The 55,262-nt window shown below is 67.1% G+C and carries 54 protein-coding genes (1 of these 54 running past the window's edge); 14 read left to right on the top strand and 40 right to left on the bottom strand.

Features of this window, described 5'->3' with window-relative positions; translation table 11 throughout:
* The 3 genes in view from argB to argC are tightly spaced (at most 44 nt apart) and all read right to left on the bottom strand, a layout consistent with a single transcriptional unit that may run on beyond the window.
* Positions 1-895 carry the 5' portion of an acetylglutamate kinase gene (gene argB / locus ACFWIX_RS15970; RefSeq protein WP_377217114.1) on the bottom strand. Its footprint begins 74 nt before the window's first position, so 895 of the gene's 969 nt are visible here — the first part of the coding sequence; it begins with the start codon at positions 893-895; its stop codon lies off the left edge, out of view.
* Positions 896-939: 44 nt separating this feature from the next.
* Complete coding sequence (gene argJ, locus ACFWIX_RS15965; RefSeq protein ID WP_377217113.1) at positions 940-2,106, bottom strand: bifunctional glutamate N-acetyltransferase/amino-acid acetyltransferase ArgJ; 1,167 nt, start codon at positions 2,104-2,106, stop codon at positions 940-942.
* Positions 2,103-3,134, bottom strand: a complete 1,032-nt coding sequence (gene argC / locus ACFWIX_RS15960) for an N-acetyl-gamma-glutamyl-phosphate reductase (RefSeq protein ID WP_377217112.1) — start codon at positions 3,132-3,134, stop codon at positions 2,103-2,105. Before argC ends, argJ begins: the two co-directional genes overlap by 4 nt.
* Before the next feature lie 130 nt (positions 3,135-3,264).
* Here argC and ACFWIX_RS15955 point away from each other — a divergent pair, with 130 nt between their 5' ends.
* From ACFWIX_RS15955 to ACFWIX_RS15945, 3 genes are all read left to right on the top strand, one after another.
* On the top strand, positions 3,265-4,230 hold the full coding sequence (locus tag ACFWIX_RS15955; RefSeq protein ID WP_377217111.1) for a quinone oxidoreductase family protein: 966 nt from the start codon (positions 3,265-3,267) through the stop codon (positions 4,228-4,230).
* Positions 4,231-4,329: 99 nt separating this feature from the next.
* Positions 4,330-8,271, top strand: coding sequence for a Pls/PosA family non-ribosomal peptide synthetase (locus ACFWIX_RS15950; protein WP_377217127.1), 3,942 nt, complete (start codon positions 4,330-4,332; stop codon positions 8,269-8,271).
* 34 nt (positions 8,272-8,305) lie between these two features.
* Complete coding sequence (locus ACFWIX_RS15945; protein ID WP_377217110.1) at positions 8,306-9,688, top strand: M1 family metallopeptidase; 1,383 nt, start codon at positions 8,306-8,308, stop codon at positions 9,686-9,688.
* Here the strand turns inward: ACFWIX_RS15945 and ACFWIX_RS15940 are convergent.
* The 3 genes from ACFWIX_RS15940 to pheS are packed head-to-tail and all read right to left on the bottom strand — an operon-like array spanning position 9,685 to position 13,969.
* Positions 9,685-10,317, bottom strand: a complete 633-nt coding sequence (locus tag ACFWIX_RS15940; protein ID WP_377217109.1) for a 4'-phosphopantetheinyl transferase family protein — start codon at positions 10,315-10,317, stop codon at positions 9,685-9,687. The two genes, ACFWIX_RS15945 and ACFWIX_RS15940, sit on opposite strands and share 4 nt — an antisense overlap.
* A gap of 47 nt (positions 10,318-10,364) precedes the next feature.
* A complete protein-coding gene (pheT, locus tag ACFWIX_RS15935; protein WP_377217108.1) occupies positions 10,365-12,908 on the bottom strand; it encodes a phenylalanine--tRNA ligase subunit beta in 2,544 nt (847 codons plus the stop codon).
* A gap of 2 nt (positions 12,909-12,910) precedes the next feature.
* Complete coding sequence (gene pheS / locus ACFWIX_RS15930; protein ID WP_377217107.1) at positions 12,911-13,969, bottom strand: phenylalanine--tRNA ligase subunit alpha; 1,059 nt, start codon at positions 13,967-13,969, stop codon at positions 12,911-12,913.
* A gap of 200 nt (positions 13,970-14,169) precedes the next feature.
* Between pheS and ACFWIX_RS15925 the strand changes: the two genes are divergently transcribed.
* Genes ACFWIX_RS15925 through ACFWIX_RS15915 form a run of 3 tightly spaced genes read left to right on the top strand, consistent with a single transcriptional unit; the run spans position 14,170 to position 16,474 of the window.
* Positions 14,170-14,619 (top strand): hypothetical protein, encoded by a 450-nt coding sequence (locus tag ACFWIX_RS15925; protein WP_377217106.1) that lies wholly within the window; start codon positions 14,170-14,172, stop codon positions 14,617-14,619.
* The gene (locus ACFWIX_RS15920; protein WP_377217105.1) at positions 14,616-15,320 is read left to right on the top strand and encodes an SIMPL domain-containing protein; all 705 of its coding nucleotides are present in this window, start codon (positions 14,616-14,618) and stop codon (positions 15,318-15,320) included. Before ACFWIX_RS15925 ends, ACFWIX_RS15920 begins: the two co-directional genes overlap by 4 nt.
* 32 nt (positions 15,321-15,352) lie before the next feature.
* Positions 15,353-16,474 (top strand): Rv2578c family radical SAM protein, encoded by a 1,122-nt coding sequence (locus ACFWIX_RS15915; protein ID WP_377217104.1) that lies wholly within the window; start codon positions 15,353-15,355, stop codon positions 16,472-16,474.
* Here the strand turns inward: ACFWIX_RS15915 and ACFWIX_RS15910 are convergent.
* Entirely contained in the window at positions 16,471-16,989 is a 519-nt protein-coding gene (locus ACFWIX_RS15910; protein WP_377217103.1) for a (deoxy)nucleoside triphosphate pyrophosphohydrolase, read from the bottom strand. The genes ACFWIX_RS15915 and ACFWIX_RS15910 overlap by 4 nt on opposite strands.
* A gap of 142 nt (positions 16,990-17,131) precedes the next feature.
* On the opposite strand from ACFWIX_RS15910, the gene ACFWIX_RS15905 reads away from it, so the two are divergent.
* Positions 17,132-18,340 (top strand): MFS transporter, encoded by a 1,209-nt coding sequence (locus tag ACFWIX_RS15905; RefSeq protein WP_377217102.1) that lies wholly within the window; start codon positions 17,132-17,134, stop codon positions 18,338-18,340.
* 29 nt (positions 18,341-18,369) lie between these two features.
* On the opposite strand, the gene ACFWIX_RS15900 is transcribed toward ACFWIX_RS15905, so the two are convergent.
* From ACFWIX_RS15900 to infC, 4 genes are all read right to left on the bottom strand, one after another.
* Complete coding sequence (locus ACFWIX_RS15900; protein ID WP_377217101.1) at positions 18,370-19,263, bottom strand: TrmH family RNA methyltransferase; 894 nt, start codon at positions 19,261-19,263, stop codon at positions 18,370-18,372.
* A gap of 68 nt (positions 19,264-19,331) precedes the next feature.
* Positions 19,332-19,718, bottom strand: a complete 387-nt coding sequence (rplT, locus tag ACFWIX_RS15895; RefSeq protein ID WP_066274920.1) for a 50S ribosomal protein L20 — start codon at positions 19,716-19,718, stop codon at positions 19,332-19,334.
* Between the two features lie 119 nt (positions 19,719-19,837).
* Entirely contained in the window at positions 19,838-20,032 is a 195-nt protein-coding gene (gene rpmI, locus ACFWIX_RS15890) for a 50S ribosomal protein L35 (RefSeq protein ID WP_009358635.1), read from the bottom strand.
* 118 nt (positions 20,033-20,150) lie between these two features.
* Positions 20,151-21,155, bottom strand: a complete 1,005-nt coding sequence (gene infC, locus ACFWIX_RS15885) for a translation initiation factor IF-3 (protein WP_377217100.1) — start codon at positions 21,153-21,155, stop codon at positions 20,151-20,153.
* A gap of 386 nt (positions 21,156-21,541) precedes the next feature.
* On the opposite strand from infC, the gene ACFWIX_RS15880 reads away from it, so the two are divergent.
* Positions 21,542-21,928 carry a DUF1844 domain-containing protein gene (locus ACFWIX_RS15880; protein WP_377217099.1) on the top strand — a complete coding sequence of 129 codons (387 nt, stop codon included), beginning with the start codon at positions 21,542-21,544 and terminating at the stop codon, positions 21,926-21,928.
* Positions 21,929-21,975: 47 nt separating this feature from the next.
* On the opposite strand, the gene ACFWIX_RS15875 is transcribed toward ACFWIX_RS15880, so the two are convergent.
* The 8 genes from ACFWIX_RS15875 to ACFWIX_RS15840 all read right to left on the bottom strand — a co-directional run bounded on the left by ACFWIX_RS15875 (position 21,976) and on the right by ACFWIX_RS15840 (position 28,265).
* Positions 21,976-23,334, bottom strand: coding sequence for an MFS transporter (locus tag ACFWIX_RS15875; protein ID WP_377217098.1), 1,359 nt, complete (start codon positions 23,332-23,334; stop codon positions 21,976-21,978).
* 58 nt (positions 23,335-23,392) lie between these two features.
* Positions 23,393-24,274: an SseB family protein gene (locus tag ACFWIX_RS15870; RefSeq protein ID WP_377217097.1), complete on the bottom strand. Its 882-nt coding sequence runs from the start codon at positions 24,272-24,274 to the stop codon at positions 23,393-23,395.
* An 8-nt stretch (positions 24,275-24,282) separates the two neighbouring features.
* Positions 24,283-25,029, bottom strand: a complete 747-nt coding sequence (priA, locus tag ACFWIX_RS15865) for a bifunctional 1-(5-phosphoribosyl)-5-((5-phosphoribosylamino)methylideneamino)imidazole-4-carboxamide isomerase/phosphoribosylanthranilate isomerase PriA (protein ID WP_377217096.1) — start codon at positions 25,027-25,029, stop codon at positions 24,283-24,285.
* 35 nt (positions 25,030-25,064) lie between these two features.
* Positions 25,065-25,223, bottom strand: coding sequence for a hypothetical protein (locus ACFWIX_RS15860; RefSeq protein WP_377217095.1), 159 nt, complete (start codon positions 25,221-25,223; stop codon positions 25,065-25,067).
* Positions 25,224-25,985, bottom strand: coding sequence for an imidazole glycerol phosphate synthase subunit HisH (hisH, locus tag ACFWIX_RS15855; RefSeq protein ID WP_377217094.1), 762 nt, complete (start codon positions 25,983-25,985; stop codon positions 25,224-25,226).
* Positions 25,982-26,608, bottom strand: a complete 627-nt coding sequence (hisB, locus tag ACFWIX_RS15850; protein ID WP_377217093.1) for an imidazoleglycerol-phosphate dehydratase HisB — start codon at positions 26,606-26,608, stop codon at positions 25,982-25,984. The genes hisH and hisB overlap by 4 nt, the downstream gene beginning before the upstream one ends.
* Before the next feature lie 60 nt (positions 26,609-26,668).
* The gene (locus ACFWIX_RS15845; protein WP_377217092.1) at positions 26,669-27,787 is read right to left on the bottom strand and encodes a histidinol-phosphate transaminase; all 1,119 of its coding nucleotides are present in this window, start codon (positions 27,785-27,787) and stop codon (positions 26,669-26,671) included.
* A gap of 70 nt (positions 27,788-27,857) precedes the next feature.
* Entirely contained in the window at positions 27,858-28,265 is a 408-nt protein-coding gene (locus ACFWIX_RS15840; protein WP_377217091.1) for a LysM peptidoglycan-binding domain-containing protein, read from the bottom strand.
* A 325-nt stretch (positions 28,266-28,590) separates the two neighbouring features.
* Here ACFWIX_RS15840 and lexA point away from each other — a divergent pair, with 325 nt between their 5' ends.
* Positions 28,591-29,328: a transcriptional repressor LexA gene (gene lexA / locus ACFWIX_RS15835; protein WP_377217090.1), complete on the top strand. Its 738-nt coding sequence runs from the start codon at positions 28,591-28,593 to the stop codon at positions 29,326-29,328.
* Between the two features lie 64 nt (positions 29,329-29,392).
* Here the strand turns inward: lexA and ACFWIX_RS15830 are convergent, their stop codons facing one another.
* Positions 29,393-31,444 carry an ATP-dependent DNA helicase gene (locus tag ACFWIX_RS15830; protein ID WP_377217126.1) on the bottom strand — a complete coding sequence of 684 codons (2,052 nt, stop codon included), beginning with the start codon at positions 31,442-31,444 and terminating at the stop codon, positions 29,393-29,395.
* 10 nt (positions 31,445-31,454) lie between these two features.
* The gene (gene hflX, locus ACFWIX_RS15825; RefSeq protein WP_377217089.1) at positions 31,455-33,029 is read right to left on the bottom strand and encodes a GTPase HflX; all 1,575 of its coding nucleotides are present in this window, start codon (positions 33,027-33,029) and stop codon (positions 31,455-31,457) included.
* 423 nt (positions 33,030-33,452) lie between these two features.
* Between hflX and ACFWIX_RS15820 the strand changes: the two genes are divergently transcribed.
* Positions 33,453-34,076: a class I SAM-dependent methyltransferase gene (locus ACFWIX_RS15820; RefSeq protein WP_377217088.1), complete on the top strand. Its 624-nt coding sequence runs from the start codon at positions 33,453-33,455 to the stop codon at positions 34,074-34,076.
* Here ACFWIX_RS15820 and dapF read toward each other — a convergent pair.
* The 6 genes from dapF to ACFWIX_RS15790 all read right to left on the bottom strand — a co-directional run bounded on the left by dapF (position 34,048) and on the right by ACFWIX_RS15790 (position 39,576).
* Positions 34,048-34,992 carry a diaminopimelate epimerase gene (gene dapF / locus ACFWIX_RS15815; protein ID WP_377217087.1) on the bottom strand — a complete coding sequence of 315 codons (945 nt, stop codon included), beginning with the start codon at positions 34,990-34,992 and terminating at the stop codon, positions 34,048-34,050. The two genes, ACFWIX_RS15820 and dapF, sit on opposite strands and share 29 nt — an antisense overlap.
* Positions 34,993-35,076: 84 nt before the next feature.
* Complete coding sequence (gene miaA / locus ACFWIX_RS15810) at positions 35,077-35,973, bottom strand: tRNA (adenosine(37)-N6)-dimethylallyltransferase MiaA (protein WP_377217086.1); 897 nt, start codon at positions 35,971-35,973, stop codon at positions 35,077-35,079.
* 3 nt (positions 35,974-35,976) lie between these two features.
* Positions 35,977-37,548, bottom strand: a complete 1,572-nt coding sequence (miaB, locus tag ACFWIX_RS15805; protein ID WP_377217085.1) for a tRNA (N6-isopentenyl adenosine(37)-C2)-methylthiotransferase MiaB — start codon at positions 37,546-37,548, stop codon at positions 35,977-35,979.
* A gap of 3 nt (positions 37,549-37,551) precedes the next feature.
* Positions 37,552-38,055: a regulatory protein RecX gene (locus tag ACFWIX_RS15800; RefSeq protein ID WP_377217125.1), complete on the bottom strand. Its 504-nt coding sequence runs from the start codon at positions 38,053-38,055 to the stop codon at positions 37,552-37,554.
* A gap of 67 nt (positions 38,056-38,122) precedes the next feature.
* Positions 38,123-39,178 carry a recombinase RecA gene (recA, locus tag ACFWIX_RS15795; RefSeq protein ID WP_377217084.1) on the bottom strand — a complete coding sequence of 352 codons (1,056 nt, stop codon included), beginning with the start codon at positions 39,176-39,178 and terminating at the stop codon, positions 38,123-38,125.
* 173 nt (positions 39,179-39,351) lie between these two features.
* Positions 39,352-39,576, bottom strand: coding sequence for a DUF3046 domain-containing protein (locus ACFWIX_RS15790; protein ID WP_377217083.1), 225 nt, complete (start codon positions 39,574-39,576; stop codon positions 39,352-39,354).
* 42 nt (positions 39,577-39,618) lie between these two features.
* Here ACFWIX_RS15790 and ACFWIX_RS15785 point away from each other — a divergent pair, with 42 nt between their 5' ends.
* Positions 39,619-40,170, top strand: coding sequence for a MarR family winged helix-turn-helix transcriptional regulator (locus ACFWIX_RS15785; RefSeq protein WP_377217082.1), 552 nt, complete (start codon positions 39,619-39,621; stop codon positions 40,168-40,170).
* A 92-nt stretch (positions 40,171-40,262) separates the two neighbouring features.
* Here ACFWIX_RS15785 and ACFWIX_RS15780 read toward each other — a convergent pair whose 3' ends face one another.
* The 7 genes from ACFWIX_RS15780 to ACFWIX_RS15750 form a co-directional block, all read right to left on the bottom strand.
* Entirely contained in the window at positions 40,263-40,703 is a 441-nt protein-coding gene (locus ACFWIX_RS15780; protein WP_377217081.1) for a helix-turn-helix domain-containing protein, read from the bottom strand.
* Positions 40,704-40,891: 188 nt separating this feature from the next.
* Positions 40,892-41,371 (bottom strand): CinA family protein, encoded by a 480-nt coding sequence (locus ACFWIX_RS15775; RefSeq protein WP_377217080.1) that lies wholly within the window; start codon positions 41,369-41,371, stop codon positions 40,892-40,894.
* Entirely contained in the window at positions 41,368-42,027 is a 660-nt protein-coding gene (gene pgsA, locus ACFWIX_RS15770) for a CDP-diacylglycerol--glycerol-3-phosphate 3-phosphatidyltransferase (protein WP_377217079.1), read from the bottom strand. Before pgsA ends, ACFWIX_RS15775 begins: the two co-directional genes overlap by 4 nt.
* A gap of 23 nt (positions 42,028-42,050) precedes the next feature.
* Entirely contained in the window at positions 42,051-44,930 is a 2,880-nt protein-coding gene (locus ACFWIX_RS15765; RefSeq protein ID WP_377217078.1) for a DNA translocase FtsK, read from the bottom strand.
* Between the two features lie 132 nt (positions 44,931-45,062).
* The gene (locus ACFWIX_RS15760) at positions 45,063-46,754 is read right to left on the bottom strand and encodes a ribonuclease J (protein WP_377217077.1); all 1,692 of its coding nucleotides are present in this window, start codon (positions 46,752-46,754) and stop codon (positions 45,063-45,065) included.
* Between the two features lie 40 nt (positions 46,755-46,794).
* Complete coding sequence (gene dapA / locus ACFWIX_RS15755; RefSeq protein WP_377217076.1) at positions 46,795-47,703, bottom strand: 4-hydroxy-tetrahydrodipicolinate synthase; 909 nt, start codon at positions 47,701-47,703, stop codon at positions 46,795-46,797.
* Between the two features lie 58 nt (positions 47,704-47,761).
* Positions 47,762-48,103 (bottom strand): hypothetical protein, encoded by a 342-nt coding sequence (locus ACFWIX_RS15750; protein WP_377217075.1) that lies wholly within the window; start codon positions 48,101-48,103, stop codon positions 47,762-47,764.
* A 93-nt stretch (positions 48,104-48,196) separates the two neighbouring features.
* Here ACFWIX_RS15750 and ACFWIX_RS15745 point away from each other — a divergent pair, with 93 nt between their 5' ends.
* Positions 48,197-49,429 (top strand): heparan-alpha-glucosaminide N-acetyltransferase domain-containing protein, encoded by a 1,233-nt coding sequence (locus tag ACFWIX_RS15745; protein WP_377217074.1) that lies wholly within the window; start codon positions 48,197-48,199, stop codon positions 49,427-49,429.
* Here ACFWIX_RS15745 and ACFWIX_RS15740 read toward each other — a convergent pair.
* From ACFWIX_RS15740 to glp, 6 genes are read right to left on the bottom strand one after another with little or no spacing between them, the layout of a single operon-like run.
* Positions 49,413-49,886, bottom strand: a complete 474-nt coding sequence (locus ACFWIX_RS15740; RefSeq protein ID WP_377217073.1) for a hypothetical protein — start codon at positions 49,884-49,886, stop codon at positions 49,413-49,415. The two genes, ACFWIX_RS15745 and ACFWIX_RS15740, sit on opposite strands and share 17 nt — an antisense overlap.
* Before the next feature lie 4 nt (positions 49,887-49,890).
* The gene (gene dapB / locus ACFWIX_RS15735; RefSeq protein ID WP_377217072.1) at positions 49,891-50,661 is read right to left on the bottom strand and encodes a 4-hydroxy-tetrahydrodipicolinate reductase; all 771 of its coding nucleotides are present in this window, start codon (positions 50,659-50,661) and stop codon (positions 49,891-49,893) included.
* Between the two features lie 29 nt (positions 50,662-50,690).
* On the bottom strand, positions 50,691-51,164 hold the full coding sequence (locus tag ACFWIX_RS15730; protein ID WP_377217071.1) for a molybdenum cofactor biosynthesis protein MoaE: 474 nt from the start codon (positions 51,162-51,164) through the stop codon (positions 50,691-50,693).
* The gene (locus tag ACFWIX_RS15725; protein WP_377217070.1) at positions 51,154-51,669 is read right to left on the bottom strand and encodes a molybdenum cofactor biosynthesis protein B; all 516 of its coding nucleotides are present in this window, start codon (positions 51,667-51,669) and stop codon (positions 51,154-51,156) included. The genes ACFWIX_RS15730 and ACFWIX_RS15725 overlap by 11 nt, the downstream gene beginning before the upstream one ends.
* Positions 51,666-52,160 (bottom strand): cyclic pyranopterin monophosphate synthase MoaC, encoded by a 495-nt coding sequence (gene moaC / locus ACFWIX_RS15720; protein ID WP_377217069.1) that lies wholly within the window; start codon positions 52,158-52,160, stop codon positions 51,666-51,668. The genes ACFWIX_RS15725 and moaC overlap by 4 nt, the downstream gene beginning before the upstream one ends.
* Positions 52,148-53,368: a gephyrin-like molybdotransferase Glp gene (gene glp, locus ACFWIX_RS15715; RefSeq protein ID WP_377217068.1), complete on the bottom strand. Its 1,221-nt coding sequence runs from the start codon at positions 53,366-53,368 to the stop codon at positions 52,148-52,150. The genes moaC and glp overlap by 13 nt, the downstream gene beginning before the upstream one ends.
* 99 nt (positions 53,369-53,467) lie before the next feature.
* On the opposite strand from glp, the gene moaA reads away from it, so the two are divergent.
* Together moaA and ACFWIX_RS15705 are read left to right on the top strand one after the other, a co-directional pair.
* Positions 53,468-54,613, top strand: a complete 1,146-nt coding sequence (moaA, locus tag ACFWIX_RS15710; protein WP_377217067.1) for a GTP 3',8-cyclase MoaA — start codon at positions 53,468-53,470, stop codon at positions 54,611-54,613.
* An 8-nt stretch (positions 54,614-54,621) separates the two neighbouring features.
* Positions 54,622-54,888 (top strand): MoaD/ThiS family protein, encoded by a 267-nt coding sequence (locus ACFWIX_RS15705; protein ID WP_377217066.1) that lies wholly within the window; start codon positions 54,622-54,624, stop codon positions 54,886-54,888.
* Positions 54,889-55,262 lie beyond the last annotated feature (374 nt).

The raw sequence follows: 55,262 nt of genomic DNA, 5'->3' as shown, positions 1-55,262 counted from the left end.
AGTGCGGCAGGCGCCCGTCCACGATGTGCGCGCGTTCCACGCCGCCGTCAACGGCCTTCAGGCAGGCCTCCATCTTGGGGATCATGCCGGATTCCAGGGTGGGAAGCAGTTCGCGCAGGTCTGACGCCTTGAGCGACGAAATCAGCGAGGACCGGTCCGGCCAGTTGGCGTACAGGCCCTCCACGTCGGTGAGGATCACCAGTTTGGAAGCGCCGAGAGCTTCGGCGAGGGCGGCGGCTGCCGTGTCCGCGTTGACGTTGAGCACCTGGCCGGTGGTCTGGTGCGCCTCCCCCTGGGCGCGGCCGTCGACGGCGGTGCCCGGGTTGGCGATTTCGGGCGCCACGGTGGAGATGACCGGAATCCGGCCGGCGGCCAGGATGTCCAGGATGCCTTCGGGATTCACGCCCACCACCTCGCCCACCAGGCCGAGGTCCACTTCCTCGCCGTCGATCACGGTGCCGGTGCGGACCGCCCAGAGCAGGCCGCCATCCTCGCCGGACATGCCCACGGCGTAGGGGCCGTGGGAATTGATGAGGCCTACCAGCTCACGTCCCACCTGGCCGGTCAAGACCATGCGCACTACGTCCATGGCCTCCGGCGTGGTGACGCGCAGACCGCCCTTGAACTCGGACTCGATCCCCAGCCGGGCCAGCATGGAATTGATCTGCGGGCCTCCGCCGTGGACCACCACGGGATGGATGCCCACGTGGTGCAGGAAGACCACGTCCTCGGCGAACGCGCGGCGCAGTTCGTCGTTGACCATCGCGTTGCCGCCGTACTTGATCACCATGGTGGTGCCGGCAAAGCGCTGGATCCAGGGCAACGCCTCGATCAGCGTGGCGGCTTTGTCCTGGGCGTCCAGCATCGAGGTGTTTTCACGGGTTCGGGTGTTCATGGCCTGTCTTCCTGAAGTGGCAGAGAGTTTCGGCGGGCAGCTGCCTAGCTTGAGTAGGCGCTGTTCTCGTGCACGTAGTCGTGGGTCAGGTCGTTGGTCCAGATGGTGGCTTCTGCGTCGCCGGCCTGAAGGTCAATCTCCACCAGCACCTCGCGGGGCTCCAGGTCCACCAGGCTGCGGTCGTCGCCGATGCTGCCGTTCCGGCAGATCTGGACGCCGTTCATGGCCACGTTCAGCTTGTCAGGCTCGAATGCGGCGTCGGTGGTGCCCACGGCGGAAAGTACGCGTCCCCAGTTCGGGTCCTTGCCGAAGATGGCCGCCTTGAAGAGGTTGGACCGGGCCACCGAGCGGCTGACGGCCTCGGCGTCGGCTTCGCTGGCGGCGTTGAAGGTCCGGATGGCGATGTCGTGGCTGGCGCCTTCCGCGTCCCCGATGAGTTTGCGGGCCAGTTCCGCGCATACCTGGGTCAGTCCGGCCCCGAAGGCTGCGGCGGAGGGAACCGCGCCGGAGGCGCCGGAGGCCAGGAGGACCACGGTGTCGTTAGTGGACATGCAGCCGTCAGAGTCGGCCCGGTCGAAGGTGACCCGCGTGGCGTCGCGGAGGACGACGTCGAGCATGTCCGCCTGCACGTCCGCGTCGGTGGTGAGGACCACCAGCATGGTGGCCAGGCCGGGAGCGAGCATGCCGGCGCCCTTGGCGATGCCGCCGATGCTGAATTCCCGGCCGTCCGCGTCGCTGCCGATGAACAGGGCGGATTTGGGTACGGAGTCCGTGGTCATGATGGCGGTGCCTGCTGCCGGGCCGCCATCGGTGCTCAGTTCGGCGGCGGCTGCTTCCACGCCCGGCAGGAGCTTGTCCATGGGCAGGTGCTCGCCGATGAGGCCGGTGGAGCAGACAAAGACGTCCGTGGCGGAGAGGCCCAGCACATCCGCTACCTTTTCGGCGGTGCTGTGCGTGTTCTGGAAACCCTGGGGGCCGGTGCACGCGTTGGCTCCGCCCGAGTTGAGGACCACCGCATCCACGCGCCCGTCGGAGACCACCTGGCGGGACCAGTGCACTGGGGCTGCGGCCACGCGGTTGCTGGTGAAGACGGCGGCGGCGGCCTTGGACGGGCCGTCATTGACCACCAGTGCCAGGTCGGGGTTGCCGGAGGCCTTGAGCCCGGCGCTGACGCCTGCGGCCCGGAATCCGGAAGGTGCGGTAATGGTCACGGGGCTACTCCCTGCAGGTTGAGGCCGTCGGTTTCCGGCAGGCCAAGTGCGATGTTCATGGACTGGACCGCGCCGCCGGCGGTGCCCTTGGTGAGGTTGTCGATCACGCAGGTGACAATGACGCGGCCGGTGTGACTGTCGAACGCGAGCTGCATGGCGGCATGGTTGGAGCCCTGGACGGCCTTGGTGGCGGGCCATTGCCCTTCGGGGAGCAGGTGCACGAAGGGCTCGTCGTCGTAGGCATCGGCCCAGGCCTGGCGAAGCTGCTCAGCGGTGGTGCCAGGCTTAACACGGGCGGTCGCCGTGGTGAGGATGCCGCGGCTCATGGGCGCCAGGGTGGGCGTGAAGGACACGGTGACCTGTTCGCCCGCCGCGTTGGACAGGCCTTGCTCGATCTCGGGGGTGTGGCGGTGCCCGCCGCCCACGCCGTAGGGGCTCATCGAGCCCATGACTTCGGAGCCGATGAGGTTTACCTTGGCGGCCTTGCCCGCGCCAGAGGTGCCGGACGCCGAAACGATCACGACGTCGTCGGGCGCCAGGAGCCCTGCACTGAACCCGGGCGTCAGGGCGAGCAGGGCTGACGTCGGGTAGCAGCCGGGGACGGCGATGCGGGTGGCGCCTTTCAGCGTCTCGCGCTGGCCGGGAAGCTCCGGCAGGCCATAGGGCCAGGTGCCGGCGTGCGCCGAACCGTAGAACTTTTCCCAGGCAGCCGGGTCTTCGAGCCGGTGGTCAGCGCCGGCGTCGATCACCACGGTGCCTTCGGGTAGCTGGGCAGCGATTTCCGCGGATGCACCGTGCGGAAGGGCGAGGAAGACCACGTCATGCCCGGAGAGGTTCTCCACCGTGGTGTCCTCCAGGATGCGGCTGGCGAGTCCGTGCAGGTGCGGCTGTAGTTCGCCCAGCCGCGAGCCCGCGTTGCTGTGCGCTGTGATGGCGCCGATGGTCACGCCGGGATGCCCGGCCAGGAGGCGGAGGACTTCGCCTCCTGCATAGCCGCTGGCGCCGGACACTGCCACTGAAATAGTCATGCCTTCGACTATACAACAATACTTATGCATAAGTCCCGATATTTATGCATAGCTGTCCGCACCGGCCTCGATGTCCCTACGATGGGTGCAGCAGCCGGGCCGGAGAGGCCGGACCCGGGAAAGGAGATCCATGACGCACGCCATCGTCGCACGGGAGGCCGGAGGCCCGGAAGTCCTCGCCTATACGGAAATCGACCGTCCCGCCCCGGGCCCCGGGCAGCTGCTGGTCAAAGTGGGTGCGGCCGGCGTGAACTTCATCGACACCTACAAGCGCAGCGGCACCTACAAGGTCCCCTTCCCGTTCACCCCCGGCTCCGAACTGGCCGGCACCGTGGAGGAACTCGGCGAGGGCGTCACCGGGTTCTCGGCCGGCGACCGGGTGGCCACTGCCGAAGGCATCAGCTGCTACGCCGACTACGCTCTGGTGGACGCCGATGCTGCACTTCCCGTTCCGGCCGGACTGGACGACTTCACCGCGGCCGCCCTCCCGCTGCAGGGCATGACCGCCCATTACCTGATGAACTCCACGTTCAAAGTGGAAGCCGGGCAGACGGTACTGCTGCACGCCGGCGCAGGCGGCGTGGGCCTGCTGTTGATCCAGCTGCTGAAGCTGCGTGGCGCAACGGTGGTCACCACCGTCTCCACTGATGAGAAGGCACAGCTTGCGCTGGAGGCAGGCGCGGACCACGTGCTGCGGTATGACGGGTTTGCCGGACGGGTGCGGGAGCTCACCGGCGGCGCGGGCGCCCACGTGGTGTACGACGGCGTCGGGAAGGACACGTTTGACGATTCACTTGCGGCGCTGCGCGTCAGGGGAACGCTGGTACTGTTCGGCGCGGCCTCCGGCCCGGTGCCCCCGGTGGATCCGCAGCGGCTCAACGCGGGCGGTTCGCTCTTCCTGACCCGGCCCACCCTGGTCAACTACCTGCAGGACGCCAAGGAGCGGCGCTGGCGCTCGGATGAAATCTTTGCCGCCGCGGCGGACGGCAGCCTCAAGGTCCGCATCGGCGCCAGATACCCGCTCGCGGAAGCCGGGCAGGCCCACCGTGACCTCGAAGGCCGCCGCACTACGGGCAAGGTGCTCCTGGTGCCATAGTGGCAAACACCTCTGCTGTTCACTTGGGGGAGGCAGAATAGCAACGTGGCTCAACAGCAGCTCCCACCGAAGGATGTTCCCACCATTTACGCGCCCCAAATGCCCGGCTCCGTGTCCGCTCCCCCGGTCCGGACGCTCGTGGACATCCTGCAGGAGACTGCGGCCCGGTTTCCCGAGGCGTCCGCGCTGGACGACGGCCGCCGTTCCCTCAGCTATGCACAGCTGATGACTGAAGTCCGCGCGGTTGCCCGGCGCCTGGACCAGGCGGGGCTCGGCGCGGGCGACAGAATCGGCATCCGCATACCGTCGGGTACGAGTGAACTCTACGTATCAATCCTGGGCGTGCTTATGGCGGGGGCAGCGTATGTGCCCGTAGACGCGGACGATCCCGACGAACGGGCCCGGCTGGTCTTCGGCGAAGCCCTGGTGTCAGGGATCCTGGAAGGCGGCGGCGTCATCCGCGACGCCGGCCCCGGCGGTGGGGTACACGGTGCCAAAGGGGAACACGGTGCCGGCGGGGAGGACAGCGGCACCCGGCCACACGGTGCCAGGCCGCCGGCGCCGGAGGACGACGCCTGGGTCATCTTCACATCTGGTTCCACTGGAACCCCAAAGGGCGTGGCGGTCAGCCACCGCTCGGCGTCCGCCTTCGTGGACGCCGAGGCCCGGATCTTCCTGCAGGAGGATCCGCTGGGCCCAGAGGACCGCGTGCTGGCCGGGCTGTCCGTGGCCTTCGACGCCTCCTGTGAAGAAATGTGGCTGGCCTGGCGGCATGGGGCGTGCCTGGTTCCTGCCCCCCGCGCGCTGGTGCGGACCGGCATGGACCTTGGACCGTGGCTGATCAACCATGGAATCACGGCAGTGTCCACCGTCCCCACGCTCGCGGCGCTGTGGCCCGCCGAATCGCTGGAGAACGTGCGGCTGCTCATCTTCGGCGGCGAAGCCTGCCCCCCTGAACTCGCCGAGCGGCTAGCCATAGAGGGCCGCGAAGTGTGGAACACCTACGGCCCCACCGAAGCTACGGTAGTCGCCTGCGCAGCTCCGCTGGGCGGACCCGGACCGGTCCGGATCGGACTGCCGCTCGACGGCTGGGACCTGGCCGTCGTCGACCGCGACGCCGTCCCCGTCGCAGAAGGCGCGGTGGGCGAACTGCTTATCGGCGGCGTGGGGCTGGCCCGCTACCTCGATCCGGTCAAGGATGCCGAGAAGTATGCGCCCATGCCCAGCCTTGGCTGGGACCGGGCCTACCGGTCCGGAGACCTGGTCCGCTACGAGGCTGCCGGCCTGGTCTTCCAGGGCCGCGCTGATGAACAGGTCAAGCTTGGCGGGCGAAGGATCGAACTCGGGGAAATCGACGCCGCCCTCCAGTCGCTCCCCCTGGTGGGGGGTGCCGCCGCGGCGGTTCAGACCACTGCTGCCGGAAACCAGATCCTGGTGGGCTATCTTGCCTCCGCCACCGGTCAGGAGCTGGACCTGGACGCCGCCCGCGCGCAGCTCAGCGCCAGCTTACCGGCGGCGCTGGTGCCCATGCTGACTGTCGTGGATTCACTGCCCACCAAGACCAGCGGCAAAGTGGACCGGCATGCCCTGCCCTGGCCCCTGGCCGGTGCCAGCGCGGCAGAGGCCAACGCAGCTCCGCTGAACCTGCCCGATGACGCTGCCTGGATCGTGGAACAATGGAGCGCCGTCCTGGGCAGCCCCGTGACGTCCCTCGATGCCGACTTTTTCGCCTACGGCGGCGGCTCGCTCTCCGCGGCGCAGCTGGTATCTGCCCTCCGCCGCCGCTATCCGACAGTTACAGTGGCTGATATCTACGCAACGCCCCGGGTTGGAGCGCTCATTGAAGTGGCACGGCAATCGCTGCCGGGAGGCGCTGCCGGCCCTGCCCCCGCGCGGTCAGTACGCCCCACGGCCCTAAAATCACAGCTGTTCCAAACCCTGATGGGCGTTCCCCTGCACATCCTGGTGGGCATGCGCTGGCTGACGTACCTGATGGCGGCCAACAACATGCTCTCCGCGGGTGCCGGGTTCACTGCAGCACCCACCATCTCCTGGTGGTGGGTGGCGGCATCCTGGCTGGTCTTCGTCAGCCCCGCGGGGCGGATGCTGACTGCGGTTGCCGCCGCTCGGCTCTTGCTGCGGGGAGTCAAACCGGGCAGGTATCCACGATCGGGACAGGTCCACCTCCGGCTGTGGCTCGCCGAGCAGATCCAGGACCTGGCCGCTGCCATCAGCCTGGCCAGCGCCCCCTGGGTGCCGTCCTACGCCCGGGCGCTGGGGGCGAAGATCGGCCGCGACGTCCAACTGCACTCACTGCCGCCGGTGACCGGGATGCTGACACTGGGCAGGGGCGCAAACGTGGAGCCGGAAGTCGACCTTTCCGGCTGGTGGATCGACGGCGACTACGTCCACATCGGCGCTGTCCACGTTGGCGCCGGCGCCTCGGTGGGCGCGCGCAGCACGCTCATGCCGGGAACCGCTATTGGCGCGGGCGCGCAGGTCGAGCCGGGCTCGGCGGTGTCGGGCAAGGTGAAGGCCGGCCACCTGGTGGCCGGTTCCCCCGCCGCCCGGCAGGGCAAGGCCAAGCATGCAGTTCCCGACGCACCCGCCCTTGGGCGCGTCGCGGAGAGGGCCTGGATCGGCGGTTTCGCGACGGCCTCCGCGGCACTCTCCCTGATCCCCTACATTTCAGGGGCGGCGGCGCTGTGGGTGGCATACCTCTTTATCCAGGGCAGCACATCACTGAACGAAGCGGTTCCCCGGCTCCTGCCTGCCCTCGCGCCCGCCGCCCTGGTGTGGTTTACGGCCAACGCCCTGCTGATCCTTGCCGTAACAAGGCTGCTCAGCCTGGGTATCACGGAGGGATACCACAGGGTCCACAGCAGGGTGGGCTGGCAGGTATGGGCCACCGAACGTGTCCTGGACCTGGCCAGGGATTTGCTCTTCCCCATCTACGCCAGCCTCTTTACTCCGGTCTGGCTCCGGTTGCTCGGAGCCCGGATCGGCAGGAACGTCGAGGCTTCCACCGTCCTGCTGATCCCGAAGATGACCACCGTCGGCGAAGGCGCCTTCCTCGCAGACGACACCATGGTGGCGTCCTACGAACTGGACGGCGGCTGGATACGGGTAGCGCCTGCGAAAATCGGAAAACGGTCCTTCCTGGGCAACTCGGGCATGACCGCCGCGGGCCGCAACGTCCCCAAGAACTCTCTGGTGGCAGTCCTCTCCGCGACGCCCGTCAAGGCCAAGTCGGGCACCTCCTGGCTGGGCAGCCCGCCGGTCCGGCTGCGCCGCACGGCCATTGCCTCTGACGACACACGAACCTTCCAGCCGTCGCTGAGGCTCAAGATCGCCCGGGCCCTCTGGGAACTGTGCAGGTTCGTTCCGGTCATGCTCACGGCTGGAATTGCGGCGGGCACCATGCTGGTCTTCGACTGGCTCGCCGCAACGTTCAATTACGGTGTGGCCGCGCTGCTCAGCGGCGTGGTGATCCTGCTGGCCGGCTTGGTGGCAGCGGCCTCGGCGGTCGCCGCCAAATGGATTCTGGTAGGACGCATCCAGCCTGGTGAGCATCCGCTGTGGAGCTCGTTCATCTGGCGGAACGAAGTAGTCGACAGCTTCATTGAACTGGTCAGCGCACCCTGGTTCGCCCGCGCCGCGTCGGGAACCCCGGCGCTGGTGTGGTGGCTGAGGGCGCTCGGGGCGAAGATCGGGAGCGGCACGTGGTGCGAGAGCTACTGGCTTCCCGAGGCGGACCTGGTGACTCTCGGCCGGAACGCCACCGTGAACCGCGGCTGCGTGGTGCAGACGCACCTGTTCCACGACCGCATCATGAGCATCGGCCCTGTTACGCTCGAAGACGGCGCAACGATGGGACCGCACGGTGTCATCCTCCCGCAGGCGCGCATCGGCCACGGCGGAACGGTGGGACCGGCTTCCCTGGTCATGCGCGGGGAAACGGTTCCGGCCGGAACCTACTGGATGGGCAACCCCGTCAGTCCATGGGCCGGCCCCGGCGTTCCTGCACCCCGCCCGAAGTAAGTACCCGCCACGTTTGTGATTGAGGCCCGCGTCCATGAGTCTTCCTGAACCAGCAACCTCCGGACCTGCCGCCGGGACAGCCATCCCCGGAGTGCTGTCCGACCCCTACATGCCGGGCCACGGTACCGACTCGTACCGCGTGTCCCGCTACGAACTGGACCTCGACTACCGCATGGCGGCCAACCGGCTCAGCGGCCGCGCCGTCATTCACGCCACGGCGGCCCGGGAGGCGTCCGCCGTCGTCCTGGACCTGGCGGGACTTCGCGCCATCAAAGTGCAGCTGAACGGGCGGCGGGTGCGGAGGTTCGCGCAGCGCGCTGAACAACTGGTGGTCCATTTGGATGCGGACCTGGCCCCGGGCGAAACGTTCACCGTAGACGTCCGCTATGAGGGCAATCCTGCGCCGCGCCGCGGGCTGTGGGGCGAGGTGGGCTGGGAAGAACTGACCGACGGCGTGCTGGTGGCTGGCCAGCCCAACGGTGCACCGTCCTGGTTTCCGTGCAACGACCATCCGCGGAGCAAGGCAAGCTATCGGATCACGGTAACTACCGACGCCAATTACCGTGCCGTCTGCAACGGCCGGCTGGTAGGGCACAGCACCAGGGCCAGCCGGGAGACCTGGACCTACGAGCAGGAGGAGCCGATGGCCACCTACCTGGCCACGGTCCAGATCGGGCGGTATGAATCCCTGGTCCTTGACCCGGGTGGGGCCCCGGGAGGCGTGCTCCAGACCGCGGCCGTCCCGCCCGCACTGGCAGCGGCTGCGGGCCAGGGGCTGCGCCTCCAGCCTGACATGATGCGCACCTTCGTCAGGTGCTTTGGGCCTTACCCATTTTCCGAGTACACGGTTGTGGTGGCCGACGATGTCCTGGAAATTCCGCTGGAAGCCCAGACCATGGCCATCCTGGGCCGCAACCACCTCAGCCTGGACTGGGATGCCCAGCGCCTGATCGCCCATGAACTATCGCACCAGTGGTTCGGAAACTCCCTGACAGTCCGCGGGTGGCACGACATTTGGCTGCACGAGGGGTTTGCCTGCTACGCAGAATGGATCTGGTCGGAGGCGGCCGGAGTAATGACCGCCCAGGACAGGGCGGCCGCGGCCTGGCGCGGGCTTTCCGCCGCGGGGAAGGATCTGCTCATCGGCGACCCCGGACCGGCCCTGATGTTTGACGACCGTGTCTACAAGCGCGGGGCCCTGGCGCTGCATGCACTCCGGATGCATTGCGGGGACCTTGCGTTCTTCACCCTGTTGCAGGAATGGACCAGGACCCACCGCCATGGCTCCGTCTCAACAGCCGATTTCATCCTGATGGCCAGCGGTGTTGCGGGCATCGACGCCGAAGCAGTGCTCCACCCCTGGCTCTTTGAACTTGCGCTTCCGCCGTTGCCGGCGGCGCGGAGCCGGCAAGTCTAGCCCAAGGCCGCGGCGGCAACCAGCGACGCCGGCAGGCCCGTTGCTGTGGACGGCAGGTCCTGCACTCCGGGTTCCTCCAAGGCGGCTACCGTCCGGGGATCCACCCTGAGGCCCTCGCCGGTCATCTTGAGCAAGGCCTCCTTCCTGCTCCAGAGCCGGGCACGTTCCCGCAGGAGCGACTTTCCTTCCAGCCCCGCGAGGCTGAGCCCCTCCGAGCGGGACAACGCCACGGCGTCAAACCCCTCGAAGCCGAGCCGTTCCGGATTTTCGGCGTCCACCCCCAGCCGTTCTCCCCTGCCCGGCGACGTAACCGCCGCGAGCAGCACCCAGTTGCCGGTCCTGGCCATGCTCAGCAACAGGGGCAAGCGCCGGCCACGGTGCGTGAAGCCCGGCCGGCCGTGGGAGACCCCGGGTCCGGAGCCGCACTGGAGGCAGGCGTAGGAAGACTGCAGCTGCGCTTCCGGTACATCAAGGACCTCGGCGACAAAGCGCCGCAGCGCTGCCCTGCCGGCCAGGAAACGCTGCGCGGCAGCCGGCTCCATGGCGGCGGCCCGCAGACCTTCGGCCCGTCCAGGGGCGAAGCCGCCAGGATACCCCTGCGGGCAGGGGACATCAGCTGCGATATCCACTGCCCGCAGGGTCAGCCTTGCATCCATGGGATCCCGGTCCCGCGCGCTTAGCGCTGGACGGCACCGAACCGTTCGGCGGCCAATGCCACAGCGCCCTCGCGGGCAGCGGATGCCTCATCGGCGGTGAGCGTGCGGTCGTCGGCGCGGAAGCGCAGCCCGAAGGCGAGGGACTTCTTGCCCTCTTCAATGCCCTTGCCGGCGTAGACGTCAAACAACGCAACGTCTTCCAGGAGCTCTCCGGCGCCTTCACGCAGCGCGGCCAGGACCTCGTCCGCCGGCACCTCCGCGGGAACCACCAGGGCGACATCCTGGGTGGCGACCGGGAACGTGGAGAGGTGGCGGGCCACGATCACGTCCGGGGCTGCGTCGAACAGCGCGTCCGCGTTGAACTCAAGGGCCACGGAGCGGGCGGGCATGTCCGCGGCGGCCAGCAGCTTGGGGTGAAGTTCACCGGCATAGCCCACGGTTTCGCCGGTCCGGAGAGACAGCCGGGCGGCCCGGCCCGGGTGGAACGCCTGGTGGCTGCCCTGGCTGACAACGAGTTCCACGCCCAGGACATCACCGGCGAGCCGCGCAATATCCAGCGCGTCGGCCCAGTCCCACAGCCGTGGAGTGTGCGCCGCGGCAGCGGGCGAATCATGCCCCGTCAGTACGGCGGCGACGTGGAACGGCTGGTCCGGAACGCCGTCGTACAGTCCATCCAGCACCTCATCGGAGGGCTTGGCGCCCAGCGGCGGAATGGACGCCGTGCCCACAGTCCCGGACGGCAGGAACACCAGGCCGGATTCGAAGAGCGCCAGGTCCCGGAAGCCGCGCGAGTGGTTGCGCTTGGCCACCTCGATCAGCCCGGGCAGGATCGAGGTGCGCAGGAAGCCCTGCTCCTCGCTGATCGGATTGGCCAGCTTGACCGCAGTGCGTTTCGCGTCCGGCTCCGCCACACCGAAGGTGTCGTTGGCGGCCTTGGACACGAACGGGTAGGACAGCACCTCGGTGAGCCCGGCGTCGGCGAGCGCCTGGATCAACCTGCGGCGCTGCTGCTGGACGCGCGTCAGGCCCCGGCCCGGAGGCGCCACCGGCAGTGTGGCGGGAATCTGGTCATACCCCACCAGCCGCGCGATTTCCTCGGACAGGTCTTCCTTAGTCTCCAGGTCACTCCGCCAGCTGGGGGCAGTGACGCTCCAGCCGCCGTCGTGCTTCTCCACGGCGGCGCCCAGGTCCTCGAGCGAGGTGGTGATCTGATCTTCGGTGAAGTCGATGCCGATCCGCGCGGCTGCGAAGTCCGCGGGCAGGTCGATGGTGACGGTCGCCGGGGCGGTTCCGACGTCGGTGCCCGCGTCATCCGCGGCTCCTCCGGCAAGTTCGACCAGGAGGTCCACCACGCGCTGCGCGGCAATGCCGGCAACCTGCCAGTCCACCCCGCGCTCGAAGCGCTTCGAGGCTTCGGACGGCAGCTTGTGCCGGCGGCGGGACCGGGCGATGGACACCTCGTCGAAGTGCGCGGCCTCCACCAGGATGTTCGACGTCGAATCGCCCACCTCAGTGGCGGCGCCGCCCATGACGCCTGCGATGCCAATGGCGCCGGAGTCGTCGGTGATCAGGAGGTCCTCGGCGTCAAGGGTGCGCTCCTTGCCGTCCAGGGTGGTGATTTTCTCGCCGGCGGCGGCGCGGCGCACCACGATGCCGCCGGAGAGCGTGTCCAGGTCGTAGCAGTGCGTGGGCTGGCCAAGCTCGAGCATGACGTAGTTGGAGATGTCCACTGGAAGCGAGATGGACCGGATGCCGGCGAGCCGGAGCCGGGAGACCATCCACTGCGGGGTGGGCCGGTTGGCGTCCATGCCGCGGACGGTGCGCGCCACGAAGCGGTCGCAGCCGGGTTTGCCGTAGATGGGGGCGTCGTCGTTGAGCTTGACGCCGTATCCGCCGGACAGCGACTCCGGGGCCTGGACCTTCGACGCCGGATCGGTGAAGGACGTGCCCGTGGCATGCGCGTATTCACGGGCCACGCCGCGGATGGAGAACGCGTAGCCGCGGTCCGGGGTGACGTTGATTTCGGCGGCCTGGTCGTAGAGGCCCAGAAGCTCCATGGCGTCGGTGCCCACCTCGGGGTCCAGCCCGATGCGGGACAGCACCAGGATGCCGTCGTGGTCGTCCCCAATGCCGAGTTCACGGACGGAAGCGATCATGCCTGCCGACAGGTGCCCGTAGGTCTTCCGCGCCGAGATGTGGAAGTTGCCCGGCAGCACCGCTCCCGGAAGGGTGACCACCACCTTGTCGCCTTCAACGAAGTTGTGGGCGCCGCAGATGATGCCCTGCACGCCGGACGGGTCGATGCCGTCGCCGGTGAGCTTCTGCTCCTGCCCTTCAGGGACGACCCGCACCTGGCACCAGTTGATGGTTTTTCCGTTGGTCTGCGGTTCCTTGACCAGGCTCAGCACCTGGCCAACGACGATCGGGCCCTGCAGGGTGTCCGTGGGACGGTGGACGTCCTCTTCTTCGAAACCGACCTTGACCAGTTCGGCCATGACGTCTTCGGCCGTTGCTCCGGCCGGTACCTCTGCGAATTCACGCAGCCAGGAAATTGGGATACGCACTGTTATATCTCCATCCCGAAGTGCTCGCTGAAACGTACATCGCCTTCGATCATGTCGCGCATGTCCCCCACTTCGTTGCGGAACATGAGGGTGCGCTCGATGCCCATTCCGAAGGCAAAACCTGAATAGACGTCCGGGTCGATGCCCGCGGCGCGGAGCACGTTGGGGTTGACCATGCCGCAGCCGCCCCATTCGATCCAGCGCGGGCCGCCCTTCGCGCCGGGGTGGAAGATATCCAGTTCGGCGGACGGTTCGGTGAAGGGGAAGTAGTTGGGACGCAGCCGGATCTGGGCTTCATCGCCGAACATCTGCCGGGCGAAGTGCTCCAGGGTGCCGCGGAGGTCGGCCATGCTGAGGTTCCTGTCGATCGCCAGGCCCTCGAACTGGTGGAACACCGGCGTGTGCGTGGCATCCAGTTCGTCGGTACGGAACACCTTGCCCGGGCACAGGACGTAGATGGGCACTTCGCGCTCCAGCATGGAGCGAACCTGTACCGGCGAGGTGTGGGTGCGCATCAGCAGGTGGGCTTCGGGAGGCTCCACGAAGAAGGTGTCCTGCATTTCGCGGGCCGGGTGGTCCGGCTTGAAGTTCAGCGCATCGAAATTGAACCACTCGGATTCCACCTCGGGGCCTTCGGCGATTTCCCAGCCCATGCCGACGAAGATGTCGGCCACACGGTCCTGCAGCGTGGAGAGCGGGTGCCTTGCACCGGCACGGCGCCGCCGCGGGGCCGCAGTGACGTCTACGGTCTCCTCGAGCAGGATGCGGGCGTCGTTTTCCGCCTCGAGCTCAGCGGTGCGGTCCGCGAGCGCCTTGTTAACCCGGCCGCGCGAGGAGCCCATGAGCTTTCCGGCCACGGCCTTCTGGTCCTTGGGCAGCTTGCCGATCTCGCGGTTGGCCAGGCTCAGCGGGGACTTCTCCCCAGCGTGCGCGAGCCTCACCGCCTTGAGCTCGTCAAGGGTGGCCGCGCCGGCGATGGCGGCGACAGCCTGGTCTACAGCGGCGTTGATGGCGGCTTCATCCGTGGGATTCGGGGCGGCGCCGGGCAAAGTTTCAGTCATCTACTGTTCTTAGCTTCGAGTTTGTTGGCTGCCGGCGAACGGGTCGGCCTGCACGGTTTCCCGCCGGCGCGTCCGTCACTGGCAGGTCATGGATGAACGCGCCCAAGGTTCGGCGTATTCAATGACCAGGTCAGGGCCCACCGGAAATCCGGCAGCCACTGCCCTCCAGTCTAGTAGAACGCCCCGGCTACCATGGCCTCATGACAGCGCAGCAGTTCCAGGGGCCGGTGGCTCGTCCGACGGCGGCCCAGCGGCTGAGGCAGGCCGCGAACCTCCTGAACGGGAGCACCCTGGTGGGGGTCGCCGTCGCGCGCCTCTCCGGGGCGCGCCTGCGGCGCGGACCCCGGGGCCTCCTGCTCGCCTCCGGCTACCGGTGGCCGCTGCCGCTCGCGCGGGCCTTCGTGCTGGGGAACGTGGTGCTGTACCGCGGGCGAGCCTCGGACCTGCTGTCCATGCCGGCCCTGCTGGGGCATGAGGAGAAGCATTGCACGCAGTATGCGTGGTGCCTTGGCTTGCCGTTCCTGCCCCTTTACTCCGTGGCGGCAGGCTGGTCCGTCCTGCGGACGGGCAATCCGGGAACGGCGAACATCTTTGAGCGGCGGGCAGGGCTGGCCGCCGGCGGCTACCCCGCGCGGAAGGAACTTCCGTGAGCGGACCCCGGGCCATACAGCCCGGAACCATCACCGTCTCCGGGCACGGCGGGGCAGAGGCTCCGCCGGACCTGGCCGCCGTCGCCCTGGGCGTTGAGTGCCGCGGCGGCTCGGTGGACGCCGCTTTCACTGCGGCGGGCTCAGCGCTGGCAGCCGTTTCCGCCGCGTTGCGCAGTGCGGGCGTTGCGGACGCCGATCTGCAAAGCACCGGGCTCACAGTCCGCGCCGACCTCGTGTGGCGTGATGGCGAAGGCCAGCAGGTGGCCGGATATATCGCCGCAGGAACGCTTGCTGCACGGCTGCGTGATCTGGATTCAGTCCCGGCGGTCCTTGCGGCCGCGGTTGCTGCCGCCGGCGACGACGTCCGGCTGAACAACCTGCAGCTGGTCGTGGAGGACACTGCCGCGCTCCGGGAGCGGGCCCGGGCCGGTGCGTGGGAGGACGCAGCGCGCTCAGCAGGCCAGCTCGCCGCCCTGGCGGGCGCCACGTTGGGCCGGGTGGTCTCCCTGGCAGAACAGCCGACGGCGGGAGGCCCCGTTCCGCTTGCCGGCCTCCAGCGCATGTCCGCCGGCCAAGGCATTCCTCTGGAGCCGGGCCTCAACCGCGAAGAGGCCACGGTCACCGTCAGCTGGGAGCTGCTGCCGCGCCGGCAGGGCGCGGACGCTGAAGCGCCGGCACTCTTGCGGGCGCGGCGTCCTTGACATTGATTCGAACATGTTTTCGAATGGAGTTCATGAGATGGGACGCGCAGGCACTGCTGGAGACGCCCGGGAATGCTCCCGCTGCCTCACCCGCACTCCTTCCCCTGGCAGGACTGGTCCGGTCCGTGACCACACCCGAGTTCGCGGGGGTCACCTTCCACGAGGTCACCGCCAAATCGGTGCTCAACAGGGTGCCCGCCGGTTCCCGGATGCCGTTCGAGTGGACCATCAACCCCTACCGCGGCTGCAGCCACGCCTGTGTCTACTGCTTTGCCCGGAAGACCCACACCTACCTGGACTTCGATGCCGGCCTGGACTTCGACAGCCAGGTGGTGGTCAAGGTCAACGCGGCGGAAGTGCTCCGCAAGGAACTCGCCAAGCCGTCATGGGCACGCCGGCAGGTGGCCCTCGGAACCAACACGGACCCCTACCAGCGGGCTGAAGGCCGCTACCGGCTGATGCCCGGGATCATCTCTGCGCTGGCCGATTCCGGCACTCCCCTGTCCATCCTCACTAAGGGGACGCTCCTCGCCCGGGACATCCCGCTTCTGAAAAGCGCTGCCACTCAGGTTCCCGTGGGGATCGGCATCTCGCTGGCCATGACGGACGAGGCCCTGTCCGAGGCGATCGAGCCGGGAACCCCGGGGCCGCGGGCCCGCCTGAAGCTGATCTCGCGACTGCGCGAGGCGGGGCTGCCGTGCGGCGTCATGGCCATGCCCATCCTGCCCTGGCTCTCCGACAGCGATGAAGCTCTAGACTCCCTCTTTTCCTCCCTGGCCGCAGCGGGTGCCACCGGCGTCACTGCCGGAGCGCTGTACCTGAAACCCGGAACACGTGAATGGTTCATGGGCTGGCTTGCCGCCAACCATCCCCACCTGGCGGGCAAGTACCGGCGCCTCTACGGGCAGGGTTCGTACGCGTCCAAGGAGTACCGGATGTGGCTGGCCGGCAAGGTGCGCTATTTCAAGGCCCGGCACGGGTTCCGGTCGACCTCAGGATTCAGCCACCGCGATGTGGACGATCCGAGCAGCCCCGCGGACGATCCCCGCGGAGAGGAGGCCCAGTACCCGGCAGGCAGCATCCCGGCGCAGGCTGCCCAGCAGGCCACGCCACGGGAGGGACAGCAGGGCGGCGCACAGCCGGTGCTGTTCTAGCCGACCGAATCCAGCCCGGCCCGACGCTGCACAGCCTGGTCCTGATCAGCCCGATCCTGCACAGCCCGCCCCAAACCAGCCTGATCCAGGACAGCCTCGACAATCGGATAATCGGCCGGGATCCACGGCAGTGCCAGCACGGCTTCCGGATCAGCCAGGGACACCCAGCGCAGTTCGTCGTGGTCCTCCAGCGGTTGGGGCTTTCCGCTGCTCACCTGGGCAAACCACACCCGCATGCTGGCACGCCGGTTCAGCGGCCAGCCTTGCGGCTGCCCGGAGGAAAGCTCCTGGCCCAGCCGGACCTCCACGCCGAGCTCTTCGCGAAGTTCCCGGACCAGCGCGGCCGGAGCCGCCTCGCCCGGCTCGACTTTCCCGCCCGGAAATTCCCATAGTCCGGCCAGTGTTTCCGGCGCGCTGCGGCGGGCCGCCAGCAGCGCCGTCGGCCGTGCCAGGCTGTCCACCACGGCCCCGCCCACTACCTGAATCACTACGTCTTCCTGCGTCTGCCCGGTCATCGTTCCAGTGTATGGGGGACAATGGAAAAACCGACGCCCCTGCCCGCGGGAATACCGCCTGGCAGCGCAGGGTTATCCGGTTAGTCCCGACCTGCCCCGCTGCCGTGGCCCGGTCTGTCCGCCACCACCGAAAAGCAGGCTTATGAGCAGCGTCCTGGAAAAGTCCACGGCAGTTCCCGCCCGGTCCTTCAACCTCACCATGGCCATCATCGCCCTCGCCATGGGCGGGGCAGGCATCGGCGTTACCGAGTTCACCATGATGGGCCTGCTGAAAGAGGTGGAAGCAGGGCTGGGTATTTCAACCCCGGAGGCCGGCCACCTGATTTCCGCATACGCCCTGGGAGTGGTGGTGGGCGCTCCCCTGCTGGCCGCGGTGGGCGCCAAACTGCCCCGGAAATACCTGGCACTGGGGCTCATGCTCTTCTTCAGCCTGGCCAACCTCAGCTCGTATGTCGCACCGGATTACGGGACCATGCTCCTGTCCAGGTTCGCCGCCGGCCTGCCGCACGGCGCGTTCTTCGGCGTGGCCGCCGTGATCGCTGCATCGCTGGTCCCGCCCACGCGGCGGGGCTGGGCCATTTCCATGGTGATGGCGGGACTCAGTATCTCAAACGTGGTCGGCGTCCCCTTCGCCACGTGGCTCGGCCAGACCTACGGGTGGCGGCTGCTCTTCATCCTGGTGGGCTTCATCGGGCTCCTGACCATGGCACTCATTGCCCGGTTCGTGCCGTTCGAAGCCGCGCACCCGGAAGCGAGCATCCGGCGCGAACTCGGCGCCCTCAAGCGGCTCCAGGTGTGGCTGGCCATCCTGATCGGCATCGTGGGCTTCGGCGGGTTCTTCGCCACGTACACCTACATTGCGCACACCATGACTGCCGTCGCCGGGATGCCACAAACCATGATTCCTGTCGTGGTTGCCCTCTACGGGGTGGGCATGGTGGCTGGTACCCTGCTCGGCGGCCGCTTCGCCGACAGGTCCGTCATGGGCACCCTGTACCGGGTACTGCCGGGCATCGCGGTGGCGCTGGTGGTCTACGCCGTTGCCGTTCACTGGCAGTGGTCGGCGCTGGTGATGGTGTTCGTCGTGGGCGCCGCCGGCTCCATGCTGGTCCCGGCGCTCCAGACCCGGCTCCTGGATGCTTCCCCGGACGCCCCATCGCTGGCGTCCTCACTCAACCATGCGGCACTGAACGTGGCCAACGCCCTGGGCGCCTTCCTTGGCGGTGTGGTCATCGCGCTGGGATGGGGCTACGTTGCCCCGGCACTCGTGGGGGCCGTCCTCGCCGTCCTGGGCTTCGGCGTCGCACTCCTCAGCGGGCTGTTGGAGCGCAAAAAGCCGCTGGCCGCTTAGGCATCTGACTGCCGGCCCGTTACCTGTCGTCAGCCCTGCTGGGAGCGGGCGCTGGCATAAAGGCACACCGTGGCCGCGGTGCCGAGGTTCAGGCTCTCCGCCGCGCCGTACACGGGTACGGCCACGCGGTGGTCGGCCAGCGCGAGCTCCTCTTCGGACAGCCCCTGGGCCTCGTTCCCGAACAGCCACGCCGTGGGCGCCGCAAGGTCAACGGCAGATTCCGGCCCGTCCCCGGTCAACCGGCGGCGGGCACTCTCATCCTGGAGCGCATCAAGGTTGAGCTGCCCATAACCGTCCGCAGCGAGGATACCAATACCCCGCGCCCGGCAGGCAGCCGCGAGTTCGGCGGCCTCCACACCGAGGACCACCGGCAGGTGGAACAGCGATCCTGCAGTGGAGCGGACCGCTTTCGGGTTGTAGATGTCCACGCTGGATCCTGTGAGCACCACGGCGTCGGCACCGGCGGAGTCGGCAGCCCGGAGGACGGTGCCGGCGTTCCCGGGGTCGCGCACCTGGCAAAGGACGGCAATCAGGCGTGGACCGCCGTCGAGCACGTCCTGAAGCGGCACGTCCACGAAGCGGCAAACAGCGATGATCCCCTGCGGGTTGACGGTGTCCGCCATGGCTGCCAGGACCTCATCCGTGGCCAGGCGCGCGTTGGTCCCCTCTGCAAGTTCCTCGAACTCCGGAAACCGGTCCAGGCAGGCCTCGCTGGCGAACACCTCGGTGACAATGCCGGGCGCACCCGACGCCAGCCGTTCCTGGTGCAGCTTCAGAGCCTCTCGTACCGCCTGCGGACCTTCCGCCAGGAACTGCCCGCGCTTTAAACGCGCCGGGCGCCCGGCAAGTTTTGCCACATCCCGGACCCGATCAGCTCGGGGGTTGGAGAGTGGAAAATCTTGCGGGCGCCCGGTGTCGTTCATACAGGAAACTCTAGTGGCTGGCACCAGTGGTTCCTGAACGTCCCCGTCGATGGGGGAAGAGCCTGTTGCTAGGCAACAACCTTCTTGGCGGAGGTGTCAGCCGGAAGGGAGTCCTTGGCGACCTTGACCAATGCAGCGAAAGCGTTAGCGTCGGAGACGGCCAGCTCTGCCAGCATGCGGCGGTCAACCTCGACCTCAGCGGCCTTCAGGCCCTGAATCAGGCGGTTGTAGGTCAGGCCGTTGGCGCGGGAAGCCGCGTTGATGCGCTGGATCCAAAGGCGGCGGAAGTCGCCCTTCTTCTTTTTGCGGTCGCCGTAGCTGTACACAAACGAGTGCAGCAGCTGCTCTTTGGCCTTGCGGTACAGGCGTGAACGCTGTCCACGGTAGCCCTTTGCGCGTTCAAGGATAACCCGGCGCTTCTTGTGGGCGTTGACCGCCCTCTTCACACGTGCCACGTGCGTACTCCTTCGAAAATTCTGATCCCAAGCATCTACTGCCGGAGGTCCGGCGGCCTGAGAAGGCTGTTTGGCAGGTGACCGACCACCAGGTGGTGTTCAGTCAAAGAACTTGGAAATTAGATGCCGAGCATCTTCCGGATGACCTTGGCATCGCCCTTGAAGACGATCTTGTCGCCGGCGAGGCGGCGGGTCAGGCGGCTGGACTTGTGCTCCAGGTAGTGGCGGCGGTTGGCCTGCTGGCGGCGCAGCTTGCCGCTGCCGGTCAGCTTGAAGCGCTTCTTAGCACCACTGTGGGTCTTCATCTTCGGCATGGGAACCGATCTCCTTACGTGTCCGCAGGCATTGCCTGCAGTTCTATCGCGCAGCCTCCCCTGAGGGCGGCATGCTGGTTGCTGACTGCCGGAAGCCGGAACTTCCCGCAGTTGTGAACTACGTGGTCTTCTTACCGGCCGGCTTCGGCGTTGCCTTGGGGGCAGGGCGTGCGGCGGGCTTCGGCGCGGCGGGCCTGGCCACCGGCTTGGGCGGCGCAGGAACAGCAGCAGGCTTCGGCGCAGCAGCCGCAGGCTTGGGAGCCGTAGCCTTTTCCGCTGGCTTGGAAGCTTCCTTGGGGGCAGCTTTCGGAGCCGGAGCAGCCTTGGGCGCGGCGGCCTTCGGTGCTTCCTGCTTGGGAGCGGCCTTAGGCGCGGCAGCCTTCGGAGCCTCTTCCTTTTCCTTCGGAGCTTCCTTGGGTGCTTCCTCAACAACCTCGGCAGGTTCGACGGCGGCAGCCGACTCCTGCGCTTCGCCCTGGGGAGCTTCTGGTTCCGTGGAAACGGCAAAACCCTCCGGGAGCAGGTCCGCAAGCGACTGGGTCATGGGAGCCTGGTCGTCGCCCGAAACGTCTACCCGGCCCGAGGCCTTTGCTTCGTTCTGGGCCTTCGCCTCAGCCCGCTGCGTGGCGCGGCGTGCTTCAGCCTTGGCTTCCGCCTTGTTCTTCAGCGGACCGACCACCATGACCATGTTGCGGCCGTCGATGCGCGGGCTGGATTCAACCACGCCCACCTCGGCAACGTCGTCCGCGAAACGCTGGAGCAGGCGGATGCCCATTTCGGGGCGCTGCTGCTCACGGCCTCGGAACTGGATCATGGCCTTGACCTTGTCCCCGGCGCCGAGGAAGCGCAGTGCGTGGCCGCGCTTGGTCTCGTAGTCGTGGGTGTCGATCTTCAGGCGGAAGCGGATTTCCTTCAGAACAGTGTTGGTCTGGTTCTTCCGGGCTTCACGTGCCTTAACTGCGGCCTCGTACTTGTACTTGCCGAAGTCCATCAGCTTGCACACCGGAGGCTTGGCCTGAGGTGCTACTTCAACGAGATCAAGGTCGGACTCGGCAGCCAGACGCAGGGCATCCTCAATACGGACGATGCCTACCTGTTCACCTGCAGGGCCGACCAGCCGCACCTCGGGGACGCGGATACGCTCATTGATTCTTGGCTCGCTAATGTTAAAGCTCCTGTGTTGTTGTGGGATCCCGGCAAAAGGAGAAGGCCCCCGACTGCCGGAGCAATCGAAGGCCTCTAAAGATCGGAACAGCTCCCGCTAAGGGACTGCGTGCAGGTCCACGGCGACTGCCGTTGACCATACCCAACCAGGTACCCGGCAACCTTGCGTTTCGGGACGATCCTGCTGGATATCCAAAACAACGGCCGACGCGGGTGGGAGAGAACTCCGCTTGCAAACTGCATGCCATTCTACAGAAAAAATCCCCGCCAGTGCTGTGAAGCGCCGGTGGGAACCCGTTGTGCTGAAATAACGACATCCAGTCGGTCTGTGTCAAGCTTACCAGTATGAGCACCCCAGACAGTAATTCACACGTTTTCGAGCCCGCGGGCGGCGCCGCCGACGTCTCGCAGGAGATCAGGGATATTTCCGAGGTCCCGGCAATCGAGGTCATCACCACCGCGGCCGTCCACCTTATGAGTGCCGCCGCCGTCAAACTGGGCCTGGCCGCTGAGGACAATGCCGAGGAACTCAAGGACCTGGACGAGGCCCGGAAGCTCATTACGGCCCTCGCGGGGCTGGTCACCGCGGCGGCACCCGAAATCGGCTCGCAGCACGCCGGCCCGTTGCGCGATGGCCTCCGTTCCCTCCAGTTGGCTTTCCGCGAAGAGTCGCTGATCCCTGACGCTCCGGGCAAGGGTCCCGGCGAAAAGTACACCGGCGCCGTCAACTAAAGGAACGCCGTACACCCCACCAGCACCACAGCACCCCACTCCGGAGTCTAGGGGTGGGGTCTGGGCGTGATGTCCTTGCTGGCGGGGGCTGTCCGGCTGCGGCGTACCTGTTGCAGGACCAGCCCCGCCACGCACAGCACTACCCCTGCGACGCCGACGGCCGTGAAACCGCTGGAAGGTCCGCGGCCGTCGATGAATACACCGGCCAGCGGAGCACCCAACGCCACGCCTGCGGTCAGGGCGGACCCGTACCAGCCCATTGCCTCGCCCCTCCGTTCCTCGGACACCAGGTCCGCCACCTTCTCGGAGGCTGACGACAGCACCGGAGCGCACAGCAGGCCAGGCAGGATGGAGAGCAGCGCCAGGGTCCATGTGTCGGTGGCGAAGCCCATGGGAATCGTGAGCGCGGCCATGCCCAGCAACAGCAGCATCGGCGAAACCGGACGGTGCATGGCGCCGTAGATCAATCCACCGACCACGGACGCGGCGCACCAGAACAGGAAGACGATCCCGATTTCGCTTTGCCGGCCTCCGGTTTCCAGCGCCGCGACGATTCCCACATCCGTGCCGCTAAGCACCATTCCGGTACCCGCAGCTACCGCGAACAATGCGGCGACGGCAGCGGTGAACCAGGCAAAGTTGTGCGCCACCCTGGTGCGGAACGCGCGACGGCGGCCCGGCCCGCCGCCCGCGGCGGCACCGTCGCTTTCGGCGCCTGCGGGCACCAGCTCGGCCGCGGCCTCCTGTACGTGGGCCGGGGCGGCCGACACCACCGCGATTTCGGCCGCATGCAGCAGCTCACCGGCGCGTTCGGCCGTGGGCGCTGCACTGCGGGTGGGCGGGTTGAACCAGATCAGGAACAGCCCGGCCAACGAGGTGGAAATTCCCACCGCCGTCAGGCCCGCGACGGTAAAGCCGCTGGTGGCGATGATGGCGCCGGCCGCCGGGCCGATCATGAACACCACTTCGGTGCTGATGGCGTCCAAAGCAAAGGCGGTGCGCCGCTGTTCGCCGTCGGCCAGGACGCCCAGGGATTGACGTACCACACTGAAGATCGGAAGGGTCAGCAGCCCACCCACGAAGACCAGCGGCAGCAGCCACTGGTAGCTGACGTACGGAACGGCGGACCACACCAGGGCTTCGGACACCACTGACGGGATGAGCGCCCGGCGCAGGCCGACGGTGTCCACGCGCCGGCCACGCCAGGGAGCGCCAACGGCGATGCCGATGGTCATGACTGCAGCTGCAGCCCCCGCGGCAGCGTACCCTTCACCGAGCGAAAGAACGATGTGAAGGGTGAGCAGCACTCCAGCGGCGGAGTGCGGTATGCGGGCCACCATGCCCACCAGCAGAAGGCGCCGGATGGGACGCACTGCCAGGAGGTGCCGGTAAAGGGCGAAGTTCACGAAGGTTTCCTTATGGTCTGCTGCGGCAGTCCGGGAGGGTCTCCGCCGTGCACCGCCGCTAGTTGACGGCCCGCCTCAGCTTGATTTCCATCGAGTCGACCCGCTCCCCAAACAATACATTCCGGGACCACTCGCCCTGGAGGGACGCTACGAGGTGCTGCACCGCGCCGGCGTCCAGACCGTCCTCGAGGTACAGGACCACCTGAAGTTCCGGGCCGGGTCCGCCGCCGGCAAGGACTGTACCGTCCGCTGCCCGGCTGGCCACTCCCCCGCCGGGCAGCAGTTCAATGCTCCGGACGGCGGGGAAGCGGGAAGCGGCCTGCCCAAGCTCGGGGGCGAGGGCGGGATCGGCGTAGCTGGGAACCCACTCGTGCTGCTGAGCCAGCGCCCACAGGGCGGGTCGTCGCACCACGAACGTCACTGGGGAGCCCGGGTCCAGCACCATCAGTTCGGCTCCCTCGGCGACGGCAGACAGCGCAGCACGGGCTGCGTAGACGGCGACGGGCCGGGCGTCCGGATGCCATGCGGCGAGGGCGGCGGCCGACGTGAATGCCGGCATGGCGGTCCGTCCGTCCGGTGCCTTAAGCGTCACCAGTGCCATGTCGGCCTGCTTGTCCGCCCGCAGGCCGTGGCCGCCGTCGGCCTCTTCGGCAAGCTGGGCGACGATCGGGATGAAGACGCGGGCTGTGGCGAGGGAGCGCACTACGGCGGCCTCGTCTCCGCTCCCCTCGCACAACCGGTCGACGGCGGCGAGGTACCCGGCGTCGGCCGTGCCGTCGTCGTCCTCGAAGTTGTGGATCCTGGCGTCATCCCCTGCGAGGCTGCGGCCCGCCCAGGGCCGCCCGGCCGAATCTGCCGCGCCACCAGCACCTGCCAGCGCGGCAGCTATATGGCCGGGCAGGTGGCGGGGGGCCGGGGCTTCGGAACCGTCAGTGGCCATGGCGGGCGTCAGCGCCGCCCGGCGACGTCGAGCGCCTCGGGCAGGGTGAAGGCGCCGGCGTAGAGCGCCTTGCCAACGATGGCCCCTTCGACGCCGAGCGGCACGAGGGAACGCAGGACCTTGAGGTCGTCCAGGCTGGAGATCCCGCCGGATGCCACCACGGGCTTACCGGTTTTTTCCACCATCTGGCGCAGCAGTTCGACGTTGGGGCCCTGAAGGGTGCCGTCCTTAGTCACGTCCGTCACCACGTAGCGGGCGCAGCCGGATTCTTCAAGCCTGGCCAGGACGTCCCAGAGATCCCCACCCTCCTTGGTCCAGCCGCGGCCGGCCAGGGTGGTGCCGCGGACGTCGAGGCCGACCGCGATCTTGTCACCAAAGCGCTCAATCGCGCGGGCGGTCCACTCAGGGTGCTCCAGCGCCGCGGTGCCGAGGTTGACGCGCGCCACGCCGAGGCCCAGGGCGGCTTCGAGCGTCTCGTCGTCCCGGAGGCCGCCGGAGAGCTCGACCTTGATGTCCAGCCGGCCCACCACTTCCCGCAGCAGTTCAGCGTTGGAGCCGCGGCCGAAGGCTGCGTCGAGATCGACCAGGTGCACCCATTCGGCGCCCTGCTCCTGCCAGTTCAAGGCAGCTTCGAGGGGTGTGCCGTAACTGGTTTCGCTGCCTGCCTCGCCTTGGACCAGGCGCACGGCCTGTCCGTTGACGACGTCCACGGCGGGCAGCAGTTCGAGGACCGGCAAATCGTTAGCGGTGGTCATGTTCGTCCTTTGTCAGGTAGGCGGGGCGGTGCGGGCTAGGCGGCCGGCAGCGTTAACAGGTAGGCGGCGAGCAAAGCCATGCCCGCCAAAACGTAGAAGGAGATTTGCGTCCACAGCGGCTTGCCTTGCTGGCGGAATGCCAGGGCCCCGCCCACCAGGAGGCCGGCAAGGCCCATCAGGACGATGGACCACATCTAGGCGCCGCCGGTCGCAGGCGCTGCGCTGCTGCCGGCCCCGGAGTCCGCGGGCCGGCGGAGGGATTCCACCCAGTTGCGCAGCAGCCGGGCACCGGCGTCGCCGGACTTCTCCGGGTGGAACTGCGTTGCGCAGAGCGGCCCGTTTTCCACGGCGGCGATGAATGGTGCGCCGTGCTCGGACCAGGTCACCACTGGTGCGGCCATGCGCGGCTGGACGACATCGAAGTTCCATTCCTGCACGCCGTAGGAGTGCACGAAATAGAAGCGCTCGTTTTCGACGCCGGCGAACAGCCTGGATCCCTCGGGAACCTTAACGGTGTTCCAGCCCATGTGCGGGACCACGTCCGCGGGCAGGTGCTCCACCTTGCCGGGCCATTCGCCCATGCCTTCGGCCTCGGTGCCATGTTCGACTCCGGTTTCGAAGAGGACCTGGAGACCGACGCAGATTCCCAGGACGGGACGACCGCCCGCAACACGGCGGCCGATCAGCCGGATTCCGTCCACGGCCTTGAGTTCGCGCATGACAGTTTCGAACGCACCCACGCCCGGAACCACCAGGCCATCGGCGTTCAGGACGTCCTCCGGCTTGGCACTGAGGGTAACCTCGGCGCCTGCCCGTTCGAGGGCCCGAACGGCGGAGCGGACATTGCCCGAACCGTAGTCCAGGACCGTCACCGTAGGCTTTCCCTCCGGGGAGGGAAGCTTCCGTGATGCTGAAGGGTCCACGATGGCGCCGTCCTTCAGGACCTGGCCGCTCACAGGGCGCCCTTGGTGGACGGAATGCCCTCGACGCGGGGGTCCGGCTCAACAGCAGCCCGAAGTGCGCGGGCGAACGCCTTGAACTGCGCCTCCACGATGTGGTGCGGGTCGCGGCCGGCGATGACGTTCATGTGCAGGCAGATTCCCGCGTGCAGGGTAATCGCTTCGAAGACGTGGCGGGTCAGGGAGCCGGTGAAGTGGCCGCCGATCAGGTGGTATTCCTGGCCGGCCGGTTCGCCTCCGTGCACCAGGTAGGGCCGCCCGGAAACGTCGACGACGGCGTGGGCGAGGGCCTCGTCCAGGGGCACTGTCGCTTCACCGAACCGTCGGATGCCGGCCTTGTTCCCGAGCGCGGTACGAAGGACTTCGCCGAAGGTGATGGCAACGTCTTCCACCGTGTGGTGGACATCGATGTGGATGTCCCCGGTCGCCTTGACCGTCATATCGATCAGCGAGTGCTTGCACAGGGCAGTGAGCATGTGGTCGTAGAAGGGTACGGACGTGTCGATGTCCGAAACGCCGGTGCCGTCGAGGTTGATCTCCACGAGTACAGACGACTCACTGGTGGCACGCTCCATGCGGGCGGTCCGGGAGGCCGCGGCATTCGATCCGGTGGAACTCATGGTCAAAGTGTCCTTTGGGGAAGATAGGTGGTCAGGGCGCAGGGCGCCGCTCTTCCAAGTCTAGGCGGGTAGCGCTGCCTGCCGGGCGAGGATGCTTTCCAACGATTCCAGGAAAGCTGTAGTTTCCGTCTCAGTTCCGGCCGTTACGCGCAGGTGTCCGGGAATCCCGACGTCACGGATCAGCACACCCGCCGCCAGGAGTTCCTGCCAGACCTGGTGCGGATGGTCAAGTCCGCCAAAGAACACGTAATTGGAGTCGGAGGCGGCCGGCGTGAGGCCCATGCGGCGCAGTTCATCGACGATTCGGTCCCGCTGCTTCTTGATGTCCTCGACATCGGCCATCAGTGCTGCACGGTATTCCAGTGCGGCCAGCGCCGTCGCCTGGGTCACGGCCGACAGGTGGTACGGCAGCCGGACAAGGCGCAGCGCATCCGTCACTTCCGGGGCTGCTGCCATGTAACCTAGCCGCGCCCCGGCCAAGGCAAAGGCCTTGCTCATGGTGCGGGACACAATGAGTCGCTCACGGCCCGGCAGGAGAGTCAGGGCGCTGGGCGTACCGTCGTGGGCAAACTCGTGGTAGGCCTCGTCCACGATCACGATGGTTTGGCTCGCCTCACCGGCACGGTAGACCTCCTCCACCACGTCCAGTCCCAGGCCGGTACCGGTGGGGTTGTTTGGCGAGCAAAGGAAGACGATGCTCGGCTGCAGGTCCTTCACCTGGCGGGCAGCGGACTCTGCAGTGAGGCCGTAATCATCCGCGCGCTGTCCGGCGATATAGCGGGTATCCGTGCCGCTCGCGAGCAGCGGATACATGGAGTACGTGGGAGGGAATCCGAGCGCGGTGCGGCCGGGGCCGCCGAAGGCCTGGAGGATCTGCTGGAGGACCTCGTTGGAGCCGTTGGCCGCCCAGATGTTCGAAGCGTCCAGCCCGTGGCCGAGGTATTCGGCCAAGGCAGTGCGGAGCTCGGTGAATTCGCGGTCCGGGTACCGGTTCAGGCCCTTGGCGGCACGGGCGACGGCCGCGGTGATAGCCGCCTGCACGTCCGCCGGGACGCCATGCGTGTTCTCGTTAACGTTCAGGAGAATGGGGACGTCCAGCTGCGGTGCCCCGTAGGGGGCAAGACCGCGGAGGTTCTCGCGGAGTGGAAGCCGGTTCAGTCGTTCTAGCTGGTCATTCACCTGAACAGTTTAGTGCCCGCGCCGGGGACCGGAAAATGTGACACTTCCCTGCCGGGCTGCAGGGACTCCATTACCCGGCCGGAACGAACAGTTGCTGGCCCGGAATCACAGGCCCGCCGGAAAGATTGTTCAGCTGCACTATTTCTGCCACGACGTCCCTGGCATCGCGCTCCGGCGCAAGGCTGCCGGCAATGCTCCACAGGGACTGGCCCGGCTGGACTGTCACGGTGACTGTCGGCGTGGCCACGAGGTCGGCTGCCGAGTCTGAGGCCTTGGCGGGCGAGTTGAAGAACCCCGCCAGGGAAAGCAGCAGCGCCGCCAGCAGGACCAGCGGGATGCCAATCAGCACTACCCGCCCCCGGCGGGTGAGCCGCAGCGGCGGCAGGGGCGCTGGCGCCTGGCCTTCAGAAGCGCGGCCATCAGAACCCGAGGTGTTCCCTGGGGAAACTGGTGAGTGGTGAGCGGAAATAGCTGACATGGACTTAGCCCTCCTGGACCGTACTGTGCTGCCCGGAATGTTCCGGCCGCCATCTCCCGCCGTTCTTCGAAGATGAACTTCGAACGACTGCAACAGTGACTAGAACACATATTCGAACTTTGCTGATTCAGTTTTAGCACTTATCAACGAATAATGTCGAGACTCGCTAGAACAAATGTTTGAAAAAGCCCTGTGGCTGGCCTAGTTTTGAAGACAAGAACAACCACGCGGACAGTTGATCAGCCAGGTCTGACAATTTGGACGGGACCATCACGGCCGGAGCCAGAGCAAGCGGACCGGTGGCAACCGAAGGGCATTGGCAAACATGGCAGCAGCACCGGCCGGGGGCAGGACACTCCCGCAGGCGAAGAAGCCCGCCAAGGGCCTGACCGCCCGGCAGAAGAAGATCCTCGAAACCATCCAGCGCTCAGTCAACGACAACGGCTATCCGCCGTCGATGCGCGAGATCGGGGACACGGTGGGGCTGGCCAGCCTCTCCAGCGTGACGCACCAGCTTTCACAGCTCGAAAAGCTGGGCTACCTCCGCCGGGATCCCAAGCGGCCCCGCGCCATGGAAGTGTTGATGCCGCTGACACTGGGCGGCGTGCCGGGCAAGGGAGCCCCGGCCACCGAAAGCCCGGTACCGGGTGCCATGGCCGCCACAGTCACCGAACTCCCCACAGCTCTCGACACCGCAATGGTCCCCTTGGTGGGCCGGATCGCCGCCGGCGGGCCAATCCTTGCGGACCAGGTGGTGGAAGACGTCATGCCTCTTCCCCGGCAATTGGTGGGCCAGGGTGAACTGTTCATGCTGAAAGTCGCCGGCGACTCCATGGTGGACGCGGCCATCTGCGACGGCGACTGGGTAGTGGTCCGCCGTCAGGCCGACGCAGCCAACGGGGATATCGTGGCGGCCCTCTTGGACGATGAAGCCACCGTCAAGACCTTCCGGCAGCGCGACGGCCACACCTGGCTGCTGCCACAGAATACCCAGTACGAGCCCATTCTGGGCGACCACGCCACCATCATGGGCAAAGTGGTGTCCGTGCTGCGGTCCCTCTAGGGCACGAGCTCCCACGGAGCTGCGCCGCCTAAAGCGGCGTTCCCGACGGCCGCCGGCCTCCCGGCTAGCCTTCCCGGGCCAGCCGTTCAAGCGCCGCGAAGGCCGTGTTGCGGTCGGTGGTGGGCCAAAACGGCGGCAGCGCTCCCCGCAGGAAGCCCGCATAGCGTTCGGTGGCCAGCCGGGAATCCAGGACTGCTACCACGCCTTTGTCGTTGGTGGACCGGATCAGCCGCCCAGCCCCCTGGGCGAGACGGATGGCCGCATGCGTCGCCGAGACCGCCATGAACCCGTTGCCGCCGGATTGAGCCACAGCCCGGGACCGTGCCGTCATGAGCGGGTCGTCCGGCCGCGGAAACGGAATCCTGTCGATGACCACAAGGCGGCAGGAACCGCCCGGCACATCCACTCCCTGCCACAGAGACATGGTGCCAAACAGGCAGGTATCGGATTCGTCCGCGAACTGCTTGACCAAGGCCGTCATGGTGGATTCGCCCTGGCAGAGGATGGTCATTCCCAGCTTGGGCCGGAGGGCGTCGGCCGCTTCCTCGGCCGCACGCCGGGAGGAGAAGAGACACAGGGCGCCGCCGCCGGAGGCCTGGATCAGGGCCTCAAGTTCGGCCAGCGCCTCCGGGGAGACACCGCGTCCGGGCTTCGGCAGGTGGCCTGCCACATAAAGGATCCCCTGTTTGGGATAGTCGAAGGGCGAGCCCACATCCACGCCCGTCCAACTGGGTGCCCCCTGGCCCACGAGCCCCAGTCCGCCAGCGGCCGGCTCGAACGCTGATCCAATGGCAAGGGTGGCCGAGGTGAGGACCACCGTATGGTCCGCGAACAGGCCCTCGCGGAGCTTGCCGGCCACGGACAGCGGCGCCACGTTGATCAGCACCGGTGCCGAGTCGTCCGGCTGGGAGTAGCCTTGCCCGGGGTCGAAGGTACTCGCCCGTGAAAACCAGACCACTTCGCGGTTTTCCCGTGCCATCAGGAGCCGCTCGCACAGTTCCAGGATGAGCATGAGGCGGGACCGCGCAAGCTGCCGCCCGCCGTCGGCCGCCTGGCTGCCATCCCCCTTGGAATCAGACAACGCGGCACGGCAAGCCTCGCGGAGTTGGTCAACGCAGTCGAGCTGTTCGTCGTTGAGGCCGTTGGGGAGCAGCCCTCCGGGCGCACCGGCCAGCGCGGCTTCAAGGTTGGCTGCGGCAGCATTGAGCGCATCCACGGTAATGGCGGTGTGCTTCCGCGCCCCGGAGGCAGCGGCATGGACCATGGCCACGGACAGTTGCCCGGAAACGGCGCCGGTCACCCGGTCCTGCAGTTCGTGGGCCTCGTCCACCACCACCACGTCGTACTCGGGAAGGACTGCCAGGCCCTCGAAGGCGCTGACGGCCAGCATAGCGTGGTTGGTCACCACGATGTCTGCAGAGGCCGCATCGTGCCGTGCAAGCTCGCTGAAGCACTCTTCGGCCAGTGGACATTTCTGCGCACCCAGGCACTCCATGGACGTGACGGAGACCTGGCGCCATGCGCGGTCGGTGACCCCGGGCAGCAGTTCGTCACGGTCCCCCGTCGCGGTCTTTGCAGCCCATTCGCGCAGCCGGACCACTTCCTTGCCCAGCTGCGAGGAGGGTCCGCCGACGGCTGCGGCAAAGTGCGGAACACTGGTGTCCTCACCAAGCGAGAACAGCTGGCCCTCCGTGGGCTCCTCGGACGGGAATCCCCCCTCAAGCTTGTGCCGGCAGACGTAATTGGACCGGCCTTTGACCAGCGACACCTTGACGGGCCGCTCCAGCGCCGGGGTGATGGCGTCCAGCAGCCGAGGCAGGTCCCGCCCCACGATCTGTGTCTGCAACGCCAGGGTGGCGGTGGACACCAGAGTGGGCTTGTTGCTTTCCAGCGCATGCGCAATCAGCGGGATAAGGTAAGCCAACGACTTGCCCGTGCCCGTCCCCGCCTGCACCAGGAGGTGGGTGCCTGTTTCGATCGCCTGCGCGACCTGCCGGGCCATCTCGTGCTGGCCAGGCCTGCTCTGTCCCCCCATCGCGCCGACGGCGCGGTCGAGCAGTTCGGTCACGAACTGTCCGCCGGCCGTCTTCGTGGCGCCGGACGCGGCGTCAGTCATTGAAGCGGCGTCAGTCATTGGTGACGAAGGGTTCCAGCTCGGCCGCGAGACCCTCCCTGACCATCACCACGGCGCGGGTGCCCGCCTCCACATGGTCCACGCTGATGATTTCAGCGTCCGATTCGTGCAGCTTGCTGATCAGGTCTCCCCGATCGTAGGGAATGAGCAACTCGAGCTTCACGCTGGGCCGGGGAATCGAATCGCTGATGGCCTTGAGCAGTTCGGCAATCCCTTCGCCGGTGCGGGCCGAGACCACCACATGGCGCGGTTCGCGCTGTTTGAGGCGTTCCACCACGAAAGGATCCGCGGCGTCCGCCTTGTTCAGGACAATGATTTCGGGAACCTTACGGGCGTCGACCTCACTGAAAACCTTGCGGACTGCTGCGATCTGTCCTTCGGGATCGGGATGCGAAACATCCACGACGTGCAGGATCAGGTCAGCGTCCGCCACCTCTTCCAGCGTGGAGCGGAACGCTTCCACCAGCTGGGTGGGCAGGGAGCGGACAAAGCCCACCGTGTCCGCCAGCGTGTAACCGAGCCCGTCGGCCGTTTCGGCCTTGCGGACGGTGGGATCAAGCGTGGCAAACAGGGCGTTCTCCACCAGGACACCGGCATCCGTCAGCCTGTTGAGCAGGGACGACTTTCCGGCGTTCGTGTACCCGGCAATGGCAACTGACGGGACGGAATTACGACGGCGGTTGGCGCGCTTGGTCTCGCGGGCAGGCTTCATTGCGGCGATTTCACGCCGAAGCTTGGCCATCCGGGTACGGATCCGCCGGCGGTCCAGTTCGATCTTCGTCTCACCGGGACCACGGGAGCCCATGCCTGCCGCTGCGCCGCCCACCTGGCCACCTGCCTGGCGGGACATCGATTCGCCCCAGCCGCGCAGTCGCGGCAGGAGGTACTCGAGCTGGGCCAGTTCCACCTGCGCTTTACCTTCGCGGCTCTTGGCGTGCTGGGCAAAGATGTCCAGGATCAGCGCCGTCCGGTCGATGACCTTGACCTTGACGATGTCCTCAAGTCCACGGCGCTGGGACGGTGCCAGCTCAGCGTCCACCACCACGGTGTCCGCGCCGGTGGCCATCACGATGTCCTTGAGCTCCTGCGCCTTTCCCGACCCCAGGAAGGTGCCCGGGTCAGGCTTGGCACGCCGCTGGACCAGTCCGTCGAGGACCTCGGAGCCCGCGGTTTCGGCAAGCGCAGCAAGTTCACGCAGCGAATTCTCCGCGTCTGCGAGGGTACCGTCCGACCACAGCCCTGCCAGTACCACCCGTTCCAGCCGAAGCTGCCGGTATTCGACCTCGGTAACGTCCTCGAGCTCAGTGGACAGCCCCGCCGTGCGGCGCAGTGCGCGGCGCTCTTCGAGATCCTGCTGGTCGCCGTCGTACTCGCTGTGTTCTGCGTCCAGGCGGGAGATTGCCTGGGCCTTGCCAAGCACAGCCGCGCCTTCACCGCGGCCGCTGTCCGGCGTTCCGGTCCGGGCGGGAACGTCCTTGGAAAGGATCCGGTCGATCACGGCCTGGATTTCCTGTGGACTCATGTCCTGGGCGGCGGGATCGGATCCGGTGTTGGGCTGGCTGGTCATGGTCTCCTTTGAAGATTCGGCAGTTCCAGAATAGTGCTGATTGGTCTGATGTGGTGAAGTATTCGCGCTGGGCTGACGGCCTGCGGACATGCAGTACTCCTGGTCTTGGCGGCCTCCCTGACGGGCAGGCGGCAGATATGCCGCCCGGGGACGGCAGAAATTGAGCAGTGATTGAAGGGCCGGGAACAGCGCGGAAAACCAGCCAGATGCTGTCTCTCGAGTAGTGTCCGGCGGCCGGACGACGACGTGCGGCCCGGTGCACGAGCGGAAGGCACGGACGCCTGCATCGCTGTGGGACATGATCCGGGGCGGGCGTAGCCCGCGCCGGATTACTCGAAGATCAGGAACATGCCTCCTAGGGTAGCAGAGGGGCCGCCGGCCGGGTTTCCCTTTACGCTGCAAGGGGAACTACGCTGGCCAGTTATGGAGTCTGCACACTATTTCAGCGCGTCACCCGCCGGCCCGTTCACCAGAAAGCCGCTGACGGTGGAACTCGCAGGGGAAACGCGCAGGCTCCACTCCTCCAGCGGCATCTTCAGCCCCGACGGAATCGACAAGGGAACGGCAGTCCTGCTGGCCAATGTTCCGGCGCCGGCACCCACCGGAAACCTGTTGGACATCGGCTGCGGCTGGGGTCCGGTTGCCCTGACGCTGGCGTTGCGGGCACCGCACGCGAAGGTTTACGCCGTGGACGTCAACGAACGCTGCATCGTCCTGACCAACGAGAACGCGGAGGCCCTGGGGCTGGACAACGTCACGGCCTCCACCCCGGATTCGGTGGACCCGGAGCTTCGCTTCGACACGATCTGGTCCAACCCGCCCATCCGGATCGGCAAGGACGAACTGCATTCGCTGCTGAAGCTGTGGCTGCCCCGCCTGGCTCCAGGCGGAACAGCCTGGCTGGTGGTGCAGAAGAACCTCGGCTCGGATTCGCTGCAGCGCTGGCTGGCGGCCGAACTGGACGACTCGTTTACGGTGACCCGTGAAGCAACCGCAAAATCGTTTCGCATCCTGAAGGTCAGGAAAGCGTCCCTGTTGCCACAATGACAGCCGGGCCGCTGAGCTCGACGTGCTCCTGGCCGCTGGTCCCCTGAAAGAACCTGACTCCCACGGTGCCGCCGGGGACGTGAACCTGCCACGTGTCCGGGGCCTCGGCACCGGCCCAGTGCCGGATAGCAACAGCGGCCGCGCAGGCGCCGGTCCCGCAGGACTGCGTCTCCCCCACGCCGCGTTCGTGCACGCGCATCGTGACCGAGCCGACTCCGCCGTGAACCAGCGGTTCGGCAGGAACGACAAATTCTACATTGGTGCCGTTGGCCGGTGCGGGATCCACCGAGGGGGCGTTGAAAAGCCTGGTTCCGGCCAGTTCACCGAGCTCGGCGAGGGCGACGACGGTGTGCGGGTTGCCCATGCTGACGGACAGCGCGGGGCGGGGCACCTCCAGGCCGTCCGCTGTGACGAGGGAATCCACGGAGCGGGCCGCGGCTTCACCCGGGAAAATGAACGACCAGGGGCCCATATCCACGGCGTAGTCCTCGCCGGTCCGGACCACGGTCTTCACCCCGCCGCGGGTACCAATGGTGAGGGATCCGCCGTCGGGCAGGTCGATCAGGCCCTCCGTGCGCAGGAAGTGAACGAAGACGCGTACCCCGTTGCCGCACATTTCCGAAAGGGAGCCGTCACCGTTGCGGTAGTCCATGAACCACTCGGCGTCGGGTGCAGCTTCCATCAGGCCGCGGCCCTCGGGAAGGAAGCGGGAGGGCACGGCGCGGATCAGTCCGTCGCCGCCGATCCCGCGGTGCCGGTCGCACAGGGCAGCAACCTGCTCTGCGGAAATCTCCTGGCGTCCTTCCGGGTCCGACACCAGGACGAAGTCGTTGCCGGTTCCGTGCCCCTTCGAGAAGCGCAGTCCACCCAGCGTGCCGAGGACGGTTTCGAGGGGCAGCGCAGGGGTGGTTTCCATGGTTCCAAGGGTACCGGCCGTGGGCGGCCCGGCCGAAACCGTTCCAACCCCGGAAGGCTGCACCTCCCGAGAGGCCGCACCTCGCTAAAGACACAGCGCGGCCGCTTTCTCCACAAGGTCCGGGTCCTGCCAGTCCAGCCACTGGATGCGCGGGTCTGCACGGAACCAGGTGAGCTGCCGGCGGGCAAACTGGCGCGTGGCCACGATCGTTTCCCCTGCAGCCTGTTCCACCGTGGCTTCGCCGTCCACCACCTTCAGGAACTGCGAGTACCCGAGGGCACGGGAAGCGGTCTTGCACCTGCGCAGGCCCTGGGCATCCAGCCGCCGCACTTCCTCCAAAAGCCCCTGATCCACCATGGCGTGCACCCGGGCAGCCAGCCGTTCCCTGAGTACTTCGCGGTCCACTTCCAGGCCCACCTGCACGGCCGGCTGGAAGTACTCCCGGCGCGGCATGAAGGAACTGAAAGGCCGGCCGGTGAGCTCGTACACCTCAAGGGCACGGACGATGCGGCGCGCATCCGAAAGCCGTCCGGCGGACACGGGGTCTACAGCGCTCAGCCGTTCCAGCATGGCGGCGCTGCCGCGGGCCGCCAGTTCCTGCTCCAGCCGGGCCCGCACCACGGGGTCGGTCCCCGGGAATTCCAGGATGTCCAGGGCTGCGCGGACGTACAGTCCGGAGCCGCCGGCGAGGATGGCGCGGCGGCCGCGGCGGTGAATGTCCGCGATCAGCTCTCTGGCCTGCGCCTGGAAGTCTGAGACGCTGGCCTCCTGGGTGATGTCCAGTGTGTCCAGGAGATGGTGCGGGACGCCGCGGCGGTCGGCCCCGGTGATTTTGGCGGTGCCGATGTCCATGCCGCGGTAGAACTGCATGGCGTCCGCATTGATGACTTCGCCGTCCAGGCGCCGGGCAAGGCTGACTGCGAGGTCGGACTTTCCGGAGCCGGTTGGACCGACGACGGCGATGACCGGCTTGGTGCCCACCGGTCAGCGGGCGCGCAGTGGCAGCGCCGGCATCCCCAGGGAGACTCCCTTGCCTGCCGCGCCTGTTCCGGGCGCAGGCGCACCGCAGGAGTCTGCCTGCGAACGGTCCCAGGCGTCGCCGGCGCGCGACCGGCGGAGGCTGTAGTCCTCCAAAGTGGGGTCCGCCACGAGGTGGAACGCCGCCGCTTCAGTGATGGTGACGGTGACGAGGTCCCCGGGCCGGGGAGCCGGAGCGCCGTGCGGGACAGAGAAGTGCACCAGGCGCTGGTCCTGTGCGCGGCCTGAGAGCCGGTGGGTCTCCTCTGCCTTTCGCCCGGATTGGGCTGTGACCATGACTTCGACCCTGCGGCCCAGCTGCTTGCGGTTCTCCTCCGCAGCGATCCGGTCCTGAAGCGCGGTCAGGCGCTCAAAGCGTTCCTGGACGACGGCCTTGGGCAACTGGCCGGGAAGGTCAGCGGCGGGCGTGCCCGGCCGCTTGGAGTACTGGAAGGTAAAGGCCGTGGCAAAGCGGGACTGCTCCACCACATCCAGGGTTGCCTGGAAGTCCTCCTCCGTTTCACCGGGGAACCCGACAATGATGTCGGTAGAAATGGCCGCGTGCGGGATCCTTTCCCGGACCTTGGCCAGAATCCCCAGGAACCTGGTGGATCGGTACGACCGTTTCATGGCCTTCAAGATGCTGTCCGAGCCGGACTGCAGCGGCATGTGCAGCTGCGGCATCACGTTCGGGGTTTCCGCCATGGCGTCGATGACGTCATCGGTGAAGGCCGCCGGGTGGGGGCTCGTGAAGCGGACCCGTTCAAGGCCTTCGATGCTGCCGCAGGCCCGCAACAGCTTGGAGAACGCCTGGCGGTCGCCGAACTCCACGCCGTAGGAGTTGACGTTCTGGCCCAGCAGGGTGACCTCGATGGCTCCGTCGTCCACCAGCGCCTGGATCTCCGCCAGAATGTCTCCGGGGCGGCGGTCCTTTTCCTTGCCGCGCAGCGCGGGCACGATGCAGAAGGTGCAGGTGTTGTTGCAGCCCACGGAGATGGATACCCACCCCGCGTACACGGAGTCGCGCTTGGTGGGCAGCGTGGAGGGGAACACGTCCAGCGATTCCAGGATTTCCAGCTGGGCTTCGTCGTTGTGCCGGGCACGGTCAAGGAGGGCCGGCAGCGCGCCAACGTTGTGGGTTCCGAAAACGGCATCAACCCACGGTGCCTTCTTGAGGATGGTTTCCCGGTCCTTTTGGGCCAGGCAGCCTCCCACGGCAATCTGCATGCCCGGGTTGGCGGCTTTCACCGGCGCCAGGATGCCCAAGTTGCCGTACAGCTTGTTGTCCGCGTTTTCCCGGACGGCGCAGGTGTTGAACACCACTACGTCAGCCACATCGCCGTCCGCCGGAATGTAGCCGGCGCCTTCCAGCATTCCGGCCATCCGCTCTGAGTCATGCACGTTCATCTGGCAGCCGAACGTGCGTACCTGGTACGTGCGGGGCTTCTGGCCGCCTTCAGCGGCATCCGGCTGCCGGCCGCGCTCCAAGGTATCGGATGATTCGGGGCCGGACGGGAGGGAAGGGATGGTCAAACTCACCTATTAAGGGTACCGGCTCCCCAGGCCGTCGCCGTCAGGATCCTCGAACTGCCCGTCGAGGACCTCGTTCACGATGCGGAACGCCTGTGACGGCTGGTAGCCCTTGCGGGCAAGCATCGACGCCAGGCGACGGGCGGCTTTGTCGCGCCCGGCCCTGTCGTGCAGGTCCGTGCCGGGACGGAGCTTTCGCTGCACCAGGGCCCTGGCGGCCTCCTCCTCGTCGGAATCGGAGACCTGCGCCAGGGCAGCGTCGGCAGCTTCCTGGTCGATGCCCTTATCGGCGAGCTCACGCCGCAGAGCACCCCGGGCCAGCTTGCGCGACTGCGCCCTGCTCCGGACCCACATTGCTGCAAACTCCGCATCGTCGATCAGTCCGGCGGCCTGGAACTTGTCCAGGACCGCCTCCGCCACGTGTTCCGGAACATTGCGTTCCGCAAGCTTCCGGGACAGCTGCAGCCTGCTCTTCGCCGACGCGGTCAGCTGCCGGTAGACGATGGCTTGGGCCACTGACACGGGATCCGGCTCGGCGTCACCAAATCCGGGCGCGCCAAAGTCATCGCTCCCGCCCAAGGACCTAGAACCCGTCAACGGCCTTCAGCTTGGGCGAGTCCTTGGCATCCGCTTCGGCCGGCTTGACGCCCACCCCGAGCTTTTCCTTGATGAGCCGCTCGAGCTCCGCGGCCAGTTCCGGGTTGTCCCGCAGGAACCGGCGGGAGTTCTCCATGCCCTGGCCCAGCTGGTCGCCGTCGTACGTGAACCACGACCCGGACTTCTTGATAATGCCGTGTTCCACGCCCATGTCGATGATGCCGCCCTCGCGGGAAATGCCCTGGCCGTAGATGATGTCGAATTCGGCGACCTTGAAAGGCGGGGCCATCTTGTTCTTGACGATCTTGGCCTTGGTGCGGTTACCGACCGAGTCGGCGCCCTCCTTGAGTGTCTGGATGCGGCGGACGTCGATGCGGATGGAGGCGTAGAACTTCAGGGCCTTGCCACCGGTGGTCGTTTCCGGGGAACCGAAGAATACGCCAATCTTCTCGCGCAGCTGGTTGATGAAGATGGCGGTGGTCTTGGTCTGGCTCAGCCGGCCGGTAATCTTACGCAGCGCCTGGCTCATGAGGCGGGCCTGGAGGCCCACGTGGCTGTCGCCCATGTCGCCTTCAATTTCGGCGCGCGGGACCAGGGCGGCCACGGAGTCAATCACGATGACGTCCAGGGAGCCTGAGCCCACCAGCATGTCCATGATTTCCAGGGCCTGCTCACCGGTGTCCGGCTGGGAAACCAGGAGCGCATCCGTGTCCACACCCAGTTTGGCGGCATATTCGGGGTCCAGCGCGTGTTCGGCATCGATGAACGCCGCGATGCCACCCTGGCGCTGGGCGTTGGCCACCGCGTGCAGCGCAACCGTGGTCTTACCGGACGACTCTGGCCCGTAGATCTCGATGACGCGTCCGCGCGGCAGGCCGCCAATTCCCAGAGCGACATCCAGCGCGATGGAACCGGTGGGAATGACTTCGATAGGTGCGCGCACCTCATCGCCCAGCCGCATGACCGAACCTTTGCCGAACTGCTTATCAATCTGGGCAAGAGCTGCTTCCAGCGCTTTTTCACGATCCGGGGCTGCCGCCATGGTTGACACCTCTAATGCTTTCTCGATGGTGGCCTCAGCGGCCGTTTGTTGGTCATCTCTGACGCTAAGGGGAACCACTGACATTCAGGCCGGATGGGATCGGCTATGTGGATAACCCGCTGATTCCAGCATAGCTTTATCCGAACAGGTATTCGAAGAAGCGGGTGGGCGTGTCAGTCGCGTCGAGGCGCGATGTCGCGGCCCAACCGGCGTTCGGGGGGAACGTCCTGGACATCGCAGACGGCGAGCCATACCCTCCGCGGTTCCACTCCGGCCGCCAGCGCCTGGTCCGCGGTGCGGCCGCCCACTCCGGCCAGCACCAGCGTGCTGCTCAGCACCCTCGAGTAACCTGCACCGAACTCGTCATCCATAAGCCGCCAGTAGTCGCTGATCCGCACCGGTAAATCCTCTCATGACCGCGGAGCCCTAGACTTGTTGCCATGAGCAACACGCCTGATGCCCCGTCGCCGGACTCCGCACCGGGCCCCGCCACGGACGATGCGTCGGTGGATGAGGTCCTTCAAAGCGTTGAACACCAGCTGAGCCTTTTCTGGCGCCGGGCCAGGGCCATCTCCAACCAGCTGTCCCGCCAGGTACACCCGGACATGGAGCCGGCGGCTTATGGATTGCTGACAGTCATCCGCCGCGAGGGTCCGATCCGGCTGACGGACCTCGCTATGAACATCGGGGTGGGTAAGCCATCCGTCAGCCGGCAGATCGCGTTCCTCGAAAGCATCGGGCTCGTGTCCAAGGAAGCGGATCCGCAGGACGGCCGTGCGCAGTCCATCCAGCTGACGGCAAAGGGCGAAGAAAAGATGAGCCAGGTCCAGGACGCCCGAAAGCAGGTGTTCCGCGAGCGTTTGGGTTCCTGGCCTATCACGGACCTGCAGGAACTCGCCCGCTACATGGCCAAACTCAACGCAACCTACGAAGGCGACGGGTTTCCCCGCGACAGCGGCACCCCCGAAGGCGGTGGACCGGGAGCGCGCTAGAGATGCGTGCATCGGAAAACGCCAAAGCCCCCGGCAGCTGACCGTAGTCAGCCGCAGGGGGCGTCGGATACCGTCTCTGGCTGCCGGCAGCCCTAGCGGGCGCCGGACAGCAGGCCGGTAGCAAGTTCGTCGGTGAGTTCCGTGTTCAGGTCGCGGCCGTAGCGCTGGGAGAATTCCTGCGGGACGGTGTCCGGGACGGTGACGCCTTCGGCCACGGCAACGCGGTCGCTGACTTCCCGGAGCATGCTCGACAGCGGAACGTCCAGGGCCGTGCAGATCGAGGACAACAGCTCGGATGACGCTTCCTTCTGGCCTCGTTCAACTTCGCTGAGGTAACCCAGGGAGACACGGGCGCTGTGCGACACTTCACGGAGCGTACGCCCCTGACGCTGGCGGACATCGCGCAGGACATCACCGATTTCGTGACGAAGTACAACCATCTTGCGCTCCTTCTGTTCGCTCTTGCCCTGATCGGCGAGGCCCACATCCTTCCAGCGGACAACGCCGTTTACGGATACGGGCTGCTTTACCATCTGTATCGCCTTGCTCCCTCATTGGTCAGGTCCGCCGCAGCGAACCGTCGTGGTCATTTCATCCTAGGCGCCTCCCATCCCGGGAAGCGACACAATGTAATAACTAATCGGTACCGGCTTTTGTTCCCGGCTACTTAACTCCCGGTAACTTCTGCCGCCGCATCATCCGCGGCAGCCGTTGCGCGGCCTCAACGGGTGAGGGCTTCAAGCAGCCGTTCCAGCGCTGCGGCGCAGGCCTGGCCGCGGATGTCGGCGCGGCTGCCGGTGAAGGAATACTCAAAGGCCGCCGTGCCGGACGCTGCGGCGACTCCCACATACACCCGGCCGACCGGTTTTCCGTCATGTTCCTCCGGCCCCGCCACCCCGGTGGTGGCGATGCCGATATCCGCGCCGAGGGAGTCCCGGGCGCCTTCCGCCATGGCGGCCGCCACATCCGGATCCACGGACCCGGCATCGGCCAGCAGCGCGCCGGAAACGCCCAGCAGCGTCTCCTTGACGGAATTCTGGTAAGCCACCACGCCGCCCTGCAGCATACCCGAGGCGCCCGGGGTGTCCGCGAGCACCGCAGCCAGCATTCCAGCCGTCAGCGACTCGGCGGTGGCGACGGTCATGCCGGCTGAGATGGCGGTTTCCACTGCCTGCGCCGCGAGGTGGTGGAGGTTGCTCATGCCGGCTCCTGTCCCGGAACGTCGTTTCCCTTGGCTTCCTGGGCGTGCCGCTTGCCTTCGGCGCGCAGGCGAAGCGCCTGGACCACGTATTCGACGCCGGTCCACACCGTAATGGCGACGGCCGCCATCATCACGGCAAAGGCGATCCACCCCAGCCAGGGCGCGATGGCGCCCAACGGCAGGAGGTACAGGAAGATTGCGGCCGTCTGGATCACTGTCTTGAGCTTGCCACCGCGCGATGCCGGGATTACGCCGTACCGGATCACGAAGAAGCGGAGTCCGGTGATCCCCCACTCCCGGACCAGGATCACCAGCGTGGCCCACCAAGGCAATTCGCCGAGTACCGAGAGCATCACCAGGGCCGAGCCCGTCAGCAGCTTGTCGGCAATGGGGTCGGCAATCTTGCCAAAATCGGTGACGAGGTTGCGGCTCCTGGCAATGTCGCCGTCGAGCTTGTCCGTGTAAATGGCGACGGCGAACGCGGCCACCGCCGCCCAGCGCCAAGGGCCTGCCTCGCTCCTGAGCCCGGGAGCGTCAGCGATGAGGAACCAGACGAAGAAGGGCACCAGCGCGATGCGGAGCATGGTCAGGACGTTGGGAAGGTTCCAGACCCCGGCACGGCCAGGGCCGGCGGTGGTTGCATCAGTGCTAGTCACGTTTCTAGGCTACCGTCCCTGGGCTAACGCCCGGTGAGGGACCAGGCGTCTTCGGAGCCGTCGTCGTCCTCCCCGTAGCCTCCCGGCGCGGAATCGGAGCCGTCGTAATACTCGACGTTTTGCTTCCGCTGGTCCAGGTCGGCGGCCACCAGGTCTTCGGCGTAGCCGCCCTGGGCAATGTTGGCGTTGGCGTTGTCGCTGAGCGCGGCCGTTTGGGAATCGGGCGTTGCGGGCGCTTCCTGGCCCTTCATGGCGGCCAGGACGGGCGCGAGGTCGTCCGGCTTGACCAGCACGTCACGTGCCTTGGACCCTTCTGACGGGCCCACCACGCCCCGGGATTCCAGCAGGTCCATGAGCCTGCCGGCTTTGGCGAAGCCGACGCGCAGCTTGCGCTGGAGCATCGAGGTGGAGCCGAATTGCGTGGTGACCACGAGTTCCGTCGCCTGGAGCAGCACCTCGAGGTCGTCTCCGATGTCGTCGTCGATCTGCTTCTTGGGGGCCTCGGCGGCCACGTCATCGCGGTAGCTGGCCTGCAGCTGTCCCTTGACGTGTTCCACCACTTTGTGGATTTCGGACTCGGTGACCCACGCGCCCTGCACGCGCATCGCCTTGGAGGCGCCCATCGGCAGGAAGAGCGCGTCACCCTGGCCAATGAGTTTCTCGGCACCCGGCTGATCCAGCACCACGCGGGAGTCGGTCACGGAGGAGGTGGCAAAGGCCATGCGGGAGGGCACGTTGGCCTTGATGAGACCGGTCACCACGTCCACGGACGGCCGTTGGGTGGCCAGAACCAAGTGGATGCCGGCGGCGCGCGCCAGCTGGGTGATGCGGACAATCGAGTCTTCGACGTCGCGCGGAGCCACCATCATGAGGTCGGCAAGCTCGTCCACGATGACCAGCAGGTACGGGTAGGGACGGATAACGCGCTTCGAGTCCGGCGGCGGCTGCACCTTGCCGGCACGGACTGCCTTATTGAAGTCGTCGATGTGCTTGAAGCCATAATTGGCCAGGTCATCGTAGCGGGCATCCATTTCGCGGACCACCCACTGCAGCGCCTCGGCGGCCTTCTTGGGGTTGGTGATGATGGGGGTGATGAGATGCGGGACGCCTTCGTACGCGGTCAGTTCCACGCGTTTGGGGTCCACCATCACCATGCGCACTTCGTCCGGCGTTGCGCGCATCAGCAGCGAGGTGATCATGGAGTTCACGAACGATGACTTGCCCGCGCCCGTGGCGCCTGCCACGAGAAGGTGGGGCATCTTGGCCAGGTTGGCCACCACATAGCCGCCTTCGACGTCCTTGCCGACGCCCATCACCATCGGGTGGTCGGTGCGGCGGGCGTTCTGGCTCCGGAGCACGTCGCCCAGGGACACGGTTTCACGGTCCGTGTTGGGAATTTCGATGCCGATGGCCGATTTGCCCGGGATGGGGCTCAGGATCCGCACGTCGCTGGAGGCCACGGCGTAGGAGATGTTCTTGGACAGCGCGGTGACCCGCTCCACCTTCGTGCCCGGCGCGAGTTCGATCTCGTACCGCGTCACCGTCGGTCCCCGGCTGAACCCGGTGACGGTGGCGTCCACGTTGAACTGCTGGAGGGTGTCCGTCAGCGCAGCGACGACGGCATCATTGGCTTCCGTGCGTTCCTTTGGGATGGAACCGGGGGTCAGGAAGTCTGAGGCCGGCAGGGTGTATGTGACGTCGCCTGCCAGGGAAAGCTGTTCCGTCCGCTGCGGGATAGGCGTGGGCGGCGGTGCCGGGGTGACAGGGTTCGCGGGCACGTGCGGTCCGGCGGCAGGTGCCGCCCCTGCAGCGGCCATCCCCGGAGTGATCATCGGGATCGCTTCGGTGGCGTTCTCGCCGGCCGCCACACCCGCGCCGATGCCCTGCGCGGCCTTGATCTTTTCGACGGCGATCTCCGCCTGGGTGGGCCGCCGCACGCCCGGAGCCGGCTTGGGCGGCTGGGGCTCGTCGTCGTCAATGACCGCGTGTTCAAAGGCTTCATCGCCGACGTAACCTTCCAGGCCGGCGGCGGACTCTTCGTCCTTGCCGAACATCCGGCGCCGCTTCTTCTTGGGCCGGTCAGGCTGGGGACGGTCCAGGTAGCTGCGGTCATGGCCCGCAGCCGGGTCCTGCTCCATCAGGTCGATGCCCATGAGGTGTTCGTAGGCTCCCCGGAGGCGCCGGGGGATGGCAGTGAACGGCGTGGCCGTGATGATCAGCAGGGAGACAAACGCCAGGACGCCGTAAACGGCCAGCGGTACTGCGGGGTGGATGGCGGCCAGGGGTGTCGCGGCGAGGAAACCGAGCATGCCGCCGGCTGCACGCAGGCCGTCGAAGCCCTCGGCCACTGTGGGCTGCCCGCCCAGGACGTGGGCAAGGCCGGAGCCGGCGAAAGTCATGATGAGGAAACCGATGCCTACGCGGTTGTTGCCGCGCCCGTCGGACGGCTGCCGGAAAAGCCTGAACGCGCAGACGAAAAGCATCAATGGCAGCAGGAGCGCCATCCAGCCAAAGGTTCCGTTGACCACGGCGTGAACGGCGTCCGGGAACCAGCCCGTAAGCCCCCACCAGGCGAAGGTGGCAATGAAGACCGCAAGTACCAGGTTGAAAAGTGCGGCGCCGTCGCGCCGCTCCTCGGCAGGCAGATCGCTGACGTCATGGCCGATGCGCCGGACTCCCCCACCCACGAGGTGCCCGATGCCAAGCCACGCCCCGCCAGCCACGCGCAGCAGCCATGGCTGGTGGTGTTCGACGGCGGGAAGGGCGCGGGTGCGCGATGAACCGGCCGACGTAGCGGACCGGCCGGCCTTGGAGGCGGCGCCGCGGCTTCCCGCACCGCCGGATTTGGTGGCGGAGCTGCCCCTGCCTGATCCCCTGGGCGCGGAAGTAGTACGTGTGGCCATACTGCCACGCTACCGGAAGCAGGCCCCGGTTCCCCGGATTTACTGCCGTCCCGCGCTGTTCCCCGGCACACGTTTAAGCGCCTGTGCCCCGGTTCAGGCGAACCGGGGCACAGGCATGGCAGGGTGGCTGGATCAGGCCTCGAGCACCACGGGGATGATCATCGGCTTGCGGCGCAGCTTGCGGTTGACCCAAGTGCCCACGACGCGGCGGACCACTTGCTGAAGCTGGTGCGTGGTGTGGTCTGCATGGTTGAGCACGGCCTCCTCCAGCGCTGCGTTGATCTTGGGCATGATGTCGTCGAACACGGAGTCGTCCTCCGCCACGCCACGGGCGTGGATTTCGGGACCCGAGACGACCTTGCCGGTGGCGCGGTTGATGACCGTGATGATGGAGATGAAGCCCTCATCGCCGAGCACGCGGCGGTCCTTGAGGTCGGCGTCGGTAATTTCGCCAACGCTGGAACCGTCCACATAGACGAAGCCAACTTCCACCTGGCCCACGATGTCCGCCTGGTGGTCCCGGAGGTCGATGACCGTTCCGTTGTCCGCGAGGATAACGCTCGCTTCCGGCACGCCGGACTCGATGGCGATCTTGCCGTTGGCGATGAGGTGCCGGGTTTCGCCGTGCACGGGCATCGCGTTCAGCGGCTCGAGGATGTTGTAGCAGTACAGCAGTTCGCCGGCAGCAGCGTGCCCGGAAACGTGCACCTTGGCGTTGCCCTTGTGGATGACGTCTGCGCCAAGCTTCAGCAGGCCGTTGATGATCCGGAAGACGGCGTTTTCGTTGCCGGGGATGAGGCTGGAGGCCAGGATCACGGTGTCGCCGTCACCCACCACCACCCGGTGGTCGCCGTTTGCCATGCGGGACAGCGCGGCCATTGGTTCGCCCTGGGAACCGGTGGACATGAGCACCACGCGGTTGTCCGGGAGGTTGTCGATGTTCTTGATATCGACGATCAGCCCGGCCGGAACGTCCAAGTAGCCGAGCTTCTCGGCGATCGCCATGTTCCGCACCATGGAGCGGCCTACGAAAGCCACTTTGCGGTTGTGCTTGGCGGCGGCATCCAGCACCTGCTGGACGCGGTGCACGTGCGAGGAGAAGGACGCCACGATGATGCGCTTGGTGGCCTGGCCGAACATCCGTTCCAGTGTGGGGCCGATTTCCTTCTCGGCCGTGGTGAAGCCGGGGACGTCCGCGTTGGTGGAGTCGGACATGAACAGGTCCACGCCTTCTTCGCCGAGCTTGGCGAAGTGGCGGAGGTCGGTGATGCGCCCGTCCAGCGGCAGCTGGTCCATCTTGAAGTCGCCGGTGTGCAGCACGGTGCCGCCGGCGGTCCGGATGAACACGGCCAGGGCGTCGGGGATGGAGTGGTTGACGGCCACGAACTCGCATTCGAACGGACCGAACTTCTCCACCTGCCCCTCTTCCACGGTCAGCGTGTAGGGACGGATGCGGTGCTCCTGCAGCTTGGCCTCGATCAGGGCGAGCGTCAGCTGCGATCCGACCAGGGGAATGTCGTTGCGCAGCCGCAGCAGGTACGGCACAGCGCCGATGTGGTCCTCATGGCCGTGCGTCAGCACAACGGCCACCACGTCATCGAGGCGATCCTCGATGTAGGAGAAGTCCGGGAGGATCAGGTCAACGCCCGGCTGGGTCTCTTCCGGAAAGAGGACGCCGCAGTCAACGATCAGCAGCTTGCCATCGATTTCGAAGACGGCCATGTTCCGGCCGATCTCCCCCAGCCCGCCCAGCGGGACAATCCGGAGCGTGCCCTGCGGGAGGCGGGGCGGGGTGACAAGGCCGGTAAGGGCGGTTTGGGTCATATTGCACTACTTTCCAGGCGGAAGGTGCCGGGCTTCACCGTCAGGAGAAGACCAGCCCTGCTTCCGCCAAATCCCCGCGGATGGTTTCGATCTCGGTTTCGTCCGGCTCCACGAGGGGCAAACGGACAATCGAGTTGGGCAGGACTCCCTGCCATTTAAGAATCTGTTTGGCGGCTACGGCGCCCTGGACCCGGCTCATGGTGGCGCGGACCACGGGCTGGAGTTCGAAGTTGATCTTCCGGGCCGTGGAGAGGTCGTTGGCATTGACCGCGTCGATGAGCTCGCGGAACCGGCGGGTGGCCACATGGGTGGTCACGCCGACCAGGCCGACGGCGCCCAGGGCCATCCACGGCAGGGTGAGCCCGTCATCTCCCGAGTAGAACAAGAGGTCCGTCTCGGCCATGACGCGGGTAGCGGCGACGAGGTCCGCCTTCGCATCCTTGACTGCCACGATGTTGGGGTGCTGGGCCAGCCGGATCATGGTGTCCGGCTCGATGGGAATCGAGGAGCGGCCCGGGATGTCATACAGCATGACGGGTACGTCCACGGCCGAGGAGATGGTTTCGAAGTGCGCCCGCAGGCCAGCCTGGCTGGGCTTGTTGTAATACGGGGTGACCAGGAGAAGGCCATCGACGCCGAGCTTCGCCGCCTCCTGCGACAGGTGCACGGAGTGGGCGGTGTCATTGGTGCCGGTACCGGCAATGATGGCCGCGCGTCCGCCGACGGCTTCCTTGACCGCCCGGAACATGCCGAGGTTTTCCTCGTCCGTGAGGGTGGAGGTTTCGCCGGTGGTGCCGGTGACCACCAGTCCGTCGCAGCCGTCATCCACGAGCTTAGTGGCGAGCGCTGCGGCCTGGTCGTAATCCACGGCGCCGTCCTTGGTGAACGGGGTAACCATGGCGGTCAGGAGCGTGCCAAGGGCAGGGATGTGCGCGGAATTGTCAGCCATGGAAAAAACGTTACCCTGTCCCGCACTGGTTAGGACAATGCCGCGGCCGTGATGAAGATCAAATTGCGCTGTCCGGAGCGGACGGCGCTCCGCAGTAGCGGCGGACAGCCGCCTCCCGCAACTCCCCCGCCCAGGCCTCGAGCCGCTGGGCTGCCCGCACATAGTGGAACAGCTCCACCGGAGTGAGGGCGTCCAGATCCGCTTCCGCGAGTCGGCGGGCCAGCTCGGCCCCCACGGGCTGCGCGGAAAGGGTGACCCCTTCACGCTCCCACTGCTCGTCCTCGGGCGGCCGGCCGGCAACCAACTGGCGGAACAGGTAGTCCACCACCCCTGGACTCATGGCCTTCATCACCCCGGCACGGGAGTCCGGGGCGGCAGGTACATCGGGTGACGTTTGCATGAGGCCACTTTATTCGAACATATCTTCGAATACAACACCTCTTCTGACGGCCGTGACAGGCGGCTTCCCGGCCCCGTGTGAGAGCATCGGCTCATGACCCCCCGCACCCAGGCACGGAGTTCTGCCGCCAGCAACCGGGCGGGCTCCGGGCGCCTGTACGGGATCGATGCCGCGCGCGGGCTTGCCCTGTTGGGCATGATGGCCACCCACCTGCTGCCCACGTTCGAATCCAATGCCGAGCTGACACCCACCTGGGTGGGGCTGGTGTTTTCCGGCCGGGCTTCGGCCCTGTTCGCCGTTTTGGCCGGCGTGGGCCTGGCACTGTCCACAGGGAAGCATCGGCCCCTAGCCGGCCCCGAACTCTGGGGAGCCCGCCGCGGCATAGCGCTCCGCGCGCTGGTGATTGCCGCCGTCGGACTTTCCCTGGGCGGGCTGGAAGTCAACGTGGCCATCATCCTGGTGCACTACGCCGTGCTGTTCCTGTGTGTCCTGCCGTTCCTCGGGATGGAGCTCAAGCGCCTGTGCGCGTGGACGGGCGGCTGGATCGTAGCGTCCCCGGTGCTTGCCTACCTGCTCCGGCCCTGGTTCCTTGCCCCGGAACCTCCACTGAAGCTGGGCCACAATCCCTCGTGGGAGGACGTGTCCACCCCGTCCCGGCTCCTCGGCGACATCTTCTTCACTGGGTACTACCCCGCCTTCCAATGGCTGTCCTACTTCCTGGTGGGACTCGTCGTCGGCCGGCTTGTCCTGGACCGGGCAATGGTGCCGGTGGTGCTGCTGGTGGGCGGGCTGATCGTTGCCCTGCCCGCCAAGTGGCTGGGCACTGCCGCGATGCAGGACTGGGGCGGCCTGGCGGCGCTGGAAAACGTGATCAACTCCCCCGGCTATCCACTGGAGAACATCCTGCAGGTGAACCTGACCGGCATCCCGCAGGAGGATTCGTGGTGGTGGCTGGCTTCTGCGGCCCCGCACTCGGGCACCACCCTGGACCTACTGCACACCGCGGGAACTGCACTGGCCGTGATCGGGGCCTTCCTCCTGCTGGAACGGCTGGCCGCATGGGTGAACCTGGACCTGCTGCTGCCGCTGCGGGGTGCCGGCGCGATGACCCTGACCCTGTATTCCGCACACGTCTGGGCGATGTCCGGCCTTTACGGCGAGCCGGTCCCCAGAGGGTGGACCGAGGAAGGCCTGTTCTTCGTCCAGGGAGCCATTGTCGTGGCGGTTGGCGTGGTGTTCGCAGTGCTGCAGCGCCGTGGTCCACTGGAGTGGGTGGCGCACTCCGCCGCCCGGTTGGGTCGGGGAAAGGTCAACGCGCGGCGCTAAAGAGCCGCCCGGCGTCGCGCATTGCCGCCCGCGCACGCTTCCGGTCCCCAGCAGCGTCGTAGGCGCAGCTGAGGCGGAACCAGGAACGCCAGTCGTCCGGTGCGGCTTCGGTCTCGGCCCGGTACTTCTCGAACTCGGCGTCGGCGGCGGCCCGGACGATCCGCCCGGCGGGAGTGCGGGGAAGCTCGTCGACCGGCAGTCCACCCTCGGCCTCGAGGATCTTGGCCATCTTTTCCGTGCGGGCGCCGAACATCAGCTCGCGGATCAACGCCCAGGCGCCGATGGCCGGCAGCACCAGGTAGGCGGCGCCGATGGCCTTCGCCGTCACGTTGGGGTCTGCCAGGAGCAGCACCGAACGCTGGAACGACACCACGAGGTAGAAGACCAGCAGCAGTGTCACCGCGCCCACCCAGATCTTGGTGCGGTTCTTCCGGAAGGCGTCCATCACGGCCGGCATGCCGCTAGAGTCCCAGGTCAAGGTAGCCGTCCAGGCCTACGGTGAGGCCGGGGTGGGCTGCCACCTGACGCACGCCCAGCAGGACGCCAGGCATGAACGAGGCGCGGTCATAGGAATCGTGGCGGAAGGTCAGCTGTTCGCCGGGACCTCCCAACAGCACTTCCTGGTGCGCCACCAGGCCGCGCAGCCGCACGCTGTGCACACGGACGCCGTCCACGTCACAGCCGCGGGCACCGGCGAGTTCGCTGGTGGTGGCGTCGGGGCTTGGCGCAACCTGCGCCGCCGCGCGCTCTGCGGCGATGAGCTGGGCGGTGCGGACGGCGGTGCCGGACGGCGCGTCCACCTTGTCCGGATGGTGCAGCTCGATGATTTCGACTGATTCGAAGTACTTCGAGGCCTTCGCCGCGAACGCCGACGCCAGCACCGAGCCGAGAGCAAAGTTGGGGGCGATCAGTACGCCGGTGCCGGGGTGTCCTGCCAGCAGGTCCTTGAGGGCGGAGAGCCGCGCTGCGTCCCAGCCCGTGGTGCCGACAACGGCATGGATACCGTGTTCGACGGCGAATTGGACGTTAGCCTCGGTGCTTTCCGGCACGGTCAGGTCAACCAGGAACTGGGCACCGGCTTCCGTGACGCGCTCCAGTGAGTCGCCCCGGCCCAAGGCTGCGACAAGTTCCATGTCGGGTGCGGCCTCGACTGCCTTGACGGCTTCGGCGCCCATGCGGCCATTGGCGCCCAGCACGGCGACACGGAGGAGGGCAGGGTTTTCTTCGGTCATGCCGTTAACCCTACCGGCGGAAGCGGGAGTCAGCCGCCGGCGCCGACCCACTCCACGGTGCCATCCGTAAAGAACTGTTCCTTCCAGATGGGCACCTGCTCCTTGATCCGGTCCACCAGTTCAGAACACACGGCGAAGGCCTGTCCGCGATGGGCGGCAGAGACTGCGCAGACAAGGGCAGGATCGCCGATTTCCAGCATGCCGATCCGGTGTGCGGCCCAGATGCGGACCGGTTGGGCAGGAGCCTGGCTGGAGGCCTCACCTTCTGTCTGCTCGGCAACCAGCCGGGCAACGACGTCGGCCATCACCTGGTGCGCCGTGGGGTGCGCACTGTAACTCAGCCGCTCAACCTGCTTGCCGCCGTCGTGATTCCGCACCACGCCGCTGAAGCTCACCACGGCCCCGGCCGTTTCGCTTTCGACGGCCGCGATTGCCTGGTCCACCGAGATCGGGTCCGCGCTGAGGACGGCGTGGACCACCTCGAATGCCTGGTCAGTGCCCATGTACGCCTTCCAACTGGTCGCAGAGGTGCCCGATCACCGGGTCCAGGACGGTCAGCCCGTCCATGACGCCCTTGGGTGATCCGGGCAGATTAACAATAAAGGTGCTCCCGGCGGCGCCCGCGTATCCGCGGCCCAGCGCAGCAAGCGGTGTCTTGGCGGCGCCCGCGCGGCGGATCGCCTCCATGATGCCGGGAATTTCCCGGTCGAGGAGCGGCAGGGTCACTTCGGGCGTGCGGTCGTCCGGGTTCAGTCCGGTGCCGCCGCTGGTGATGACGACGGCGGGACGCTGGGTGAGCAGGGCCCGCACCGCGGCGCCCACCGGGTCACCGTCCGGGACCACCATGGCCGGGAAAACGTCGAAGCCGTGCTCGGTGAGCCAGTCGGTGATCACGGAGCCGGTTTCGTCGTCATACAGTCCGGCCGCTGCGCGTGTTGAGGCAATGACCACCCCGGCTTTCCTGCCGTGGACGTCGCCGTGGCGGTGGGGTTCGGGAGAGGTGCTCACAGGGTCCAGTCTCCGCTCTTGCCGCCACTCTTTGCCAGGACTTTGATGTCCGTCAGGACGGCGTGCTTATCTACGGCCTTAATCATGTCGTAGACGCTGAGCGCGGCCACTGAGGCTGCCGTCAGTGCCTCCATTTCGACACCGGTGACGCCCCGGGTCTTGACCGTGGCGACGATGGTGACGGCCTCGGCGTGCAGCGAGAAGTCCACCGTGACCTTGCTCAGCGGGAGCGGGTGGCACAACGGGACCAGCTCGGGGGTCTTCTTGGCGGCCATGATCCCGGCAACCCGTGCGACGGCGAGGGCGTCGCCCTTGGGGAGTCCGCCGGAGCCCAACAGCCCCATGACTTCCCCGGTGGTCCGGACGGTGGCGGTGGCCGTGGCCTCGCGGGTGGTCTCTGGTTTGGCGGAAACGTCCACCATCTGGGCGCTGCCATCCTGGCGCAGGTGCGTCAGGGCCGGCGGGGTCTGTTCTTCATTCACAGTGTCCATACTTCCACTTCGTCCCCGGCGTTTAGAGCCGATTGTCCTTCCGGGACGTGGACCAGGGCGTTGGACCCTGCCAGCGCGTGCATCAGGTGCGAACCGGGTCCGCCCTGGAGTTCCACCGTTCCGTCCGGGTGCAGTGTGCCGCGCCGGACCTGGTGCTTGTGGGCCGGCGATTCGAGCGGGTGCCGCAGGCGCGCACGGACCCGCGGCCGGGGCGCTGGGGCACCCAGGAGTTCTGTCAGGGCCGGCCGGAGGAACATCTCGAAGGACACCAGGCAGCTCACCGGGTTTCCGGGGAAGCCAAGGAACGGCACGCCATTAACGGTGCCGATCCCCTGCGGGCCGCCCGGTTGCATGGCGACCGGCAGGAAATCCACCGGCTGGTCCGCCAGTGCCTGCCGGACCACTTCGTAGGCGCCCTTGCTCACCCCTCCGGTGGTCACGATGAGATCGGCGCCGGCTGCTTCGGGACGGAGCAGTTCCAGCAGCTCCGCCGGGTTGTCCGTTGCAATGCCGGCACGGCGCACCCGGAGTCCGGCCTGGACCATGGCCGCTTCGAGGAGGGTGCCGTTGGCGTCGTAGATCTTGCCCTCGGGCAGTTCCTGTCCCGGCGCCACCACTTCATCGCCTGTCGTAACCAGGAGAACCGTCACCGTTCGATAGACGGTCACCTCGGGCAGGCCGAGGGCCGCGAGCAGCCCCAGCTGGGCCGGTCCCAGGAAGGAGCCGGCGGGCAGGGCAACGTCCCCTTCCCGAAGGTCGCTGCCCACCGCGCGGACATAGGCTCCGGCGTCCGTGGCCGGCAGCATCACCACCGGTTCCTCGTCCGCGGCCAGGAACCGGTCCGGCACCGCCTTTTCAATAGGCACGACGGCGTCTGCCCCCGCCGGGATCATGGCACCGGTCATGATGGGTGCCGCTGTCCCCGATGCCAGCGCTGGCGGCGTCGCGCCCGCTGGAACCGGGGCCGAGACGCGGAGCCGGGAGCCGTCGTCGTGCGTTGCTCTTTGCGTATCCGGGGAGCGGACCGCATAGCCGTCCATCTGCGAATTTGCGAACGGCGGAAGGCTGACCGGCGCGATAACTGGATGCGGCAGGCCCCTGCCCAAGGCCTGGACCAGGGGCAGCACCTCGGTGCGGCTGGACGAGCGGAGGTCCACAAGCAGCGCGACGACCGCGGCACGGTGGGCAGCGATGGTTCGGGGAGTCATGCGGGCGCCTTCGGTTGCGGGCTGTGGACAGGGTCCACTCTAGCCAGCGCTGCCCGCGTCATGTGTGATGGGCCACCCAACGTGGCGTAGCCTGAAACCATGACTGTCCAGTTAGGCATCCCGCAGCCCCGGGAGGAAGGTTCACGGCCGGCGCTGCCGGAACCGGCCCCCAGGCCTGGTGACGCTCCGGACGGCCTGGCGGACCGCTATGGCCGCCGTGCCACGGACATGCGGCTGTCCCTCACCGACAAATGCAATCTGCGCTGCACCTACTGCATGCCTGCCGAGGGCCTCGAATGGCTGGCCAAGCAGGCGGTGATGTCGGCGGAGGAAATCGTCCGGATCGTGCGGATCGGCGTGGAGCATCTCGGCGTGCGCGAACTGCGCCTGACCGGCGGGGAACCGCTGGTGCGCCACGACCTCGTAGACATCATTGCCGCGCTGCGCCGCAACCATCCTGCGCTCCCCATTTCCATGACCACCAACGGCGTCGGGCTGGCGAAGAAGGCCGCAGCGCTCAAGGCGGCCGGACTGACGCGGATCAATGTGTCGCTCGATTCATTGCACGAAGAGACCTTCACCCAACTGACCAGGCGGCCTTTCCTGGACCAGGTGCTTGCGGGGGTGGACGCCGCATGGGCCGCCGGGCTCGGGCCCGTCAAGCTGAACGCGGTGCTGATGCGCGGAATCAATGACGCCGAAGCTCCCTCCCTGCTCGCGTGGGCGCTGGACCGCGGCTACGAGCTTCGCTTCATCGAGCAGATGCCGCTGGACGCCGACCACGGCTGGACCCGCCGCAACATGATCACCGCCGCCGAGATCCGCACTCTTCTGTCCCGGGACTACGTCCTTAGTCCTGATCCACGCTCCCGCGATGGGGCGCCCGCCGAACGCTTTGAGGTACGACGGCGGGCGGCGGCTTCCGGGTGTTCCGGTGACGCGGGGGCCGCCTTGGGTCCCGTGTTGGGGACCGTGGGGATCATCGCTTCCGTGACCGAGCCGTTCTGCGCCGATTGCCGCCGGACCCGGATCACAGCCGAGGGGAAGATTATGAGCTGCCTGTTCTCCCGTGAAGAGTTCGACCTCTTGGGGCTGCTTCGTTCCGGCGCCGACGACGCCGCACTGGCACGGCGCTGGCAGGACGCGATGTGGCTCAAGCCCAAGGCCCACGGCATGGACCACGTGGGACTGGACGCTCCGGACTTCGTCCAGCCGGATCGCAGCATGAGTGCCATCGGGGGCTGATCAACCGCATGAACGTACGTTATTTCGCTGCCGCGCGCGCCGCTGCAGGGCTGGAAGAAGAACGCTTCGACCTTCCTGCCGGATCGACAGTGGCCGATCTCCTTGACGCAATCCTGGCCGTCGAACGCGCCACGCCGCCGGCCGGGACGCCGCCTCTTCCCCGAATCCTGGCCCGCAGCAGCTTCCTGCGCAATGAAGTTGCCGTGCGGGATCACAGCACCGCTTTGGAGGCGGACGACGTCGTTGACGTGCTGCCTCCTTTCGCCGGCGGGTAACGGCCCGGGCGGCGGTAACGGCCCGCTCCGGGGTAACGGCGCGCTCCGGGGTAACGGCGCGCTTCCAGTCCGCTTCGGCCTATGTTCCGGGACCGGTCGCCTATGTCCTGGGATTCGGACGCATGGCCCTTCGATCCTGCGGACAGGTTTTTCCGTGATGCTCCCGGCTCAAATTGTCGGACCCGGGTTGGATGATGTGGGTATGGGTTTTGGTGGGGGTATCGGGTTGGCGGTGGAGGCTGTTGGGGGCTCCGCCGCGCGCCTGGATGCGCTGGTCCTGCAGGCCGCCGAACACGCGGAACCCGGTCCCGCTGGCCCTGATGACGCGGCTCCTTCTACCGGCGAAGCGAATACTGCCGGTGGGGTGCGGGATT

It is taken from the genome of Pseudarthrobacter sp. NPDC058362, assembly GCF_042723515.1.
In the GTDB taxonomy this organism is placed as follows: Bacteria; Actinomycetota; Actinomycetes; order Actinomycetales; family Micrococcaceae; genus Arthrobacter.
This window is presented reverse-complemented; position numbering and strand designations above follow the sequence as displayed.

What these genes read in the sequence shown, in the direction of transcription:
- argC (WP_377217112.1), bottom strand. Translation starts at nt 3,134, where the DNA reads ATGACTATTTCAGTGGCAGTGTCCGGCGCCAGCGGCTATGCAGGAGGC.
- ACFWIX_RS15955 (WP_377217111.1), top strand. Translation starts at nt 3,265, where the DNA reads ATGACGCACGCCATCGTCGCACGGGAGGCCGGAGGCCCGGAAGTCCTC.
- ACFWIX_RS15950 (WP_377217127.1), top strand. Translation starts at nt 4,330, where the DNA reads ATGCCCGGCTCCGTGTCCGCTCCCCCGGTCCGGACGCTCGTGGACATC.
- ACFWIX_RS15945 (WP_377217110.1), top strand. Translation starts at nt 8,306, where the DNA reads ATGAGTCTTCCTGAACCAGCAACCTCCGGACCTGCCGCCGGGACAGCC.
- pheS (WP_377217107.1), bottom strand. Translation starts at nt 13,969, where the DNA reads ATGACTGAAACTTTGCCCGGCGCCGCCCCGAATCCCACGGATGAAGCC.
- ACFWIX_RS15925 (WP_377217106.1), top strand. Translation starts at nt 14,170, where the DNA reads ATGACAGCGCAGCAGTTCCAGGGGCCGGTGGCTCGTCCGACGGCGGCC.
- ACFWIX_RS15915 (WP_377217104.1), top strand. Translation starts at nt 15,353, where the DNA reads ATGAGATGGGACGCGCAGGCACTGCTGGAGACGCCCGGGAATGCTCCC.
- ACFWIX_RS15910 (WP_377217103.1), bottom strand. Translation starts at nt 16,989, where the DNA reads ATGACCGGGCAGACGCAGGAAGACGTAGTGATTCAGGTAGTGGGCGGG.
- ACFWIX_RS15905 (WP_377217102.1), top strand. Translation starts at nt 17,132, where the DNA reads ATGAGCAGCGTCCTGGAAAAGTCCACGGCAGTTCCCGCCCGGTCCTTC.
- ACFWIX_RS15900 (WP_377217101.1), bottom strand. Translation starts at nt 19,263, where the DNA reads ATGAACGACACCGGGCGCCCGCAAGATTTTCCACTCTCCAACCCCCGA.
- rpmI (WP_009358635.1), bottom strand. Translation starts at nt 20,032, where the DNA reads ATGCCGAAGATGAAGACCCACAGTGGTGCTAAGAAGCGCTTCAAGCTG.
- ACFWIX_RS15880 (WP_377217099.1), top strand. Translation starts at nt 21,542, where the DNA reads ATGAGCACCCCAGACAGTAATTCACACGTTTTCGAGCCCGCGGGCGGC.
- ACFWIX_RS15870 (WP_377217097.1), bottom strand. Translation starts at nt 24,274, where the DNA reads ATGGCCACTGACGGTTCCGAAGCCCCGGCCCCCCGCCACCTGCCCGGC.
- priA (WP_377217096.1), bottom strand. Translation starts at nt 25,029, where the DNA reads ATGACCACCGCTAACGATTTGCCGGTCCTCGAACTGCTGCCCGCCGTG.
- ACFWIX_RS15860 (WP_377217095.1), bottom strand. Translation starts at nt 25,223, where the DNA reads ATGTGGTCCATCGTCCTGATGGGCCTTGCCGGCCTCCTGGTGGGCGGG.
- hisB (WP_377217093.1), bottom strand. Translation starts at nt 26,608, where the DNA reads ATGAGTTCCACCGGATCGAATGCCGCGGCCTCCCGGACCGCCCGCATG.
- ACFWIX_RS15840 (WP_377217091.1), bottom strand. Translation starts at nt 28,265, where the DNA reads ATGTCAGCTATTTCCGCTCACCACTCACCAGTTTCCCCAGGGAACACC.
- lexA (WP_377217090.1), top strand. Translation starts at nt 28,591, where the DNA reads ATGGCAGCAGCACCGGCCGGGGGCAGGACACTCCCGCAGGCGAAGAAG.
- ACFWIX_RS15830 (WP_377217126.1), bottom strand. Translation starts at nt 31,444, where the DNA reads ATGACTGACGCCGCGTCCGGCGCCACGAAGACGGCCGGCGGACAGTTC.
- hflX (WP_377217089.1), bottom strand. Translation starts at nt 33,029, where the DNA reads ATGACCAGCCAGCCCAACACCGGATCCGATCCCGCCGCCCAGGACATG.
- ACFWIX_RS15820 (WP_377217088.1), top strand. Translation starts at nt 33,453, where the DNA reads ATGGAGTCTGCACACTATTTCAGCGCGTCACCCGCCGGCCCGTTCACC.
- dapF (WP_377217087.1), bottom strand. Translation starts at nt 34,992, where the DNA reads ATGGAAACCACCCCTGCGCTGCCCCTCGAAACCGTCCTCGGCACGCTG.
- recA (WP_377217084.1), bottom strand. Translation starts at nt 39,178, where the DNA reads ATGGCGGCAGCCCCGGATCGTGAAAAAGCGCTGGAAGCAGCTCTTGCC.
- ACFWIX_RS15785 (WP_377217082.1), top strand. Translation starts at nt 39,619, where the DNA reads ATGAGCAACACGCCTGATGCCCCGTCGCCGGACTCCGCACCGGGCCCC.
- ACFWIX_RS15780 (WP_377217081.1), bottom strand. Translation starts at nt 40,703, where the DNA reads ATGGTAAAGCAGCCCGTATCCGTAAACGGCGTTGTCCGCTGGAAGGAT.
- ACFWIX_RS15775 (WP_377217080.1), bottom strand. Translation starts at nt 41,371, where the DNA reads ATGAGCAACCTCCACCACCTCGCGGCGCAGGCAGTGGAAACCGCCATC.
- ACFWIX_RS15765 (WP_377217078.1), bottom strand. Translation starts at nt 44,930, where the DNA reads ATGGCCACACGTACTACTTCCGCGCCCAGGGGATCAGGCAGGGGCAGC.
- ACFWIX_RS15760 (WP_377217077.1), bottom strand. Translation starts at nt 46,754, where the DNA reads ATGACCCAAACCGCCCTTACCGGCCTTGTCACCCCGCCCCGCCTCCCG.
- dapA (WP_377217076.1), bottom strand. Translation starts at nt 47,703, where the DNA reads ATGGCTGACAATTCCGCGCACATCCCTGCCCTTGGCACGCTCCTGACC.
- ACFWIX_RS15750 (WP_377217075.1), bottom strand. Translation starts at nt 48,103, where the DNA reads ATGCAAACGTCACCCGATGTACCTGCCGCCCCGGACTCCCGTGCCGGG.
- ACFWIX_RS15745 (WP_377217074.1), top strand. Translation starts at nt 48,197, where the DNA reads ATGACCCCCCGCACCCAGGCACGGAGTTCTGCCGCCAGCAACCGGGCG.
- ACFWIX_RS15740 (WP_377217073.1), bottom strand. Translation starts at nt 49,886, where the DNA reads ATGCCGGCCGTGATGGACGCCTTCCGGAAGAACCGCACCAAGATCTGG.
- dapB (WP_377217072.1), bottom strand. Translation starts at nt 50,661, where the DNA reads ATGACCGAAGAAAACCCTGCCCTCCTCCGTGTCGCCGTGCTGGGCGCC.
- ACFWIX_RS15730 (WP_377217071.1), bottom strand. Translation starts at nt 51,164, where the DNA reads ATGGGCACTGACCAGGCATTCGAGGTGGTCCACGCCGTCCTCAGCGCG.
- moaC (WP_377217069.1), bottom strand. Translation starts at nt 52,160, where the DNA reads ATGGACACTGTGAATGAAGAACAGACCCCGCCGGCCCTGACGCACCTG.
- glp (WP_377217068.1), bottom strand. Translation starts at nt 53,368, where the DNA reads ATGACTCCCCGAACCATCGCTGCCCACCGTGCCGCGGTCGTCGCGCTG.
- moaA (WP_377217067.1), top strand. Translation starts at nt 53,468, where the DNA reads ATGACTGTCCAGTTAGGCATCCCGCAGCCCCGGGAGGAAGGTTCACGG.
- ACFWIX_RS15705 (WP_377217066.1), top strand. Translation starts at nt 54,622, where the DNA reads ATGAACGTACGTTATTTCGCTGCCGCGCGCGCCGCTGCAGGGCTGGAA.